This window comes from Pseudomonas sp. FeN3W (assembly GCA_030263805.2).
GTDB lineage: Bacteria > Pseudomonadota > Gammaproteobacteria > Pseudomonadales > Pseudomonadaceae > Stutzerimonas > Stutzerimonas stutzeri_G.
In genome coordinates this window covers 3,729,235-3,786,478 of the sequence record CP136010.1, presented here as the reverse complement: position 1 = coordinate 3,786,478, position 57,244 = coordinate 3,729,235, and the positions used below count along the sequence as shown (strand labels likewise).

Genomic DNA, 57,244 nt, shown 5'->3' with positions numbered 1-57,244 from the left:
TACTTCCCCGGCGAGAAGCCGGCACGCTACTGCATCCAGTGCGGGCTGGTGAAGCCCGATGCGCTGATCGAGATCGCCAGCATCGCCCACATCGGCCAATAGCGCCTGCCGGAGCGGGCCAGCCGGCTCGCTGACCGACTGCACGGAGGAAGTGACATGCACTACGAACTTCATGGCCGCATGGAACCGGATGCACCGACCCTGGTGCTGAGCTCCGGCCTCGGCGGCGCGGCTGCCTTCTGGACGCCGCAGCTGCCCGCACTGTCCCAGGACTACCGGGTGCTGGTCTACGATCAGCTGGGGACCAACAGGAGCCCGGCGAACCTGCCGGCGGGCTATTCCATCGAATCCATGGCCGTGGAATTGCTGGAGCTGCTGGACACCCTGGGTATCCGCCGCTGCCACTTCATCGGCCACGCCCTCGGCGGGCTGGTCGGCTTGCAGATCGCCCTGCTGCGACCGCAACTGTTGCAGAGCCTGGTGCCGATCAATGCCTGGAGCAGCCCCAATCCGCACAGCACGCGCTGTTTCGCGGTGCGCCTGAAACTGCTGCACGACAGCGGTCCGGCAGCCTATGTGCAGGCGCAGTCGCTGTTCCTCTATCCGGCCGACTGGATCGCAGCCAACAGCGAGCGCCTGGCATGCGACGATGCCCATGCACTGACGCATTTCCCTGCGACGATGAATCTGGTGCGGCGCATCGAAGCACTGCTGGCCTTCGATATCGAGGCCGAGCTGCCGCGCATCACCGCCCCGACCCTGCTGATCGCCAACCGCGACGACATGCTGGTGCCCTGGCAGCGTTCGCAGCACCTGGCCGACCTCATGCCCAACGCCCAGCTGGCGCTGCTGAACTATGGAGGCCACGCTTCCAGCGTCAGCGACAGCGAACCCTTCAACCAGATCCTGCTGGACCATCTTGCCGAGCAATGCGGCCAGGTCGCGGCAGCCTGAGGACCCGAACATGCACGCCCCCATCGACTCGAATGCCCTCGCGACGCTGTTCAGCGAGGCCCGCACCCACAGCGCCTGGCTGGACAAGCCCGTGCCCGACGCCCTGCTCGAACAACTCTACGAGCACGTCCGTCTCGGCCCCACCGCGGTCAACAGCTGCCCGGCGCGCTTCGTCTTCGTGCGCAGCGCCGAGGGTAAGCAGAAGCTCGCGCCCTGCCTGTCCAAGGGCAACCTGGACAAGACCATGGCCGCGCCGGTCACGCTGATCGTCGCCTACGACGAAGATTTCCCGGAAACCCTGCCGGAGCTGTTCCCCCACGCCGACGCGCGCAGCTGGTACGCCGGGCAGCCGGCACTGATCACCGAGAACGCGCTGCGCAACAGCTCGCTGCAGGCGGGTTACCTGATCCTCGCTGCCCGCGCCCTGGGGCTCGATTGCGGGCCTATGTCCGGCTTCGACGGCAAGACGCTGGATGCCGCCTTCTTTGCCGGCACGAGCTGGAAATCCAACCTGCTGATCAACCTCGGCTACGGCGACGCCAGCAAGCTGCGTGACCGCCTGCCACGCCTGCCCTTCGGCCGCGCCTGCGTCCTCGCCTGATGGAGACAGACCATGCAACTGGCTCAATGCGAAACCGCTAGTAAATTCAGCGCCCCGCTGATCCGCCAGGACTACCGCGATGCCATGGCGCGCCTGGCTGCAGCGGTCAACATCATCACCACAGACGGCCCCAGCGGCCGCGCCGGCTTCACCGCCACCGCGGTGTGCAGCGTCACCGACGAACCGCCGACGCTGCTGGTGTGCCTGAACCGCAGCGCATCGGCGCATCCGATCGTCACCGCCAACGGGCAACTCTGCGTGAACACACTGGCCGGCGCACAGCGGGACTTGTCCAACCTGTTCGGCGGCAAGACGCCCATGGCCGAACGCTTCGCCGCGGCGCAGTGGAGCACCGGCGTAACCGGCTCGCCGCTGCTCGACGGCGCCACGGTATCGTTCGACTGCCGCATCAGCCACAGCGCCAGCGTCGGCACCCACGACATCCTCTACTGCGAGGTGCTCGCCGTGTACCGTCGCGACAGCAGCGACGCGCTGGTGTACTTCGGCCGCAACTACCACGGGCTGCCCGGCGCCGTCTGATCGCTTAGCTGCCACCACCACCCGAGCCCGCCGCGCGATCCGCGCCGCGGGCTTTTTCTTCGCGTCAGGAATGACGCTGCCTATCCGTGAGCCATTTTCAACACGCAAACAGCACTTGCATCAGGATCAAAATTGTTATGTTATAACTAAAACATAATTTCCAACACGTGCCTCCCGATGACCGAAGCCGAACTACTCGCCCAGCCCGCCGAGGCGTACATGAACGCCGACCAGCAGGCCTTCTTCCGCGACCTGCTTTTGCGCCAACGCGCCGAGCTGCAGGCGCATATCGAGGAGGAATTCCAGGCGCTACGCGAACAGGAGCCGAGCAGCGATCCGGCCGATATCGGCAGCGCAGAAGAACAGCGCCACTGGCAGCTGCGCGTGCTGGAGCGGGAGAAAAAGCTGCTCGACAAGATCGACGCCGCGCTGGATGCCATCGCCCGCGGCGAGTACGGCTGGTGCGCCGAAACCGGCGACCCCATCGGGTTGCAGCGCCTGCTGCTGCGCCCCACCACGACGCTGTCCATCGAGGCGAAGCAACGCCAGGAACAGCGCGAAAAACACCAACGATCCGCCTGAGAGACCGCCATGAACCGCCTCCCCGTTACCGTCCTGTCCGGCTTCCTCGGTGCCGGCAAGAGCACCCTGCTCAACCACATCCTGAAGAACCGCGACGGCCGCCGCGTGGCGGTGATCGTCAACGACATGAGCGAGATCAACATCGACGGCAACGAGGTGCAGCGCGGCGTCAGCCTCAATCGCGCCGAAGAGAAGCTGGTGGAGATGAGCAACGGCTGCATCTGCTGCACCCTGCGCGAAGACCTGCTCGAAGAAGTCGGCAAGCTCGCCCGCGAGGGCCGCTTCGACTACCTGCTGATCGAGTCCACCGGGATCTCCGAACCGCTGCCAGTGGCCGAAACCTTCACCTTCCGCGATGAACAGGGCCAGAGCCTGGCCGATCTGGCACGGCTGGACACCATGGTCACGGTGGTCGACGGGGTGAACTTCCTGCGCGACTTCCACGAGGCCGAGAGCCTGGCCAGTCACGGCGAAACCCTTGGCGAGGACGACGAACGCTCGGTCACCGAGCTGCTGATCGAACAGGTGGAGTTCGCCGACGTCATCCTGATCAGCAAGATCGACCTGATTTCCGCCGCCGAACGCGAGGAGCTGAGCGCCATCCTCGGCCGGCTCAACACCCACGCCGAGATCCTGCCGATGAGCATGGGTCAGGTGCCGCTCGACCGAATCCTCGACACCGGTCGTTTCGATTTCGAACGCGCCGCCCAGGCGCCCGGCTGGCTCAAGGAAATGCGCGGTGAGCATGTGCCGGAAACCGAGGAATACGGCATCGCCTCCACCGCCTACCTGGCGCGCCGGCCGTTCCATCCGCAGCGTTTCTACAACTTCCTTAACCGCGAGTGGAGCAACGGCCGCCTGCTGCGCTCCAAGGGCTTCTTCTGGCTCGCTACCCGCCCCGAGGAAGCCGGCAGCTGGTCGCAGGCCGGTGGGTTGATGCGCTACGACTACGCCGGGCGCTGGTGGCACTTCACGCCGGAGTCGGCCTGGCCGAGCGACCGCGAAAGCCGCACGGCGATCCTCGGCAAGTCCCGCGGCGAGTTCGGCGATTGCCGCCAGGAACTGGTCTTCATCGGGCAGAACATCGACTTCAACCGGCTGCGCCGCGAGCTGGACGCCTGCCTGCTGAACGACAGCGAATGGGCCGTGGGCGTCGATGGCTGGCTGCGCCTGCCGGACCCGTTCGGTCCCTGGCACGAGCAGGTTGCCTGATGCTGGCGCAGCGGATCATCCGTCCACAGCCGCGCCAGCTGCTGGGCAACTCTCCGGCGATACTCGGCGAAGCGCTGAACGAGGGCGTCAACCTCAGCGTATGGCAGCGCCAGCTGCCGCTGCATATTGCCGAATTCGCCGAGACACTTCTGGCGCTGGGCGAGCCGCTGGCGGAGTCGCTGACCCTCGAACCGATCGGCGACGGCGACGGCGAGCTGCAGCTGCCAACCCTGGCGGCAGCCCATCGGGACGTTGCCGGCCACGCCGGTTTCGTTGCCGACGTGGCCTGGCTGGTGCGGGCGTTCAGCTGCCTGGTCGATGCGCGGCGCATCGGCCTGCGCCTGCGGCTGCTGGACAAGCCCATGTGCCCGCGTTTCCACGTCGATCATGTGCCGCTGCGGCTGATCACCACCTATGCCGGCGCGGGCAGCGAATGGCTTCGCGAGAACGGCATGCCACGTCGGCGTCTCGGTGATCCGGCAGCCGAACCGACAGACCCGGCCGCCATCGAGCAGCTCGGGGCTGGCGACGTGGCGTTGTTCAAGGGGGAGAAATGGCTGGGTAACGAAGGCGCCGGGATCATTCACCGCTCGCCGCAGGCAACCAGCACCGAGCGCCGCCTGATCCTGACGCTGGACTGGCTGGCCTGAAGCAGAAGGGCCGACAGCCGCAGCTGCAGCCCTCCGGATCGACGACCGGTCAGGCCGCCATCTTTTCGCACTCTTCAGCGCACTTGCGACAGGCTTCGGCGCAGGCCTGGCAATGGTCGTGCTGGTGCTTGCCGCACTCCTCGGCACAGTCGCGGCAGACCTGCGCACAGAGCTTGCAGAAGGCTTTGGCATAGGCGCTGTCGCGGGTCATCAGCACCGCCGCGATCGCACACATGTCGGTGCAATCACGATCGAGCTCGATGCAGCGCGCCATCATCTTCACGTCGTCCTCGCGCAGGCAGGAGGCCGCGCAGGTCTCGCAGACCAGGGCGCAATTGGAACAGGCCTGGATGCATGACTGGTAACTGGAGTTGAGCATGGTGTTTCCTCCTTTTCTCTAGCCGGTAGGAAGTGGCTCTGGTAGGTGCCACTGGCGTCAGGCGCGAGCCACGCCTTACCAAGTAGGGGTCCGAGGTGGCCGCATAAGTTCAGCCCGTTGGCCGGATGGTCCTGGCCGCCCGGCCTTTGCGACGACTCCGACGCGGCTACAATGCTCGCCCCGTTGCGCTATCCGGAAGCCACATTTCTCATGCCCTTCACCCTGTCCGCGCCGTGCGAACTGCTGGAAGTCATCAGCAAGAGCCGTTTCCTGGCCAAGGCCGCACCGGTTCAAAGTCCGGAAGACGCGCAGGCATTCATCCAGGCGGTCAGCGATCCGACCGCTACGCATAACTGCTGGGCGTGGAAGATCGGCAATCAATACCGCTTCAGCGATGACGGCGAGCCCGGCGGCACGGCGGGAAGACCAATGCTCACGGCCATAGAAGGGCAGGATTTCGATCGGGTTGCGGTGGTGGTGATCCGCTGGTTCGGCGGCATCAAGCTAGGCACCGGCGGCCTCGCCCGTGCCTACGGCGGCACCACCGCCAAATGTCTGCAGGCCGGCGAGCACAGCGAGCTGGTCTCGCGCTCGCGCTGCCGCTGTCATTGCCGCTTCGCCGAACTGGCGCTGCTCAAGGCGCGCCTGGGCGATTTCGAAGCGCTGCTGGAAGCCGAGCATTTCGATGCCGAAGGCGCGACGCTGGAGATTGCCCTTCCCGCCGCTCAGCTGAAGCCGCTGGAAAGATTGCTCGCTGATATCACCCGTGGGCGCAGCCAGCTGGAAGCCATGGAATAGACACGTCGTTGCCCACAAATACTGTGGACGCAATTGTGGATAACAATTGTATGGCCGCCTGGAAAGCGCTTGCGGCGGGCGCTCGAGAAAACTGCACATTTTTTGATCAAGCAGCCTCCCGCGCCCCAATGGAGTGCGTTAAGCACTTGAATTACTGCGTTTTTTGACTGAGTAGTCGGCTACTGACGTTTTGCCATCAATCGTATTCTGCCAGCTCGAGGTTATGCCCGAATCGAGTGGAGAACTTTGTGGATAACATTGGGAACAACCGCGCCAGCGCCCGTCAGATCTGGGCTGCAGACCGCTGGTCAATTAATCGCCAAACCGCAGTAATGGCAATGAAGCGGTCATTCGGCTGTCACCCAGATGTGCCAGGCGGGACAAACTGGTCGGCTGGCATATCGGTTGCTCCAACCCGCCGGATAGAATGCCCCCACACCCGCAAGACGAGAATTTCGCGATGCACGACTGGCTCAACAATCTGCCCAAGGCCGAACTCCACCTGCACCTGGAGGGCTCGCTGGAGCCTGAACTGATGTTCCGCCTGGCCGAGCGCAACAAGATCGCCCTGCCCTGGAACGACGTCGAGGCCCTGCGCAGCGCCTACAACTTCGGCAACCTGCAGGAATTCCTCGACCTCTACTATGCCGGCGCCGACGTGCTGCGCACCGAGCAGGATTTCTACGACCTGACCTGGGCCTACCTGCAGAAGTGCGAAGAGCAGAACGTGGTGCATACCGAGCCCTTCTTCGACCCGCAGACCCACACCGACCGTGGCGTGCCGTTCGAGGCCGCGCTCAACGGCATCAGCGCCGCGCTGGCCGATGGCCGTGAACTGCTGGGCATCAGCAGCGGGCTGATCCTCAGCTTCCTGCGGCACCTGCCGGAAGAGGAAGCCTTCAAGACCCTGGAACAGGCGCTGCCCTATCGCAATGCCTTCTTCGCCGTCGGCCTCGACAGCTCCGAAGTCGGCCACCCGCCGAGCAAGTTCCAGCGCGTGTTCGACAAGGCGCGTGGCGAAGGCTTGCTCACCGTTGCCCATGCCGGCGAGGAAGGCCCGCCCGAGTACATCTGGCAGGCGCTCGATCTGCTCAAGGTCAGCCGTATCGACCACGGCGTGCGTGCTGCCGAAGACCCGAAGCTGATCGCCCGGCTGATCGAGGAGCAGATTCCGCTGACCGTCTGCCCGCTGTCCAACACCAAGCTCAAGGTGTTCGCCGACATGCGCCAGCACAACATCCTCGACCTGCTGGAGCAGGGTGTGAAGGTCACGGTGAACTCCGACGACCCGGCCTACTTCGGCGGCTACGTGACGGAGAATTTCGTCGCGCTGCACGAGGGCCTGGGCATGACCGAGGAACAGGCCCGGCGCCTGGCGCAGAACAGCCTGGACGCGCGCCTGGCCTACTGAGCCATTCGTCGGCGCAAGGCCGACCTGCGACACCATGGCTCGCCACGCGAGCCATGGCTGCGCCTAGACTGAGCGGCGCCAACATGCGAGGAGATCGCCATGAACATTCTCGTCCGCCCGCTGACACCGTCACCCGACAGCGCCTGGCAGGTATGCCTCGACCAGCAGAAAGTCACCTTTCGCAGCGAAGCCGAGGCACGCGCCTTCGTCGAAACCCTGCACCGTCGCCTGCAGGCGCCGCATCCCCTGCCACTCAGCGCCTGACAGTCATTCCGTGCTGGCGCGCGCCGTGGTGTAGGCCACGATCGTTGCCAGCAGGCCACACAGGCTGATGATCGCCGCCAATGGCACTGCGGTGCCGTTGTGCAAAGCCCCCACCGCGGATGCAGCGACCGCCGCAATGGTGAATTGCAGGCTGCCGAGCAGGGCCGAGGCGCTGCCGGCATTGGCACGCTGGTCGGCCATGGCGCAGGCCGTGGCGTTCGGCAGCAGGCAACCGAGGCAGGACACGCAGCAGAACAGCGGAATCAGCAACGGCCACAGCGCTGCAGGCTGCGCGGCCGCGACCGCCAGCAGCGCCAGCGCACTGCCGAAGAAGAACCACACCCAGCGCCGCACCCAGAATTCCGGCCCGCGCCAGCGCACCAGCCGCACGTTGACCTGCGCCATGAGGATGAAACCCGCCGCATTGATGCCGAACAGCCAGCCGAAATGCTCGGGCTTGACGCCATACAGCTCGATGAAGACGAACGGCGAGCCGGTGATGTAGGCGAACATCCCCGCCATGCACAGCGCGCCGGTCAGCACGTGGCCCATGAAGAAGCGATCGCGGAACAGCCGCAGATACTGCCCCAGCGCACCGGACATCGGCTGGCGCGGCAGCCCGGCCGGATAGGTTTCCTGCAGCCAGAGCGTGACCGCCGCCAGGCAGATCGCGCTGAACAGCGTCAGCAGGATGAAGATCGACGGCCAACCGAACGTCGCCAGCAACGCGCCGCCCGCCACTGGCGCAAGGATCGGCGCCAGGCCCATCACCAGCATCAGCTGCGAGAACACCTTGGCGCTGGTCATCGGATCGCACAGGTCACGCACCACAGCACGCGCCACCACCATGCCAGCACAGCCACCGAGCGCCTGGACGAAACGCACGCCGATCAGCCAGTCCATGGACGGCGCGAAGGCACTGGCCAGCGACGCCAGGGTGAACAGCGTCACACCGACCAGCAGCGGCCCACGCCGCCCGTAGCGATCGGCCAGCGGCCCGTAGACCAGCTGACCGATGGCCAGGCCGACGAAATAGGCCGCCAGCGAAAGCTGCACGTGATCGACGCTGGTGCCGAACGACTCCGCCAGCAAGGGGAAGGCCGGCAGGTACATATCGATTGCCAGAGGGCCGAACGCGCTGAGCGCGCCCAGTATGAGAAGAATCCGCAGGGACATCAGAGGCTCGCATGCTGGAAAGAAGACGTGCCGGGTGCGTTTGTTGGGACCTCGACCGTGCCCGGGAATTTGCACCGACGCGCAAGATGCTGTTACATACACCGCCGATTGTAAACATGCATCGCGACAAGATGCGCCGTTACACTGGCCGCCCTCCATCGCTGCTGGACGCCCGAAGCAGCCGTCATCTGCCTGAATCTGCCCATGCGCCGAACCAAAGAAGAAGCCGAGAAAACCCGTATCGCCATCCTCGCCTCTGCCGAGCGGCTGTTTCTGGACAAGGGGGTGGCCCACACCAGCCTCGACCAGATCGCTCGTGATGCCGGTGTGACGCGCGGCGCGGTGTACTGGCACTTTCAGAACAAGGCGCACCTGTTCCACGAAATGCTCAACCAGATTCGCCTGCCCCCGGAGCAGATGAACGAACGGCTGTGCGCCTGCGACCAACAGCAGCCGCTACTGTCACTGATCGCCCTGCGCAACCTGACGGTCGAAGCCATCAGCACCCTGGCCAGCAACGAGCAGAAGCGCCGGATCTTCACCATCCTGCTGCACAAGTGCGAGTTCACCGACGAATTGCGTGAAGCCGAGGAACGCCATCACGCCTTCATCAACCAGTTCATCGATCTGTGCGAAGACCTGCTGCGCAACGCCTCGGCCTGCCTGCGCCCCGGTGTCACGCCGCGGCTCGCCGCGCTGTCGCTGCATGCCATGGTGGTCGGACTGTTCACCGATTGGACGCGCGACACCGAACTGTTCGCTCCAGAGGTCGATACCAAGGCGCTGATCGACCCGCTGTTCCGCGGCCTGGTCCGCGACTGGCCGGACGATCCCGACCAGCCCGCCGCGTGAGCGATCAGCTCACCTGATAACCCTCTTCGCTGATCGCCTGGCGAATCGCCTGCTCGCTGGCACTGCTCTGGACCTGCACGGTTCCGGCCGCCAGGTCGACCCGCACCTGCGCCTGCGGGTCCAGCGCCTGGATGGCCCGGGTTACCGCACGCTCGCAGTGGCTGCAGGTCATTCCGCTCACGTTGAATACTTGCATCGTCTCTCTCCTCGACTGGTGAATGCGCCGATTCTCGACCTTGCCATCCGGGCAAGGTCAAGGCACCCGCTGTCGCAGATCATGGTGTTGACCTTGCCATAGGGTTAAGGTCGATCCTGCAGTCATCGCAATCCGAGGAGTCACTGCCATGTCCAGCGCCATCCATACGCTGCCGGTCAGCGGTATGACCTGCGCCAGCTGCGCCGGCCGCGTCGAACGCGCCCTGCTTAAGGTGCCGGGTGTCGCCGCGGCCAACGTCAACCTGGCCAACGAACAGGTGCGTATCGAAGGCGATGACCTGGGCGTGGCGACGCTGATCGAGGCCGTGGAAAAGGCCGGTTACGGCGTACCGCTGCAGAGCATCGAGCTGAACATCAAGGGCATGACCTGCGCCAGTTGCGTCGGCCGGGTCGAACGCGCCCTGCTCAAGGTGCCCGGTGTACGCAGCGCCGCGGTGAATCTGGCCAGCGAGCGCGCGCATGTCGAAGTGACCGGTACGCCCGACCCCACCGTGCTGATCCAGGCGGTCGAGGCCGCTGGCTACCAGGCGAGCGCCGGCGACCAGCAGCAACCCACACAGGACGCCGAACGTCGCCTGCGGCGCGAACGCTGGGCGGTGATCGCCGCCCTGCTGCTGGCCGCACCGCTGGTGCTGCCGATGTTCGCCGAACTGTTCGGCGGCCACTGGATGCTGCCGGCATGGATTCAGTTCCTGCTCGCCACACCAGTGCAGTTCATTCTCGGCGCGCGCTTCTACGTCGCCGGCTGGAAGGCGCTGCGCGCCGGTGCCGGCAACATGGACCTGCTGGTCGCCATCGGCACCAGCGCCGGTTACGGCCTGAGCCTCTATCAATGGTGGGCGACCCCGGCCGGACAGATGCCGCATCTGTACTTCGAAGCCTCGGCGGTGGTGATCGCCCTGGTGCTGCTGGGCAAGTACCTGGAAAGCCGCGCCAAACGCCAGACCAGCGCGGCGATCCGTGCGCTCGAAGCCTTGCGCCCGGACCGAGCGACACGGGTAGTCGACGGCCGCGAGGAAGACGTCGCCATCGCCGCGCTACGTCTCGACGACCTGGTGCTGGTCAAGCCCGGCGAGCGTTTCCCGGTGGACGGCGAAGTGGTCGAGGGCGAAAGCCAGGCCGACGAAGCGCTGATCAGCGGCGAGAGCCTGCCGGTGAACAAGGCGCCGGGCGACCGCATCACCGGTGGCGCGATCAATGGCGAGGGCCGCCTGCTGGTGCGCACCACCGCGCTCGGCGGCGAGACCGTGCTGGCGCGAATCATCCGCCTGGTCGAAGACGCCCAGGCGGCCAAGGCGCCGATCCAGAAGCTGGTGGACAAGGTCAGCCAGGTGTTCGTCCCGGCCGTGCTGGTGATCGCCGTGGCCACGCTGATCGGCTGGCTGCTCAATGGCGCGCCGGCCGAGGTCGCGCTGATCAACGCCGTGGCCGTGTTGGTCATCGCTTGTCCCTGCGCCCTCGGCCTGGCCACGCCGGCGGCGATCATGGCCGGCACCGGCGTGGCGGCGCGCCACGGCATCCTGATCAAGGACGCCGAGGCGCTGGAAGTCGCCCATGCGGTCACGGCCGTGGCGTTCGACAAGACCGGCACGCTCACCTCGGGCAAGCCGCAGATCATCCACCTGCACGCCGTGGGCGGCGACGAAGCACGGATACTGCGCCTGGCCGGCGCCCTGCAGCGGGGCAGCGAACACCCGCTGGCGCGCGCCGTGCTCGAGCGCTGCGAAGCCGACGCCATCGTGCTGCCGGATGTGCAGAAGAGCCAGGCCCTGAGCGGCCGCGGCATCGCCGGAGCGCTGGATGGTCAGCAGCTGGCGCTGGGCAACCGGCGCATGCTCGAAGAGTACGGCCTGCAGCCGGGCGAGCTGCTGGAAACCGCCCAGCGCTGGGAAGCCGAGGGTCGCACCCTCTCCTGGCTGGTGGAACATGCACCCGAGCCGCGCATCCTCGGCCTGTTCGCCTTCGGTGACAGCCTCAAGGACGGCGCCGCCGCGGCGATTGCCGGGCTCGCGGCGCGGCATATCCGCAGCCACCTGATCACCGGCGACAACCGTGGCAGCGCGCGGGTGGTGGCCGAAGCGCTGCACATCGACGACGTGCATGCCGAGGTGCTGCCGGCGGACAAGGCCGCCACCGTCGCCGAGCTGAAGAACGGCGGCGCCGTGGTGGCGATGGTCGGCGACGGCATCAACGATGCCCCGGCCCTGGCCGCAGCGGACGTCGGCATCGCCATGGGCGGCGGCACCGACGTGGCCATGCACGCCGCCGGCATCACCCTGATGCGCGGCGATCCGCGCCTGGTGCCGGCCGCACTGGAGATCAGCCGGCGTACCTACCGCAAGATCCAGCAGAACCTGTTCTGGGCCTTCATCTACAACCTGGTGGGCATACCGCTCGCCGCCTTCGGCTTTCTCAGCCCGGTGGTGGCCGGCGCGGCGATGGCCCTGTCGAGCGTCAGCGTGGTCAGCAACGCCCTGCTGCTGCGTTCCTGGAAACCGCAAGAATGATCGGGAGCACGCCATGAACATCGGTCAGGCAGCCAAGCACAGCGGTCTCACGGCGAAGATGATCCGCTACTACGAATCCATCGGTCTGCTCACGCCGGCCGGGCGTGGCGCCAATGGCTATCGCCACTACAACGAGCGCGACCTGCATCAGCTGGCCTTCATCCGCAGCGCCCGCGACCTGGGTTTCTCGCTGGAGGAAGTCGGCAAGCTGCTGGCCCTGTGGCAGGACCGCCAGCGCGCCAGCGCCGACGTGAAAGCCCTGGCCGGCGCGCATATCGACGAGCTGAATCGCAAGATCGCCGAGCTGGTCGGCCTGCGCGACACGCTGCAGGAACTGGTCGACCACTGTCAGGGCGATGACCGCCCGGACTGCCCGATCCTGCAGGGCATAGAAGGCGGTTGCTGCAACGCCCCATCATCCCGACCGGCCGCAATCCCCTCGCCAGGCAAAGGCTGACGCCGGTCCGCGCCCTACAAACGCCCCCTCTCCAGCGCGCCGGGCGTCCGCCATCGGCGCGCTGCGACCATTCCTAGATTTACATTCAAGTTCGTATGCTCGCGGCCGAAAGAGGGGCCCGAAGACACCCGCGGGCCGCCGGTAAGGCACCCGTTCGGATCGAACTATTCATCTGATTGGAATGCCATGAACAACTGGTTTGCAAACCTCGGCGTCAGCAGGAAGCTCGCACTGGGCTTCGGTGCCGTGCTGGCCCTGACCCTCATCCTCGCCTGGAACGGCTGGGGCAGCCTCGGCAGCGTCATCCAGCGTAGCAGCTGGATGACCGAAATCTCATTGCTGAACAAGACGCTGACCGACCTGCGTATCGCCCGCCTGCAGTTCATGCTGGCCAATGGCGACAATGAGTCCACCGAGCGCCTGGACAAGAACCTGGGTATTTACCTCACCCAGCAGACCAAGCTGCTGGAAACCTTCAACAACCCTGCCAACGTCGCGCAGCTCAAGGAGCAGGCCGGCTACAACGCGCAGTATCAGAGCTCGCTGAACGACATGCGCAAGGCCTATGCCGAGGCTAACGGCTCGCGGCAGACCATCGACCAGGCCGCCAACCGCCTCGGCGAACTGATGGCTGGCGTGAACCGTCAGGTGCTGCAGCTCTCGGAGTATGACGAAGGCCGCTTCGCTCAATTCCAGGCGATCACCCAGGTCGAAGACGACGTGCAGCGCGCGCAGTACCTGCTGCGCGTCTATATGGCCACTCCCGGCGCCGAGGCGGCCAAGGCTGTCTACGCGCAGCTGGACGCGGCCCAGGCCAGCCTTGGCCGCCATGCCAGCGCGCTCGATGCCAACCACGCGACGACGCTGCAGCAGATTCGCGCGATGCTCGACGAGTACCGCGGCGCCATCGAGGCGCTGGAGAAGGCCACCCTGGCGATCGCCAAGGCACGCCAGGAAATGACCGACCAGCAGAAGGAAATCGTCCGCATCAGCGACTCGCTCTACCAGTTCCAGCTTGACCAGCTCGACGTGGAAAGCGCCGCCGCACGCACACGCCTGATCCTCAGCGCGCTGCTGGCCCTGGTGCTGGGCATGCTGGCCGCCTGGCTGATCACCCGGCAGATCATCCTGCCGCTGCGCGCCACCCTGGCCGACGTCGAGCGCATCGCCTCCGGCGACCTCAGCGCCACCGCGCAGATTCAGCGCCGCGACGAGCTGGGCGTGCTGCAACGCGGCATCCAGCAGATGGGCTCGACCCTGCGCGAGCTGATCGGCGGTATCCGCGATGGCGTCAGCCAGATCAGCGCCGCCGCCGAAGAGCTTTCGGCGGTCACCCAGCAGACCAGCGCCGGTGTGAACAGCCAGAAGGAGGAGACCGACCAGGTCGCCACCGCCATGCACGAGATGTCGGCGACCGTTCAGGAAGTGGCGCGCAATGCCGAGCAGGCCGCGCTGGCCGCCACCGAGGCGGACGGTGAAGCCCGCGAAGGCGACCGCGTGGTGACCGAGGTGGTGACCCAGATCGAACGCATGGCCAGCGCCGTGGTGCGCTCCACCGAGGCGATGACGGCGCTGCAGGAAGAAAGCGACAAGATCGGCAGCGTGATGAACGTGATCCGTGCGGTGGCCGAGCAGACCAACCTGCTGGCGCTCAACGCCGCCATCGAGGCTGCCCGTGCGGGCGAGGCCGGACGCGGCTTCGCCGTGGTCGCCGACGAGGTGCGCGGCCTGGCGCAGCGCACGCAGAAATCCACCGAGGAAATCGAAGGGCTGGTCGCCGCGCTACAGAACGGCACCCAGCAGGTCGCCTCGATCATGCACACCAGCCGCGGCCTGACCGATAGCGGCGTCGAGCTGGCGCGCCGTGCCGGCGCTTCGCTGGGCAGCATCACCCGCACCGTGTCGAACATCCAGGCGATGAACCAGCAGATCGCCGCGGCCGCCGAGGAGCAGAGCGCGGTGGCCGAGGAGATCAGCCGCAGCGTGGTGAACGTGCGCGATGTGTCGGAACAGACCGCCGCCGCCAGCGAGGAAACCGCGGCGTCGAGCACCGAGCTGGCCCGTCTCGGCGGTCAGTTGCAGTCGATGGTGAGCCGCTTCCGGCTCTGATGGAACGCCCCGCGAGGCAGGCCATGCCTCGCGGGGTCGAGGGCTCAGCTGGCCTGGGATTGCAGGTAGTTCTGCAGACCGATGCGGTCGATCAGGCCGAGCTGCTGCTCGAGCCAGTAGGCGTGGTCTTCCTCGGTGTCGTGCAGCTGCAGCGCCAGCATGTCACGGGTCGCGTAGTCGCCATGCTGTTCGGCCAGCGCGATGCCCTGGGCCAGCGCGGCACGCACCTTGTACTCCAGCGCCAGGTCGTTGCGCAGCATGTCCGGCACGCTGTGCCCCGGATTGATCGGTTCCGGCGTCATGTCCGGGATGCCTTCGAGAAAGAGGATGCGCTGCAACAGTGCATCGGCGTGCTGCGTCTCTTCTTCCATCTCGTGATTGATGCGCTCGTAGAGCTTGCTGAAGCCCCAGTCGGCGTACATCCGCGAATGCAGGAAATACTGATCGCGCGCCGCCAATTCGCCGCGCAACAGCTCCTTCAGATAGTCGATTACCGGTGCCTGGCCTTGCATTGCGTATTCCCCATGAGTGATGCGCCTTCAACAGCGGGCAAGCATCCCCGCTGAGTTCACGACGGTCAAGCGCCGCAGAGCCGCAGCCGCGCACCCTTGAGTGTGGCAGAGCCTCGGCAGAAGTCGACCGCCCGGTCACCTCACTTCTACGAACATCGCCAGCGAACTCCTGCGCAGACGCGGGACTCTACTGTCAGTCCCAACGGGTGCCCGCACGCCCGCAACGCCGATCAGATAGGAGCCACGATGACGTCAACGCGAGCATTCCCAGCGTCCCGTGCCTGGTTGAGGATCATCGTCTGTGCGCTGCCGCTGCTCGGTGGTTGTTCCTCGGAGGCCGAGCCGGCACCCGAGCCGCCACGGGTGGCCCTGGTCGAGCCGTTGCAGGCGGCCGCACCGAAAGCCGAGGCGCTGCGCTTCTCCGGCGTGGTGCAGAGCGTGACCTCCACGCAGCTGTCATTCGAGGTGGCCGGGCGTATCGAGCGCATCCTGGTCGACGAAGGCACGCGGGTGCGCCGCGGGCAAGCGCTGGCACAGCTGGATCGCACCGACTATCGCCTGCAGATGCGCGAAGCCGAGGCACGCCTGCGTCAACTGGAAGCGGATCTGGCGCGCAAGCGCACCCTCCTCGCCGAGGGCATTCTCGCCCCCGCCGCCATCGAAGCGCTGCAAGCCAACACCGTGGCGGCACGGGTGGCGCGCGACAGCGCCCAGCGCGACCTCGACCACAGCACGCTGAACGCGCCGTTCGATGGCGTGGTGGCGCGCCGTCTGGCCGAGCCGGACATGGTGGTCGCGGTAGGCACGCCGGTCTTCGAAATGCAGAACAACGGCCATATCGAAGTCAGCGTCGACCTGCCGGAAACCGCAGCCTTGAGCATTCCGCTCGGCCCCGACCTGCAGGCCGAAGGCGAGCTGGTGATCGCCGACCTGCGCCTGCCGCTGCGCTACAAGGAGCACAGCACGCAGCCGCGTGAAGGCGCGCGCACCTACCGCCTGGTGCTGCAGGGCGAGCCGCCGGAGGATTACAACCTGCTGCCGGGCATGGCCATGCGCGTCAGCATCGAACGTCCGGCGCAGCCGCAGACGACCCATGACGCCTTTCGCCTGCCGTTGTCGGCGCTGCAGACCGGCAGCGACGGCCAGCATTTCATCTGGCAGGCGGACGATGGCCGCGCGCGGCGGCTGGCCGTGGACCTGCAGCAGGTTGAAGGCGATCAGGCACTGATCCGTGGCGAGGGCCTGCAGGCGCAGCTGCCGATCATCGTCGCTGGCGGCAGCAAGCTGCACGAAGACCAACCGATCGAAGCGAAGGAGCGGAACTGAGCCGATGGATTTCGCCCGCTACGCCATCACCCGCCCGGTCAACATCTGGATTCTGATACTGATCTGCCTGCTCGGCGGCACCCTCGCCTTCTTCGAGATCGGCCGCCTGGAAGACCCGGAATTCACCATCAAGCAGGCCATCGTCAACGTGCAGTATCCCGGCGCCACGGCGCTGGAGGTCGAACAGCAGGTGACCGAACCGCTGGAAAGCGCGATCCAGCAGATGTCGCAGATCAAGGAGCTCCGCTCACGCTCGATGCCGGGCATCGCCGAGATTCGCGTGGAGATGCAGGACCGCTACGACGGCGATGCGCTACCGCAGATCTGGGACGAGCTGCGCAACAAGATCAACGATGCCCAGGGCGACCTGCCGCCGGGGATCGAACCGCCGCAGGTCAACGATGATTTCGGCGACGTCTACGGCATCTTCTACGCGCTGACCGGCGATGGCCTGACGCTAAAGGAGCTCCACGAAACGACCAAGGATCTGCGCCGCGCGCTGGTGGCCGCCGACGGCGTCGGCAAGGTCGAGATCGCCGGCGTGCAGGAAGAGCGCATCCTCGTGGAAGTCGACCAGGCGCAGCTGGCCGCGATGGGCATCGCCCCCGACGAGATCGCGGCGGCGCTGGCCGATACCGATGCCGCGGTAGATGCCGGCGGCGTGCATGCCGGCGAGTACTTCGTGCGCCTGCGCCCGAGCGGCGCCTTCGATTCGCTCGAAGAGCTGCGCGCATTGCCGGTCGGCCAGGGCGCGCAGCGGGTCGAGCTGGGCGCCATCGCCAAGCTGTCGCGCGACTACGCCGAGCGGCCGCGGCAGATCATCCGCCACAACGGCCAGGCGGCACTAACCCTGGGCGTCAGCGGGGTCTCCGGAGCGAATATCGTCGAGGTCGGACACAGCGTCGAAGCGGCGTTGCAGGCCATCGAACACCGCATGCCACTGGGCGCCGAACTGCATCCGCTGTACGAGCAGCACCAGATCGTCGATGAGTCGGTGAACAGCTTCGCGCTCAACGTGTTCCTCTCGGTGGCCATCGTGGTCGGCGTGCTGTGCATCGCCATGGGTCTGCGCGCCGGCGTCATCATTGGCGCGGTGCTGTTTCTCACCGTGCTCGGCACGCTGCTGGTGATGTGGCTGGCGGGCATCGAGTTGGAGCGAATTTCCCTCGGCGCACTGATCATCGCCATGGGCATGCTGGTCGACAATGCGGTCGTGGTCTGCGACGGCATGCTGGTGCGCCAGCGCCAGGGCAAGAGCATCCTCGAAGCCTCACAGGAAACGCTGCAACAGACGCAGTGGCCGCTGCTCGGCGCCACCATCATCGGCATCCTCGCCTTCGCCGGCATTGGTCTATCCCAGGACACCACCGGCGAGTTCCTCTTCTCGCTGTTCTTCGTCATCGCCGTGTCGCTGCTGCTCAGCTGGCTGCTGGCGTTGCTGCTGGTGCCGCTGTTCGGTCATTACCTGCTGCGCAACGCCAAGACCGACGAGGACCCCGACGCCGCCTACAACGGCCCCTGGTACAACCGCTATCGGCGGCTGGCCGGTGGCGTGCTGCACCGGCCCTGGCTGACGGTCGGCGTGCTGGTGGTGCTGACGGTGGTCAGCATGGTGCTGTTCACCCGCTTGCCGCAGAGCTTCTTCCCGCCGTCGAGCACGCCGCTGTTCTACGTCAACCTGTTCCTGCCGCAAGGCACGCATATCCGCGAGACCGCACAGACCGCCTCTGACGTGGAGGCGTATCTGACGGAGCTGGAGGGGGTGAGCGAGGTGTCCAGTTTCATCGGCGCCGGCGCCTCGCGCTTCATGCTGACCTATATGCCGGAGCAGCCGAACGCCTCGCTGATGCACTTTCTCGTGCGCACCGAGGAGGCCGAGCTGATCGGCAGGCTGGTGCGGCAGATCAACCAACAGCTGCCGCAACGCTATCCCTCGGCCGACGTCTCGGCCGCGCAGTTCATGTTCGGCCCCAATGCCGAGGCCAAGCTGGAGGCGCGCATCAGCGGCCCGGATATCGAGGTACTGCGGGACATTTCCGCCGAGGGTCGCAAGCGGCTGCAGGATGAGGGCAAGGTGTTCAACGTGCGCGACGACTGGCGCCAGCAGGTGCTGGTACTGCGTCCGCAACTGGCACTGGATCGCCTCGCCGATGCCGGCCTGACGCGCCAGGCCGTGGCGCGAGCCCTGGCCGCCGGCAGCGAGGGCCAGCGGGTCAGCCTGCTGCGCGAACGCGACGAGCTGATCCCGGTCTTGCTGCGCGCCGCGCCGGAGGACCGCATCGGCAGCGACGACCTGCTGCAACGGCTGATCTGGAGCCCCGCCGGCACCGGCTACGTGCCGCTGGCGCAGGTCGCCGACGGCATCGAGCCGGTCAGCGAGGACAGCATCATCGTGCGCTACGACCGCGAGCGGACAATCTCCATCCGCGCCGAACCACGCGACGGCGAGAACACCAACGAGGCGCACCAGCGCATCCGCCCGCTGATCGAGGGTATCGAACTGCCGGTCAACTACAGCCTGAAATGGGGCGGCGACTACGAGCAGTCCTCCGATGCCCAGCAGGCGCTCGCCAGCACGCTGGCGGTGCCCTACCTGGCGATGGTGCTGGTCACCGTGCTGCTGTTCGCCAAGGTGCGCCAGCCGCTGATGATCTGGCTGGTGGTGCCCATGGCCATCTGCGGCGTGAGCTTCGGCCTGCTGCTCACCGGTCAGGCGTTCGGCTTCATGGCGCTGCTCGGTCTGCTCAGCCTCACCGGCATGCTGATCAAGAATGCCGTGGTGCTGGTGGACGAGATCGACCGGCAGATCAGCAATGAGGTGCCGCGCCTGACCGCCATCATCGAAGCTTCGGCCTCGCGCCTGCGCCCGGTGATGATGGCCGCCGGCACCACGGTGCTGGGCATGGTACCGCTGTTGTTCGACCCGTTCTTCGCCAACATGGCCGTGACCATCATGGGCGGCCTGGGCTTCGCCACCTTGCTGACCCTGCTCGCGGTGCCCTGCCTGTATCTGCTGTTCATGAAAGTGCGCCCGGAGGAAACCGCATGAGCACCAAGGCTCTGGCCGCCCCGCTTCTGCTCGTTCTGGCCCTGGGCGCCTGCTCCAGCGCACCGCAACACCCCGAGCCGCAGCTGCCGGAGGCCTGGTTCAGCGCCGCCGGCCAGCACGCGGCGGATGCCGAGACGCTGGCTGCCTGGTGGCGCCAGTTCGACGACCCGCAGCTCAGCGCGCTGGTCAGCCGCGCCATGCAGCAGAACCACGACGTGCGTCTGGCCATGGCGCGCGTCAGCGCGGCGCGAGCCCAGCTGCGCCAGTCGCGCGCCGGCCTGCTGCCGAGCTTCGACCTGCCCGGTTCGGCCAGCCGCCAGTGGAACGAGAACGATCAGGAAGCCGAACCCGACAGCCCACTGGCCGACATCATCCCGGACGATGACGTGATCAGCTTCGATACCTGGGAGCTGGCGCTGCAGGCGACCTGGGAACTGGACCTGTTCGGCGCCACCCGTGCGCGGCGTGACAGCGCGGCCCAGCAGCTGCGCTCGGCCGAAGCACAGACGATCGCCGCGCGCCTGGCCGTGGCCTCGAATACTGCCCAGGGCTATCTGCAGCTGCGCGCGTTGCAGGGCCAGCACGCCTTGCTGGTCGAAGGCATCGAAGTGGCGCGCGAGCTGGAGCGTATCGCCGGACTGCTGTTCTACGCCGGCGAAGTGACCCGGTTGGATGTGGAGGCCACATCCGCCGAGCGCGCGTCGCTGGAAGCCGATCTGGACGAGCTGGATATCCATCTGGCCGAAGCGCAGCTGGCGCTGGACACCCTGCTCGCCGAGCCGCCGGGCAGCACCGCCGCACGTCTCGCCGCCAGCGCGCCGGTGCCACTGGCCGAGCAGCGCATCGCCCCCGGCCAGCCCATCGACCTGCTGCGCCGCCGTCCGGATCTGATCGCCGAAGCCGCACGGCTGGACGCTGCGCAGCTGCAGTCGCTGGCTGCCCGCCGCGACCTGTTCCCCAAGCTGGCGGTACAGGCCGCCGTGGGTCGCTCCGGCTTCGCCCTGGGAGACGCAATATCCGGCGCCTCGAACTTCGCCCGGGTCGGCGCCACCTTCGGCCTGCCGCTGCTGGACTATCCACGCCGCGGCGCCGCCATCGACCTGGCCGATGCCGAGGGCGAGACGGCTTACGTCGCCTTCGAGCAGGCCCTGGCCCGCGCACTGGAAGAGGTCGAGCGGGGCCTGACGAGGATGGCCGGTCAACAGCGCAGGCACGCATCGCTCAGCCGCACCCGCGAGCACCGTGAACGGGCGCATCGACTGGCGCAGCGCAGCTACGAGCTGGGTGAGGCGAACCTGAGCGAAGTGCTGGACGCCCAGCGCGGTGCGCTGCAGGCCCGCCAGCGGGCGCTGGAAGGGCGGACCGCGCTGGCGACGGCGCAGGTGGCGTTGTATGTGGCGTTGGGCGGTGGGTGGAAGGCGGAGTCCGCGGAGTCCATGGATGCCGGGGTAAGGTCTACAGAGCAACCGACGCACTGAAGACCCTAGCTAGCAGAAGCCTTGGAACCTCCAATCCGTTCGCAAAACAGAACCGGCAGTCTCCGGCTCCTGCCAGAGACTGCCGATCAGCCTCTCATCCACGGCGGCTCCGGCGGCTCATCCTTCGGCGCATCGTCCGCGCCGCGCAAGGCCTCCCGCCGCGCCTGCTCGGCCAGCGTGGCCTTGATCTCCCGCATTACCGCAGCGATATCCGCGGCATCTTCGGGCTCGGCAAATTCCCCGGTCAGCTCGGTCTCGGTGGTCAGCTTGCCCTGCTCGTACAGCGCCCACATCTCCTTGGCGTAACGGGTGAACTTGAGTTCCGGCGCAAAGCGTCCGAAATAGGCGGCCATGTTGCCGACATCGCGCTCGAGCATTTCGAACGCATGGTTGTTGCCGGCCGCATCCACCGCCTGCGGCAGGTCGATGATCACCGGGCCGTGCTCGTCGAGCAGCACGTTGAATTCCGACAGGTCGCCGTGCACCAGCCCCGCACAGAGCATCTTGACCACTTCGTGAATCATGAACGCATGGAATTCGCGGGCATCGTCCGGATGCAGATCTACGTCGTTCAGTCGCGGCGCGGCATCGCCATCCTCGCCGGCGATCATCTCCATCAGCAGCACGCCGTCGAGGAAGTCGTAGGGCTTGGGGACGCGCACGCCGGCGTCGGCCAGGCGGAACAGCGCCGCAACCTCGGCGTTCTGCCAGTTGTCCTCCTTCTCCTTGCGCCCGTGCTTGGAGCCCTTGGCCATGGCACGCGCATCGCGGCTGCTGCGCACCTTGCGGCCTTCCTGGTATTTCACGGCCTGGCGGAAGCTGCGCTTATTGGCTTCCTTGTAGACCTTGGCGCAACGCAGCTCATCGCCACAGCGCACCACGTATACCGCTGCTTCCTTGCCGCTCATCAGCGGCCGCAGCACCTCGTCGATCAGGCCATCCTCGATCAGCGGTTCGAGTCGTTTAGGCGTTTTCATCAGCGGCTTGCAGGTCCTTCTCGGTCAGGGCGATGCTGCAGGTTACGGCAATCACGGGGTGGCTTCCATGCTCCCCGACTTTGAAAGCACGCTTTGGATTGGCGCAGGTCCGGTCAGGACCGACAATCGCAGCATCAATCAGGGGAGTCGCGCCATGCTCGACCAGGACCGCTGCTGGCAAGCGCTATGCGAACGCGATGCCGCCTTCGATGGCCGCTTCGTGTTCGCCGTACGCTCGACCGGTATTTTCTGCCGACCCAGCTGCCCGGCACGCCGGCCAGCTCGCGAGCGGACGACGTTCTACACCGATCCAGCGGCAGCCCAGGCCGCCGGTTACCGGCCATGTCGCCGCTGTTCGCCTTGCGGCCCGAGCCCGAACGAGCAGCTCGATGCGCTGGTGATCGCCGCCTGCCGCCTGCTCGACGAAACCGAGGCACCGCTGCCGCTGCAACAACTGGCCGCGCGCATCGGTCTGTCCCCGGCCTACCTGTCTCGGGCGTTCAAGGCGCGCACCGGCATGACCCCGCGGGCCTGGTCAGCGGCCCGCCGCCGCGAACGTCTGGAAAGCCACCTGGCCGTGGCCGACTCGGTGCTCGATGCCGCCCTCGCCGCCGGCTGCTCCGGCACGCGGGCACCCTATGCGGATACGCAGGCGCTGACGCCGGCCCAACGCCGACGCAAAGGGGCGGGTGAAACCCTGCGCTACGCCCTGGCGCCCTGCCCACTCGGCCTGCTGCTGGTCGCAGCCAGCGACAAAGGCATCTGCGCCCTGCTGTTCGGCGACGACCAGACAGCGCTGGAAGACGAGCTGCGCTCCCGTTTTGCCGCGGCGCTGCTGCAGCGCGATCAGGAAGGCCTGGGTGAATGGCTGCAGGCAATCGTCAGCCAGCTGGAAGAACCGCAACGTGCCGCCCAGCTACCGCTCGATCTGCGCGGCACCGCCTTCCAGCAGCGTGTCTGGCAGGCGCTACAGCAGATTCCTGCCGGCGAGACGCGGCGCTACGGTGAGCTGGCAGCAAGCCTCGGCAGCCACGCCCGCGCAATCGCCCGTGCCTGCGCCAGCAACCCCGTCGGCCTGCTGGTGCCCTGCCATCGTGTGGTCGGCAGCCAGAACGCGCTGACCGGCTACCGCTGGGGGCTGGAGCGCAAGGCGGCGTTGCTCGAGCGCGAAGCAGGGGGAGACTCGGGAGCCTGAGCGGATTTCGGCGGTCGGATACTTCAGTGCCGCCAACCGCAGGACGCCCGCCATGACCGATCTGAAGCGTTACCGCATCCATTACTGCATCAACGGCGAACCGGCCTCGCTGCTGATCAGCTCGTTCGAAGTGCCCGGTCTGGAGCAGGCCGAACTGGAAATACTGCTGCATTACGTCCGCGAACCACGCGCGGCGGTCGACGCCCCCTGGGAAAACCCGATACGTCCCAGCGAAGCCAGGCGGCTTGAGGAGCTAGGCGTCAGCGATATCCAGATCGAAGAGGAAAGCCACTGAAGGCCAGGTAGCATTACGCACCCGCCGCCACCGACCTAACGGAGCCTGTCGTGCAGCTGATCGACACCCATACCCATCTCGATTTCGAGATGTTCGATGATGACAGGACCCAGGTCATCGTCCGCAGCGTGGCCGCTGGCGTCGAGCGCATCGTGGTACTCGGCGTGGACGAAGCGAATCTGGAACGGGTCTGGCAGCTAGCCTGCGAGCAGCCAGCCATTCATGCCGCACTGGGCCTGCACCCGGTGTTCATCGCCGAGCATCGGGACGAGCATCTGGGCCGGCTACGCGACTGGCTGGAGCGGCTGCGCGGTGAGCCCAAACTCTGTGCCATCGGTGAGATCGGCCTGGACTATTACGTCGAGGATCCGGACATCGAGCGCCAGCATGAACTGCTCGAAGCCCAGCTGGCGCTCGCCGCCGAGTTCGAGCTGCCGGTGCTGCTGCACGTACGTCGCGCCCACGCGCCGATGGTCGCCATGCTCAAACACTACAAGCTGCGGCGCGCCGGTATCGTGCACGCATTCAGTGGCAGCTGGGAGGAAGCCCAGGAGTACATGCGTCTCGGCTTCAAGCTTGGCCTCGGGGGTGCCGGTACCTGGCCACAGGCGCTACGCATGCAGCGGGTGCTCAAGCAACTGCCGCTGGAGGCCATCGTGCTGGAAACCGACTCGCCGGATATCCCGCCGGCGGGCCATGCCGGCGAGCGCAACAGCCCGGAACTGCTACCGGAGATCTGTCGGATGCTGGCCGATCTGAAGGGCGTCAGCGCCGAAGAGCTGGCCGCTGCCAGCTATCGCAACAGCTGCGAACTGTTCGGCTGGTCGCAGCCCTGAGCACCGCCGCGGTCAAACCCGAAACGCACCGATCAATTGCTGCAACCGCCCGACCAGCTGGCTCAATTCGCGGCTCGCCTGTTCGGTGTGCCCGGCGCCCTCGGCGGTACGCTGGCCAGCCTCGTTGATGGCGACGATGTTGCGATCGATATCGTGCGCCACGGCTGTCTGCTGCTCGGCCGCGGCGGCGATCTGCTGGTTCTGATCGACGATCAGCCCCACCGCGCCGAGGATGTTCTCCAGCGCCTGCTCCACCTGCCCCGACTGGCCAACGGTGTCTTCTGCCAGCGCATGGCTGGCATGCATGGTTTTCACCGCCGCACCGACACCACTGTGCAGGCGGGCGATCATCTGTTCGATCTCCGCGGTGGACTTCTGCGTGCGCTGCGCCAGGCCACGCACCTCGTCGGCGACCACGGCGAACCCGCGGCCCTGTTCGCCGGCACGCGCCGCCTCGATGGCCGCATTGAGGGCCAGCAGGTTGGTCTGCTCGGCGATGGTCTTGATCACGTCCAGCACCTGGCTGATCGCCTTGCTGTCGTCAGCCAGCTGGTTGATCACCTGCACCGATTGCTCGATCTCGCCGGCCAGCCGCTGGATACCGCCGACCTGCGTCACCACCAGCTCACGCCCACTGACGGTTTCCTCGTTGACGCTCTGCGCGCTGCCAACCGCCGCCTCGGCACTGCTGGCGACCTCCTGGGCGGTGGCGGACATCTCGTTCATCGCCGTGGCGACCTGCTCGATCTGCCCACGCTGCTCGGATACCGTCTGGTTGCTCTCGCCGGAGACGCTTTCGACCCGCTGCGCCTGACGCTCGACCTCGGCGACGGTCTGCCCGACTCGCTCGATCAGCTCACGGACCTGCGCCACGGTGGTGTTGAACACCTGGCCCAGCTCGCCGAGCTCATCGCGGCTCTGCACCTGATAGCGCGCGGTCATGTCGCCGGCGGCGACCTTGTCCATGATCCTGCCGAGACGGTGCAGCGAGGCGCGCGTCGAGGCATAGAAGCCGGCGTACAGGTAGGCCACCAGGCACAGCACCACCGCCAGTGCCGAGAGCAGCAGGGTCATGAGCAGGCGCTTCTGCTCCAGCCGTTCGGCAAGCTCCACATCGAGAAACGCCAGGATGGCGTCGTTCAGCTCGTAGGTCTTGGCCATCTGCGCGCTGATGCGCTCGTAGAACTGCTCCCAAGGCAGGTCCAGCGCGTCGGCCATGATCACCTCGTCCTGCAGGATGTCGCGGCTCGCCTGCAAGGACTCACGGCTGGCGCTGGCGAACGCGTCGAGCCGGGCACGTGCGGTCCGGCTCGCGCCGAGGGCATCCTGCAATTGTGCAGCGTACTGCGCCTGCTGTTTTTCCAGTTCCAGCACGAGGTTGTCCAGCTTATTGCTGGCATCGGAGTTCAGGTAGCCCTGACCGAAGGTGTAAGAACCCACCGCGCGCCCCTCGCCGAGCGATGCGCTGATGGCCGGGGTTACCGTGGTCAATAGCTCGGCGAGCAGACGGACCTCGCGCTCGAGGTCCTGGCTGAGGCCGGACTGGCCGGCGACGAGCTTGATCATCACCTGCGACTGGCCCAGCAGCGACTCGGCCATGGCGGCTTTGGATTGCAACGATTGCTCCGCCTGGGCGGCGTTCAGACCGGTCACCAGCTCGTCGCGACGGGCATTGAATTCGGCCACCTGCTCGGGCGCATCACCAACGGGCGCGAGCGCCTGCAACTGTGCCGTGAGCTCGCTTTCGACGCGATTCAGGCGGGTCTGCAACGCCTCGACATTGCCGGTCTGGCCGATGATCGACTCGATGTGCACGAGGTCTTTCCAGTCCTCCATGCTGCGCCGCACCTGCAGGGTCGAGCCGAGCAGCTCGAGGCTCTGCAGTTCGTTACGGGTACCGACATACGCCCGGTACGAGTCACGTACCAGGTAGTAGTTGCTCAGCAGCATGGGAACGAAAAACAGGACGCTGACCAGGCTGAACTTCATGCCGAAGCTCAGGCGGTTCATGAATGCGATCGCGGGATACAACAGACTATTCACACGACGTCTCCCAATTTTATTGGTATTGGCTTGCACGCAGTTGCAACGCGCAGCAGGGCTCGTCAGAGAGTGGCATCTGCCCGGGTTATACGGGATATCGGTAGACGTTTTTGTAACTTAAGGTAATGGCCAAATGATAGCCTGCAGCCGTATATCCGCCAGACTCCCGGCGAGATGTCTAGCATGCGGGTTTCAGCCATTCTGCGGACAACTCCCATATGGCGGCGTTATGAACGCCCATTAGCGATGCCGCTGGCGGAAAAGTCAGGCGAGGATCGTCCAGAGTGCAATCACCGCGTACCAGAACACCCGTGTACGCACCAGCAATGCCGCAATCCCGTCGATCCGCGCGATGCCCGCCTCACCGTCGATCGCGGACGGCAGATCGGCGGCCAGCGGACCTGCATCGGCCAACAGTCGCCGGGCTGGCACATCCCAGCTCAGCAGCTCGTGCAGCAGTGCTCGGTTGACGGCGACGAAGTTGCCGACCAGCGCAAAACTGCCGAGCAACACGCGCACCGGCAACCAGTCGAAGGCATGCCGCAGCTGCTCGGCTCGCTCGCGCAGCCCTTCGAGCGTCGCATGTTCGGCGCACAGCGCCAGCAGCCGGTACGCCAGCGCCGCCATCGGCCCGAGCAGCAGGTACCAGAAGATCACCGCAAAGAAGCCCTCGTAGCTCCGCCACAGCAGCCAGGCCTGCACCGCTGACAACAGGCTCGGCGGGTCCTGCGCCTGCAGACCGGCGTCACGCTCGGCCGCCAGCGCCGCAGCCTCCTCATCGCCACGACGCCAGGCATCGCGGAACGCGCCGAGCTCAGCCTTGGCATGGCCGCGGCCGAGGCTGTAAAGCAACACCAGCAGATGCACCGGCAGGCTCAGCCAGCCGTAGGCCAGCGGTTCCAGTGCAAGCAACACCAGGCCGAGCAGCAGCACTGGGAGCAACACCAGCAACAGCAGCGCCAGCCAGGGTGCCTGGCGCAGCCGCGGGCTGGCCTCTGCCTGGCGCAGGCGCGTCAGCCATGGGCGGTCGTGTTGCAGGCGCGGCCGCCAGTCGGAGAACTTCTCCACCAGCAGCACGAGCAGGATCACCAGAAAACTCATCGTCCGTTCCTTTCGTCAGCAGGTAATGGAAGCCGCACGCAGCCGCTGCCAGTCGAATGTCGGACCGGGATCGGTCTTGCGCCCCGGCGCGATATCGCTGTGGCCGCAAACCCGCTCGGGCGTAATAGCCGGAAACGCACGCTGCAGAACCCGGCACAACTCGATCAGCGCCTGGTATTGCGCCTCGCTGAAGGGCTGGTCGTCGGTTCCTTCCAGCTCGATGCCGATGGAGAAATCGTTGCAGCCCTCGCGACCGTCGAAGCAGGAAACGCCGGCGTGCCAGGCGCGGTCCAGGCAGGAGACGAACTGAGTGATCGCGCCATCACGCTCGATGAGAAAATGCGCCGATACCTGCAGCTCGGCGATCTCCTCGAAAAATGGATGCTCATGGCACTGCAGGCAATTCTGGAAGAACTGCTGAACCTTGCCAGTGCCGAACTGCCCCGGCGGCAGGCTGATGTTGTGAATCACCAGCAGGGAAATCTCGCCGGACGGCCGCTGGTTGAAGTTCGGTGACGGGCAGTGGCGAACGCCCTGACACCAACCGGTAGCGCAATCCAGAATCATCGTAGGGTCCGAGCTGACAACAGGCCCGCAGGCTAGCGTCTGCGAGAGGCCAGCTGCAAGCACCGCCGCAGCCACAGGCAACCCTGGTTACAAACTGCCGCCAGCTACTCGGCCACGCCAGACAGGCGCCGCGCCGCGGCCTTTTCCTCACGTCGCGAGGCCAGCCGATCGGCCAGCCGGGTCGGCTCCGGCAGGCGATAGCGCGTTACATAACGCATCACCAGCTGCGGCGCGGTGGCGATGCTGACCCGGTTACCCGGGGAAATGATCAGTGGCCGTACCTTGTCCTTGCTGCGCAGCACGCAGCCGATCACCTCGCCGGTCTTCTTGTCGCGCAACTCGACCTGCGCACCACGCGTCAGATCCAGTTCGTCGTGCGCCCCGGTGAGGAGCTTCTTCGCCACGCCGATGGTGGGCAGGCCGGTCACCACGCCCAGGTGAGCAGCAATGCCCAGACGGCGCGGATGGGCTATACCGTGGCCGTCGGAAAAGATCAGGTCGGGGACGCCTGGCAACTCGCCGAGCGCCTGCAGCACGGCAGGTAGCTCACGGAACGACAGCAGACCGGGGATATAGGGCATGTTCGTCGGGATTCGCGCCAGGCTGCTGCCGACCAACTCCAGCGTATCGGCATCCAGCAGCACTGCCGTGGCGCGGGTGATGCTGCCGCCGTCCTCGAAACCGACATCCACCCCGGCGATCAATCGCAACGGCGGGAAGTCGTCCTGCAAGCGCACCTGCGACGCCAGGCTCTGCTGCATCGCTCGCGCCGTAGCCGGGCTGCCATCCCAATCGCCGAAAGGGGCTGTCGGATACTGACTGCTTTCACTCATCTCTTCGCTCCTGTGCATCAGCGGTTCGACGCCGGGTCGCCATGACGGTTCAGCCGCATCGTTTCAGCTAAGGCTGGACAGGCGCGTACAAAAATAGGACGCTCCAGCCGCCACACGGCAGATTTACCTTGTTACTCACCACAATAATTAGAATCGCATGCCCAATCTCGCCTCGATCCAGCACGTCAGCATACTTGCCACCGAAGGGGTGTTCGCCTCGACACTCGCCCAGGCCAAGGATTTTTTCCACATGGCCAGCCTGCGCTATGGCAAACAACTCGGCCTTGACCTCACCCCCGCTTTCGAAACCCGCCTGGTCAGCCCAGACGGCAAAGCAGTGAATACCTTCAGTGGTATCGCCATTGCCGTGGATGGCCCGCTGGACGACGCCGACATGGTGATCCTCCCGGCGTTCTGGGGAGATTTCGCTGCACTCTGTGCGCAGCATCCGGGCGTGATGTCCTGGTTACGCGAGCGTCACGCAGCGGGTAGCGTCATCTGTGGCGAAGCCACCGGCGTGTTCTGGATGGCCCAGGCCGGGCTGCTGGAAGGCCGCGAGGCGACCACCCACTGGCGCTTCGCCAATGATTTCGCCGAGCGCTTTCCCGGTGTGACTTTCAGCGCCGACAAGCACCTCACCGACAGCGACAACCTCTACTGCGCAGGCGGCACGACCTCGGCCTGCGACCTGTACATGTATCTGGTCGAGCGCTTCTGCGGCGCACACGTAGCCCAGGGCATGGCGCGTGACGTGCTCTATGAGTTGCAACGCAGCTACAGCCCGGGCCGCCTGGGTTTCGGCGGGCAGAAACTGCATCTGGACACGCGGATTCTGCAGATTCAGGAATGGCTGGAAGCCAACTTCGCCGAGAAGTTTCGCTTCGAGGACGTGGCGCGCCAGCATGGCATGAGCATTCGCAACTTCATGCGTCGCTTCCAGGCCGCCACCGGCGACAAGCCGCTGCATTATCTGCAGCGCCTGAGAATCGAAACGGCCAAGAGCCTGCTCGCCACCACCGGCAAGAGCATCAAGACGATCAGCTACGAGGTCGGCTACGACGACGCCAGCTTTTTCGCCCGCCTGTTCCGCCAGCACACCGACCTGTCACCGAACCAGTATCGGCAGCAGTATCGGCATAAAAGCAGCTGAAAGCTACAAGCTACAAGCTACAACCTACAAGCGCGGATCGCCCGACGGGCTTTTTCCGCTTCTACTTGCAGCTTGCAGCTTATGGCTACCCTCAGGGCTTGTGCGGCCGCGACAGGTATTCGTGCGATTGCATCTCCAGCAGGCGACTCAGGGTGCGCTGGAATTCGAACTCCAGACGGCCGCCGGTATAGAGGTCCTTGAGTTCGACCTCGGCAGAGATGATGAGCTTGACGTTGCGGTCGTAGAACTCGTCGACGAGGTTGATGAAGCGGCGCGCCATGTCGTCCTTGGTGACATTCATCTGCTCGACATTGGCCAGCAGGATGGCACCGAAGATCTTGCCCAGTTCGATGTAGTCGTTCTGGCTGCGCGGCCCGTCGCAGAGCTCGCGAAACTCGAACCAGGCCACATCGTTGCCGGTCTTCACCGCACGAATCTCGCGGTTCTCGACCATCAGCACGTCTTTGTCGACGACCCGGCAGTTTTCCGGCAAGAGGCTCTTGAAGCTGCGCTCCAGGCTCTGCTCGGCCTCGGCATCGAGCGGAAAGTGGAACAGCTCGGCCTGCTCCAGCGCACGCAGGCGATAGTCGATGCCGCTGTCCACGTTGACGATTTCGGTGTGCTTCTTCAGCAGCTCGATGGCCGGCAGGAAGCGCGCACGCTGCAGACCGTCCTTGTACAGGCCGTCCGGCACGATGTTGGAGGTCGCCACCAGGCTCACGCCGTTCTTGAACAGCTCTTCGAGCAGGGTGGCGAGAATCATCGCGTCGGTGATGTCGGAGACGAAGAATTCGTCGAAACAGATCACCCGCGACTCGTCGGCGAAGCGCTTGCCAATGATGGTCAGCGGGTTCTTCTCGCCCTTGAGGGTTTTCATCTCCTCGTGCACGCGCTTCATGAAGCGGTGAAAGTGCGTACGCGTCTTCTGCTTGAACGGCAGCGCGTCGAAGAAGGTGTCGACCAGGTAAGTCTTGCCGCGACCGACGCCCCCCCAGAAGTAGATGCCCTTGATCGGCTCCTGCTGTTTCTTGCCGAACAGCTTGCCGAGCAGGCCGCTCTTGCTGCGATCGTCGGCCACCAGGTCGTCGTACAGACGCTGCAGGTGACGCACCGCGTTTTCCTGGGCGGCATCGTGGAAGAAGTCAGGACGTTTCAGGTCGGCCTGATAGCGCTCAAGAGGAGTCATGGCGGAGTCTGGGTAGTGAAACGGGGCCGACACTTTAGCGGCGCCCTCGGTGGTTGGCAATTTACTCAGGTCGTTCAAGCGTCAGCCCTCCTGGGACACCCATTCTTGGAGATCGCCGTAACGCCGCGGAGCGCAGTTCCATGGAGCGCTCCGCCCTGGCGGCAGCGCGTCATTCGACGAGCGTGGCCAACGCCTCGCGCACCCGCAGCATGGCAGCATCGAGCGCTTCGGCGCTCTCGTAGCGCGGGCTGTCGGCGATGCATTCGTCGTCCAGCCACAGGGTGAATTGATCGCCTTCATCCTCGCGAAGTTCCAGGGCATCCGGGCCGCCGGCGATCAGGCGCTGGGTCAGCACGCCGATCGCCTTCGGGTTGCTCAGCGGCCGGGACAGCAGCAGCTCCTCGCCGTCGGCGGCGAAGAAGCGGAAGCGGAAGGCACCATCGGCCTCGCGGAAGCTGGCGAAACGCGCCACCTTGCTGGACTTCTTCTTGGCTGGCGCGGCGCTTTTCACTTCGCTGCGGAAGTTGCGCAGGCCCACCGCCTCGCGCAGCTCACCAAGGAACGGCGTGGCGATCCGGCGCGCCTTGGCGGCGCCCGCCTGGAGGATATCCTCTAGCTCGGCAGGCTTGGTGATCAGCTGGTGATACAGCTCGCGTGCCTCGCCCAGTTCGTTGTCGAGCAGTTCGAACAGGCGCTGCTTGGCATCACCCCAGGCCAGCCCGTCGAGCAGCTCCTGGCGGAATACATCCTGCTGCTGCGCGGTAGCGAATGCCTGGTACAGCGTGAACAGGTGCGAGCTATCGGGATCCTTCGGCTCGCCCGGAAGGCGCGAGTCGGTGACGATGCGGGCGATGGCGCCCTTCAGTTCCTTGGCGCTGCCGAACAGCGGAATGGTGTTGTCGTAGCTCTTCGACATCTTGCGCCCGTCGAGTCCCGGCAGCGTGGCCACGCTCTCCTCGATCACCGCTTCGGGCAGGGTGAAGAACTCGCGGCCGTTGCCGAACAGATGGTTGAAGCGCTGGGCAATGTCACGCGCCATTTCCACGTGCTGAATCTGGTCGCGCCCCACCGGCACCTTGTGCGCGTTGAACATGAGGATGTCCGCCGCCATCAGCACCGGGTAGCTGTACAGGCCCATGGTGACACCCGCATCCGGGTCCTCGCCACCCTCGACGTTCTTGTCCACCGACGCCTTGTAGGCATGGGCGCGGTTGAGCAGGCCCTTGGCCGTGACGCAGGTCAGCAGCCAGGTCAGCTCGGGGATTTCCGGCACATCGGACTGGCGATAAAAGGTCACACGCTCGGCATCGAGGCCGCAGGCCAGCCAGGTCGCGGCAATCTCCAGCCGCGAGCGCTGGATACGCAGCGGGTCATCGCACTTGATCAGCGCGTGGTAGTCGGCCAGGAAATAGAAGGAGTCGGCGGTCGCGTCGCGGCTGGCCAGTATGGCCGGGCGGATCGCGCCAGCGTAGTTGCCCAGATGTGGCGTGCCGGTAGTGGTGATACCGGTCAGGATGCGGGTAGTCATGCAGTCATTCTCGATCGTTGTGCGCGGCAAAGAGGAACAGGCTCGGGCATCAAAGCCGCGGGGCGACCAGTTCCTTCAGCTCCACCAGCTTGCCGTGAAAAAAGTGGCCGCATTCTGCCACTTTCAGCAGCTCATGGGGGTGCTGCAGCTGTGCGGAAAAGCTGTACACGGACTCGGCATCGATGACCTCGTCCTGCTCCGGCTGAATGATCGTCAGCTGACAATCGTCAGCCAGCGACAACCCGGCAAGGCGCGACACCGCCGGCGCCACCATCATCAGCCGCTGCACCGTCACGCCCTCGGCGCTCAACCGCCCGGCCAGATTGCCGGCGACGAAACCACCGAAGGAGAAGCCCAGCAGCGTCAGCGGCAGCGCCGGGTTCTGCTCGCGCAGCCAGCGCAACGCAGCCTCGGCGTCATCCACTTCGCCCTCGACCATGTCATGCGCGCCGGCACTGCCACCAACGCCGCGGTAGTTGAAGCGCAGCGTGCTGTAGCCGGCATCGCGCGCCGTGCGCTGCAGGGTCGAGACCACCTTGTTCAACATGGTGCCGCCCTTGACCGGGTTCGGGTGGCAGATCAGCGCCAACCCCGCCGGCTGAGTTTGATCGAAGTACAGCGCTTCCAGCGCCCCGCAGGGGCCATCGAGGGAGAGGGGGGTTTCGCGTTTCAACAAAGCAGGAACTCCGTGACCTTGGGACGAGTCGACTCGTCTTGCTAACTAGCTGCCGCTGACCGTCGCCTCGCGCCGCGGTATACAGAGCAGGTACGAGACGTTAACGTAAGCACAGCCGTTTATATAGAGGAAGGACTCGTGGAACAGACCCTCGCGACCTGGTTGCTCCCGATCGTCGGCCTGATCGCCGGCATCGCCATCGGTTATCTGGTGGCTCGCAGCAGCGCACCAAACCGCACACAGCGTCAGGTCGATGACCTGCAAGAGCGTTTCGACACCTATCAGAGTGAGGTGGTCACCCACTTCAACACCACCGCCAGCCTGCTGCGCAAACTGACCAACAACTATCAGGACATCCAGGATCACCTGTCTGACGGCGCCAGCCGCCTCGCACTCGACGAACAGACTCGTCAACGCCTGATGGCCGCCCTGCACAGCGAAGAGAACCACGGCACTCGTGAGCGTCTTTCGTCGCCAGCCTTCACCGAGCCGCCAAAGGACTATGCGCCCAAGGGCGACGACACCCCCGGCACCCTGCACGAGAATTTCGGTCTGAAAAGCCGCCACTGACCGATCCGCCTGGCGCAGCCGCTGCGCCAGGCCCCGCAACCTCCCCCGCCCTTACTGCCGCAAGCGCATCGACAGATCCACCGCCCGCACATGCTTGGTCAGCGAGCCGATGGAGATATAGTCCACCCCCGTTTCCGCGACGCTGCGCAGCGTCTCGTCGCTGATGCCACCCGACGCCTCGAGCTTGGCGCGCCCGCCATTGACGGCCACCGCGGTGCGCATGTCATCCAGACTGAGTTCGTCCAGCATGACGATATCGGCGCCGGCTCCTAGCGCCTGCTCGAGCTCATCCAGACTCTCCACCTCGATCTCCACCGGCTTGCCCGGCGCGATGCGATGCGCAGCAGCTACCGCCTCGGCGATGCCACCGCAAGCGGCGATGTGGTTTTCCTTGATCAGGAAGGCATCGTACAAACCGATTCGGTGGTTGTGGCAGCCGCCGCAGGTGACCGCATATTTCTGCGCCAGGCGCAGTCCGGGGATCGTTTTGCGTGTATCGAGCAACCGCACGCCGGTCCCCTCGACCATGTCCGCGTAGTGACGACAGCGAGTCGCCACGCCCGACAGCAGTTGCAGGAAATTCAGCGCACTGCGCTCGCCGGTGAGCAGCGCCCGCGCCGGACCCTCGAGATGGAACAGCACTCGATCGGCGCCAATTCGATCACCATCGGCAACCTGCCAGTGAACCGCAACACGTGGGTCGACCTGGCGGAACACGGCGTCGACCCATGCCGTACCACTGATCACTGCCGCCTCGCGGGTAATGACCGACGCATGCGCCAGCCGCTCGGCTGGAATCAATTGCGCGGTGATGTCGCCACTGCCGACGTCCTCGGCAAGAGCGCGTCGAACGTTGGCATCGATTTCTGCAGATAGATCGGCAAGTGTAAGATTCGGCATGGCTGACTCCTGAGGATTGCGCGGAGTATAAAGGCTCAGTGCTCGCTAACGCAGCGCCAACCTGCGCAACCCCTGACGGGCGTTCAAGAGGCTTTTTTTACCACCTGGCGGAAAACTTGCGAGTATCTGTGAGCCAAGTCATGTCCAACAAAAAACCGGCCTTGGCGTCGCAATCCGATGCTTATAATGCCCTTCAAGAATATTGACGCCACCCAAATGGCGACACCTTGCTGACGAGGTGTCGTTGTAAAATCAGACCGCTCGGCTATGCTGCGCTGGATCCGGTTCGACAGAAGAAACCCGCACTAGATTGCGGGCTCGCCCGGAACCTTCCGCCCTGCCCTGCCGATTTGGTTACCCTTATAAGACGCTGTTGAACCTGGCGTTGTGACCGCCCTTAAGCAGGCGACCGCAGGAGAGTCTCGATGCGAACCGATGCGAAAGTGGTGCACCTGAACAAGGCAGCCCCTGAGCACAAGCCTTCTTCACCAGCAGGCCGCCTGCCTGTGGCGCTCATCAGCGTCCGCGACAAGGCCGCCCAACAGCTGCGTCAGGCCTTGCAGTCGCTGTTCGACAACGCCGACGACTCGCTCTTCGAGATCGCCGACCGCGCCACCAGCAACGTCGAACAGAACGCTTTTTTCGAGGCCATGCGCGATCTGCGCATGAAGCGCCGCAACATCGAGCGTGGCTTCCTACAGCAACTGTTCGAGGCATTCGCCAAGCTCAATCAGTATGAAATCGGCAAGCCCCCTGCCTTGGACAACGTATCGTTCGACAGCCTTTCGCTTGTGCAGAACGATGAGCTGGAAGAGTCCGTAGCCGTCGACACCATGGTCGCGAAGGTCATGAGTCGTGCGGCTCAGCCGCTGGGGCACCTGACCACCCGTTTCAATGCGCTGATCAGCAAGAAGCTCGATGACAAGAGCAACCCGCTCGGCCCACACGCACTCTGCGACTATTTCATCGAGGCCAGCAGCAGCCTTGGGGTAGAGATCAAGGTCAAGCTGATCATCTTCAAGCTCTTCGAAAAGTACGTGCTTGGGGATATCGACCAACTCTATGCCGAAGCCAACCAGACCCTGGTCGCGGCCGGCATCCTGCCAGAGCTGCACTCCGCCCCGCCCCGCCGCCAGCAGCGTCCCGGCGAGCCAGCCGGAAGCCATGCATCATCAGCGCCACTTGGTCAGGCCACACATGCCGACGAGGGGCTGCAGGAAGCCGCATTCAGCGCACTGCACAGCCTGCTTTCCGAACTCCGTGGCAGCAGCATGCTGCCGGCGCGCAATGTCCCCAGCGACGCGATCCCGATCTCCAGCGGCGACCTGCTCCGCCTGCTGTCGCACATGCAGGCACGCGCACCACAGACCGTCGACGAATTCGATCTTCAGGAACAGCTGGCTGGCCTGCTGAACCGAGTCAGCGCCAAGACCGGCAAATCGCGCGTGGTCGGCGAGATAGACGACGACGTGATCAACCTTGTCTCCATGCTGTTCGAGTTCATACTCGATGACCGCACCCTGCCCGACTCGCTGAAGGCGCTTATCGGGCGCCTGCAGATCCCGCTGCTCAAGGTCGCGGTGCTGGACAAGACCTTCTTCAGCCGCGGCAGCCACCCGGCACGCCGCCTGCTCAACGAGATCGCCTCTGCGGCCATGGGCTGGGGTGATCAGGACGAAGCGCAGCGGGACAGCCTCTACCAGAAGATCGAACAGATCGTCGCCCGACTGCTCAACGACTTCGTCGATGATCCGGCGATTTTCTCCGAGCTGCTGGCGGACTTCCTTGCCTTCATCGGCGACGAGCGCCGCCGCAGCGAACTGCTCGAGCAGCGCACCCGTGATGCCGAGGAGGGGCGTGCTAAGGCCGAGATCGCCCGCCAGGAAGTCGAACACGCACTGAATCAGCGCCTGCTCGGCAAGACGCTACCGGAAGTCGTGGTACGGCTGCTGCAGGAGGCCTGGAGCAAGGTTCTGCTGCTTACCTGCTTGAAACATGGCACCCAGTCCGAAGAGTGGCAGGCCGCCCTGGACACCATGGACGATCTGGTGTGGAGCGTTACGCCTCACGAAGATGAAGAATCGCGCGCCCGCCTGCTGGAGCTGGTCCCGAGCCTGCTCAAAGCATTGCGCGATGGCTTGGTCAGCGCCGCCTTCGACCCCTTCTCCACCGGCGACTTCTTTACCCAGCTCGAAGCGCTCCATGTTCAGACTCTGCAACGCTTCCAGCAACCGCAGAGTGCTCCGAACGAGGCACCAGCGGACGACGGCAACCCGGCGGAATCAGCAGACATCCCGACAGCAGCCACACCGCCAATGGTCGAGGTGGTCGACGAGATCGTTCTGCTGGCGCCTGGCGAGAGCCGCAACCAGGAGCCAGAGATCAGCCTGCCGGATAACGATGTCGCCCTTGTTCAGGTCGATAATCTGCGCGTCGGTAGCTGGGTGGAGTTCCAGGAAGACGAAGAACACAAGCTGCGCTGCAAGCTGGCGGCGGTGATCAAGCCTACCGGCAAGTACATCTTCGTTAATCGCACCGGCATGAAAGTCTTGGAAAAAACCCGCATGGGCCTGGCGACCGAATTCCAGCGCGGTGCCATTCGACTGCTCAACGACACCCTACTGTTCGACCGCGCACTGGAGTCGGTCATCGGCAACCTGCGCAAGCTGAAGAATACCTGACCGACCCCACGGGCATGCCACCCGGCATGCCCGCCAACCCTCCGCGCGGCAAAGCGCCGCACTTCGCGCTTGGCTTTTGACCCTGCACAGCTAGAATGCCTGCATTCCATTCGAGGTGCCCATGCCCAGCCGCCTGAAGCCCGAAGACCAGCAGCGCGTCGACGAATACCTCCGCGCCCCGCAACACCAGGTCGAGCGCCAGCCGTTTCGCCCCTGGCTTCTTCTGCTTGTGGTACTGGTCGTGGTGATCGGGCTCGGGTTATTGAGCCGCCTCTTGAGCCGCCTTGTGCTTTGAGCTCCGCTCGCCAGGCGCCCCGCCGTTTCCCTTGCAGCTATGAGTCACTCCCATGTCACATCGAGTCGTAATCGTCGGCGGCGGCGCCGGCGGCCTGGAGCTTGCTACCCGCCTGGGTAGAACCCTGGGCAAGCGCGGCAAAGCCCGCATCACCCTGGTCGACGCCAACCTCACACACATCTGGAAGCCGCTACTACATGAAGTCGCCGCCGGCTCCTTGAACTCGTCCGCTGACGAGCTCAACTACGTCGCTCAAGCCAAATGGAACCATTTCGAGTTCCAGATGGGTCGCATGGCAGGCCTGGACCGCGCGAGCAAATGCATTCGACTGGAAGCGACGCGCGACGAATTTGGCGTGGAACTGGTCCCGTCTCGCGCACTGAACTACGACACGCTGGTGATCGCGGTCGGCAGTACGACCAACGATTTCGGCACACAGGGTGCTGCCGAGCACTGCATCTTCCTCGACACCCGCGAGCAGGCCGAGCGCTTCCACCGGCAGCTGCTAAGCCATTATATGAAGGCGCATGCAGGCGAAGGCGCCTCGAGCGACATCAACATGGCCATCGTCGGCGCGGGCGCCACAGGCGTCGAACTGGCCGCAGAGCTGCTGCACGCCGCCAAGGAGCTGGCCGCCTACGGGCTCGACGGCATCAAGCCGGAAGATGTGAACATCACCCTCATCGAGGCCGGCCCGAAGGTGCTGCCCGCGCTACCCGAACGCATCAGCCAACCGGTGCACCAGACCCTGCTGGACCTGGGCGTCACGGTGCTCACAGACGCCGCCGTAAGCGAAGTCACCGCCGAAGGCCTGCACACCAAGCAGGGCGAGTTCATCCAGGCCAGCCTCAAGGTCTGGGCTGCCGGGATCAAGGCGCCCGCCTTCCTTCACGAACTGGACGGTCTGGAAACCAACCGCATCAACCAGCTGGTCGTTCACCCGACGCTGAAGAGCACGCGCGACGAGAACATCTTCGCCTTTGGCGACTGCGCCGCCTGCCCACAGCCGGGCAGCGACCGCAATGTCCCACCCCGCGCGCAGGCAGCCCACCAGCAGGCCTCGATGCTGGCCCACTCGATCCGCAACCGACTGGAAGGCAAGACGCTGCCGACCTACCGCTACAAGGACTACGGCTCACTGATTTCGCTGTCGAGCTTCTCGGCAGTCGGCAACCTGATGGGCAATCTGACCGGCAACGTCATGCTCGAAGGCTGGCTGGCCCGGATGTTCTATATCTCGCTCTATCGCATGCACCAGATCGCGCTGTACGGCATCCCGCGCACGCTACTGATGATGCTGGGCGACAAGCTCAGCCGCACGACGGAACCACGGCTGAAGCTTCACTGATGCAGGAAAGGCGCACCCTTGGGTGCGCCTTGAATATGCCGGCAAGAAACCGCAGGCAATAAAAAGCTGGATGCCCGTGAGGACATCCAGCTTTCATGCTTCCTGAGAAGCTCGTATGGTGGGTCGTGTAGGATTCGAACCTACGACCAATTGGTTAAAAGCCAACTGCTCTACCAACTGAGCTAACGACCCAAAAATGGTCGGGGTAGGGGGATTCGAACTCCCGACATCCTGCTCCCAAAGCAGGCGCGCTACCGGACTGCGCTATACCCCGATTGGAATTTGGCTCCGCGACCAGGACTCGAACCTGGGACCCAATGATTAACAGTCATTTGCTCTACCGACTGAGCTATCGCGGAACAACTTCAATTCCAGCTCTTCAGCGTTACGTTACCGCCTCAGAGGCGCGCCATTTTACGGTTCCCGGCCCGCCTGTCAAGCCCAAAAATGCGATTCCTGACAACACTTTGCGCTCGCCCAGCGCAGCCCGCGAAATCGCCCCCCCCATGCGGTTACCTGCGGGGCGTGGCGTATCCCCGCAGGAAACCACGTCGCTCAATCGAAGACGATCTGCTCGTCCTCGACCCGAGCCTTGACGCTGATGCCCGGGGCGAACTGACCCGCGAGTATCTGCTGCGCCAGCGGGTTCTCGATCCAGCGCTGGATCGCTCGCTTGAGTGGCCGCGCTCCGTAGACCGGGTCATAGCCGACGGCGATCAGCTTGTCCATCGCCTCCTGGCTGAGCTCCAGGCTCAGTTCGCGCTCGGCCAGACGCTTGCGAAGACGGCCGAGTTGGATGTCGGCGATACCGGCGATCTGCTCGCGACCGAGCGGATCGAACACCACCACCTCGTCGATACGGTTGATGAACTCCGGCCGGAAGTGATGCGCCACTGCATCCATTACCGCAGCCCGCTGCGCATCGGGATCACCGACCAACTCCTGAATCTGTGCAGAGCCCAGGTTGGAGGTCATCACGATCACGGTGTTCTTGAAGTCCACGGTCCGCCCGTGGCTGTCGGTCAGACGACCATCCTCGAGCACCTGCAGCAGCACGTTGAACACGTCCGGATGGGCCTTCTCCACCTCGTCCATCAGCACCACCGAGTAGGGTTTGCGACGCACCGCCTCCGTCAGGTAGCCGCCCTCCTCATAGCCGACGTAGCCCGGTGGCGCACCGATCAGGCGCGCAACGGAGTGCTTCTCCATGAACTCGGACATGTCGATGCGGATCATCGCCTCCTCGGTATCGAAGAGGAATTCGGCCAGCGCCTTGCACAGCTCGGTCTTGCCCACCCCGGTCGGGCCGAGAAAGAGGAACGAGCCACTCGGACGATTCGGGTCAGCCAGGCCGGCGCGCGAGCGACGCACGGCATTGGAGACGGCCACCACGGCTTCGTGCTGGCCGATGACGCGGGTGTGCAGCATGTCTTCCATGCGCAGCAGCTTGTCGCGCTCGCCTTCGAGCATCTTCGAGACCGGAATGCCGGTCCATTTGGAGACCACCTCGGCGATCTCCTCGTCGGTCACCTTGTTGCGCAGCAGCTGGTTCTCTTTCTTGCCGTGCTGATCGACCATCTCCAGGCTTCGCTCGAGGTCCGGAATGATGCCGTACTGCAGCTCGGCCATGCGCGCCAGATCACCCTTGCGCCGCGCCGCTTCGAGCTCGGCCTTGGCCTGTTCGATCTTCTGCTGGATCTGCGCCGAACCCTGCACCTCGGCTTTCTCCGACTTCCAGATCTCTTCCAGATCGGCGTACTCGCGCTCCAGCTTGGCGATGTCGTCTTCCAGCTTGGCCAGGCGTTTCTTGGTGGCCTCGTCGTCTTCCTTCTTCAGTGCCTCACGCTCGATTTTCAGCTGGATCAGACGACGATCCAGACGATCGAGTTCTTCCGGCTTGGAGTCGATCTCCATGCGGATACGGCTGGCGGCCTCGTCGATCAGGTCGATGGCCTTGTCCGGCAGCTGACGATCGGTGATATAGCGATGGCTGAGCTTGGCCGCGGCGATGATGGCGCCATCGGTGATGGTCACGCCATGGTGCACTTCGTAGCGCTCCTTGAGGCCGCGAAGAATGGCGATGGTGTCTTCCTCGCTCGGCTCGTCGACCAGCACTTTCTGGAAGCGGCGCTCCAGCGCGGCATCCTTCTCGATGTACTGGCGGTATTCATCGAGAGTAGTGGCACCCACGCAGTGCAGTTCACCACGCGCCAGCGCCGGCTTGAGCATGTTGCCGGCGTCCATGGCACCTTCGGCCTTGCCCGCGCCGACCATGGTATGCAGCTCGTCGATGAACAGGATGACACGGCCTTCCTGCTTGGAAAGCTCGTTGAGCACCGCCTTGAGGCGCTCCTCGAACTCGCCGCGGAACTTGGCCCCGGCGATCAGCGCGCCCATGTCCAGCGCCAGCAGGCGCTTGTCCTTGAGGCCGTCGGGCACCTCGCCGTTGACGATGCGCTGGGCCAAACCCTCGACGATGGCGGTCTTGCCCACGCCCGGCTCACCGATCAGTACCGGGTTGTTCTTGGTCCGCCGCTGTAGCACCTGGATGGTGCGACGGATCTCGTCGTCACGGCCGATCACCGGGTCGAGCTTGCCGTCCTCGGCGCGCTTGGTCATGTCCACGGTGTACTTGTCCAGCGCCTGCCGCGATTCCTCGGCGTTGGGGTCGTTGACCGCATCGCCGCCGCGCAGATTGCTGATGGCGTTCTCCAGCGCTTTCTTGCTTACGCCCTGAGCCAGCAGCAGCTTGCCCAAGCGAGTGTTGCTGTCCAGCGCAGCAAGCAGCACCAGCTCACTGGAAATGTACTGGTCACCCTTCTGCTGGGCGAGACGGTCAGCCTGATTGAGCAGACGCGCCAGGTCCTGCGAAAGATTCATGTCGCCAGTGGGGTTCTGCAGCTTCGGCAGCTGATCGAGCTCTTTGGTCAGCGCCTGACGCAGCGCTGCGATGTCGAAGCCGACCTGCATCAGCAACGGCTTGATCGAACCGCCCTGCTGCTCGAGCAGCGCCTGCATCAGATGCAACGGCTCGATGGAGGGGTGATCCAGGCCGACGGCAATGGACTGGGCATCGGAGAGCGCAAGCTGAAGCTTGCTGGTCAAACGATCGATACGCATGGATGTTCATCCTCATGTGAAGCAGGCCGGCGCCATGAACCGCGCCATATACGAAACCTGCGAGATGCAGCATAGATGAGGATGATTGTTGGAGATTCAAGGTGGCTGACATTGATGCAGGTCATGCCGGGACTACAGAGTCAGCGCCTGCTGTGCACCGCTAGCACGCCAATGTCACTCGAGCCAGATCAGGCTGGCGAAGCGGCCGGTGCGCGCGGCACGTCGATAGGAATAGAAGCGCGGATCGCTGAAGGTGCACAGACCGCCACCGTAGACCGCGCCGACGCCCGCGGCAGCCAGGCGGATACGCGCCAGCCGGTAGAGATCCGCCATGAAGCGCCCCGCGTTGCGGCTTGCAACAAACGCCGAGGCAGCCGACGAATGCTGCGCGAGAAATGCCTCGCGCACTTCGGGACCGACTTCGAATGCCGCCGGCCCGATCGCCGGCCCCAACCACACCAGCAGCTCATCGGCAGGCACCGCCAGCGCTTCGAGCGTCGCCTCGAGCACGCCACCGGCAAGTCCACGCCAGCCGGCATGGGCCGCGGCGACGCGGGTCGCAGCACGATTACAGAAAAGTACCGGCAGGCAGTCCGCAGTCAACACCGCACAAGCCAGGCCCGGCGTCTCGCTCCAGCTGGCATCGGCAGTCGCGCGACTTCCCGGAGCGGCCTGGACAGCCACACTCGAATGCACCTGCTCCAGCCAGACTGGCTGGCAACCGAGCACATCCCGAAGGTGCTGGCGATTCCAGGCCACCGCCGACGGCTCATCACCGACGTGGTCACCCAGATTGAAGCTGTCGAACGGGGCACGACTGACACCGTCCTGCCGTGTGGTCACACAGGCGCGAACACCGGGCGGAGCAGGCCATTCCGGCACGAGCCAGTCATCGCCCCATGCGCTCACCCGACGAAGGCCTCGCGGTCCTGCTGCAGCAGCGTCAGCAGCCAGACGAAGTCATCCGGCAATGGCGACTCCCATTTCAACCGCTCGCCGGTGACCGGATGATCCAGCTCGAGGAAGCGCGCGTGCAGTGCCTGGCGGGGGAACTCGCGAAGCGTTTGCACCAATGTCGGGTTCGCTGCCGGTGGAATGCGAAAACGTCCCGAATACAGCGGGTCACCGACCAGCGGATAGCCAAGATGGGTCATGTGCACGCGAATCTGGTGGGTACGCCCGGTTTCCAGCTTGACCCGCACATGGGTGTGCGAGCGGAAGCGCTCGAGCACGCGGTAATGGCTGACCGCCGGCTTGCCGCCCTCAACCACCGCCATGCGCTGGCGCTGCTGGCCGTGCCGACCGATCGGCGCGTCGACCGTACCACCGGTGATGATCACACCGATGACGATCGCCTCGTAGATGCGGCTGACGCTGCGCGCCTGCAGCTGCTCGACCAGCCGGGTCTGCGCCTGTAGCGTCTTGGCCACGACCATCAGACCGGTAGTGTCCTTGTCCAGGCGATGAACGATGCCGGCACGCGGAACGTTGATCAGGTCCGGCACGTGATGCAGCAATGCATTGAGCAGCGTGCCATCGGCGTGGCCCGCGGCGGGATGCACGACCAGCCCGGCCGGCTTGTCGATGACGAGAATCTGATCGTCCTCGTAGACGATCTCGAGCGGAATGTCCTGCGCGACCCACTCGCCCTGCGCCTGCTGTTCAGCACTCAGCTCGAGCACGGCACCGGCATGCACGGTGTCGCGAGGGCGCAGCACGGCGCCATCCACGGTGAGCAGACCATCCTTGATCCAGGCTGCGAGACGTGAGCGCGAGTGTTCGGAAAAGAGCTGCGCCGCGACCTGGTCGAGACGTTGCCCGCCAAGGTCGAACGGCACTTCGGCACGGAGTTGGATGGCCTGTTTGGAAGTCGTGGACATACGGCGAGAGTAGGTTCGTCTGAGAGAGGCGGGCAACCTCCGTTGGTAACGGACGGGCCCAGGGACCGCAGATGGCGGAGCGGCCTTTGGTTTCGGCTACACGCTTGTGTTTAAATACGGCGTCTTTGTCCCGGCGCACCGGGGCGCTCATCATAACAGGACGGCTCCGCGCGAGACAGCCAGCCGTCACAGGGACGCAAGCCGCCATGCAAGTGAAACACCTGCTGCTGATCGCCATTCTCGCCCTCACCGCCGCCTGTTCATCCAACGAAACCGTCGACGAGAATCTGGGTGAAGTCGAGCTGTACCAGCAAGCACAGGCCGACCTGGACAACAAGAGCTACACCAGCGCCATCAGCAAACTCAAGGCCCTGGAGTCGCGCTATCCGTTCGGGCGTTTCGCCGAGCAGGCGCAACTCGAACTGATCTACGCCTATTACCGCAATGTCGAGCCGGAAGCCGCGCGCTCGGCCGCCGAGCGTTTCATCCGCCTGCATCCGCAGCATCCGAACGTCGATTACGCCTACTACCTCAAGGGCCTGGCCTCCTTCGATCAGGACCGCGGCCTGCTGGCCCGCTTCCTGCCGCTGGACATGACCAAGCGCGACCCCGGCGCCGCACGCGACTCGTTCAACGAATTCGCCCAGCTCACCAGCCGCTACCCCAACAGCCGCTATTCGCCCGACGCCAAGGCGCGCATGGTCTACCTACGCAACCTGCTGGCGGCCAACGAGATCCACGTCGCCCACTACTACCTCAAGCGCCAGGCCTACGTCGCCGCAGCCAACCGCGGCCGTTATGTCGTGGAGAACTTTCAGGGCACGCCGGCCGTGGCCGACGGGCTTGCCGTGATGACCGAGGCCTACCAGCGCCTGGGCCTCGACGACCTCGCCGAAACCAGTCTGCAGACCCTGCAGCTCAATTACCCGGACCACGCCACGCTCGAAGACGGCAAGTTCACCCCTGTCGAGACGGAAGACGACAACCGCAGCTGGCTGAGCAAGGCCACCCTCGGCCTTATCGAAGGCGAGGCTCCCCGCCCGGACACCTCGCGCGCCAATCGCGATGTGCTCCGCCAGTATGAAACGGCCGCTCAGGACCTCCCCGAAGAGCTTCGCCCGGTACTCAAGGAAGCAGAACAGCAAGGCGAAGAGCGCTCCTGGTGGAGCCGCCTGACCTTCGGCCTGTTCGACTAACAGCTGACCGGCTGCCGTAGCGCCGAGCTTGCCCTCGGCGCTACGGCAGCGAGACGGGCCGGCAGTGGCCGGGTTCGATTGATCGCAGGCCACCACGCTTAATCAGGAAGGAATCGATATGGGTCTGTTTCGACTGCTGTTCTGGATCGCACTGATTGGCGCCGCGTTCTGGCTCTGGCGCCGTTTCGCGCAAAAGAAGGTCGCGCCCAAGCCTCGACACACCACCCTGCCCATGGTGCGCTGCGCCCAGTGCGGCGTGCATGTCCCGCAGGACCAGGCGCTGCAGTCGCAGGACCGCTGGTACTGCAGCCGCGCTCACCTGGAGCAGGACAGCACTCCTGGTGGGCACTGAAAACCTCACCTTCTTTGGCGATCAGGGGCGGCGGATCCTCCGCCTGTACCATCTCTATCGTCTGACCATCGGTCTGGCGCTGGTTCTGCTGATCAGCGCCGACCTGCACAACGACCTGCTGGAGATGAGCAACCCGCAGCTCTTTCAGTACGGTGCCTGGCTCTATCTGATCCTCAACATCATCGTTGCCGTGCTGGTGCAGAGCCCGGAGCGCGATCTGCCCGTACTCGGACTGGCGCTGATGGACGTCATCCTGCTGTCCGGTCTGTTCTACTTCGGCGGTGGCACCCCGAGCGGTATCGGCAACCTGCTGATCGTCGCCGTCGCCATCGCCAACATATTGCTGCGTGGCAGGGTGGGCTTCTTCATCGCCGCGGTTGCTGCGACGGGCCTGATCTATCTGACCTTCTATCTCAGCATCCAACGCCCAGAAGCCAGCAGTCAGTACGTTCAGGCCAGCGCGCTCGGCACGCTCTGCTTTGCAGCCGCCTTCCTGGTTCAGGGGCTGGCTCGTCGCCTGCAGGTCAGCGAGACGCTGGCGCGCCAGCGTGCGGAAGAGGTAGCGAATCTGGAGGCGCTCAACGCGCTGATCCTCCAGCGCATGCGCACCGGCATCATGGTGCTGGATCCCCAGGAACGCGTTCTACTCGCCAATCAGGGTGCACTGCAACTGCTCGGCCAGGACTCACTGGCAGGCGAGCGCCTCGCACCACGCTGCCCGGAGCTGCTCAAGGCACTGCAACAGTGGCGAGGCAACCCTACCCTGCGCCCACCGAACCTCAGGGCAACACCTGGCGGCCCAACGCTGCAGCCGAGCTTCGCCGCGCTACAGCACGGCAACAAACTCGACACGCTGGTGTTTCTCGAAGACATCTCGCAGATCGCACAGAAGGCACAGCAGCTCAAGCTCGCCTCCCTCGGCCGCCTCACGGCCAGCATCGCCCATGAAATCCGCAATCCACTGGGCGCCATCAGCCATGCCGCGCAGCTGCTGCAGGAATCCGAAGAACTGGATGGCCCAGACCGCCGCCTGGCACAGATCATCCAGGATCATTCGCGGCGGATGAACCTGGTGATCGAGAACGTCCTCCAGCTCTCCCGGCGGCGCCAGGCCGAACCCCAGCTGCTGGACCTGAAGTACTGGCTGCATCGTTTCGCGAGCGAGTTCCGCCAGGGGCTGAGCCCGCAGCAGACCCTGCACCTGGATACCGTCGGCAGCTCGCTGCAGACCCGCATGGATCCCAATCAGCTGACCCAGGTGCTGACCAACCTGGTTCAGAACGGGCTGCGCTACAGCGGTCAGCAGAACTCGCAGGCACAGGTCTGGCTGCGCCTGTTCCGTGACGAAGCCAGCGACCTGCCTATCGTCGAAGTACTCGATGACGGCCCAGGAATCGCGGCCGAGCAACTGCACAACATCTTCGAGCCGTTCTTCACCACCGAAAGCAAAGGCACCGGGCTGGGGCTATATATCTCTCGCGAGCTGTGCGAGAGCAATCAGGCGCGCCTGGACTATCGCGAGCGTGCCGAAGGCGGCAGCTGCTTTCGCATCGTCTTCGCCCACCCACGTAAGGCGAGCTGAGCCTCGCCGACCGGTTGCCGGCAACACATCACACATCGATCAAAGCGACAGCCACGACACCGCCGGCGGAGTTAACATGCTCGTCAGCCGCCATCCCCGGCGACCATCGCTTCACGAATCAAGAGCAGGACCATGACCGCGCGCCAAAAAGCACTGATCATCGATGACGAGCCGGATATCCGCGAACTGCTGGAAATCACTCTTGGCCGCATGAAACTCGATACCCGCAGCGCTCGCAATCTCAAGGAAGCGCGCGAGTGCCTGGCCCGCGAGCATTACGACCTGTGCCTTACCGATATGCGCCTGCCCGATGGCAGCGGTCTGGAGCTGGTGCAATACATCCAGCAGCAGCACCCGCAGCTGCCGGTGGCGATGATCACCGCATACGGCAGCCTGGATACCGCCATCGGCGCGCTCAAGGCCGGGGCATTCGACTTCCTCACCAAACCGGTGGACCTCAACCGCCTGCGCGAGCTGGTCGGCACCGCCCTGCGCCTGCGTGCGCCCACGGCGGAAATGCCAGTGGACAACCGGTTGCTGGGCAGCTCGCCGCCCATGAAGACGCTACGCAAGCAGATCGGCAAGCTCGCCCGTAGCCAGGCGCCGGTCTATATCAGCGGCGAGTCCGGCAGTGGCAAGGAGCTGGTGGCCCGCCTGATTCACGAGCAGGGCCCTCGCAGCGAAAAACCCTTTGTGCCGGTCAACTGCGGCGCGATCCCGTCGGAGCTCATGGAAAGCGAGTTCTTCGGCCACAAGAAAGGCAGCTTCAGTGGCGCCATCGAGGACAAGCCTGGTCTGTTTCAGGCCGCCAATGGCGGCACACTGTTCCTTGACGAGGTGGCCGACCTGCCGCTGCCGATGCAGGTCAAGCTGCTACGCGCGATCCAGGAAAAGGCCGTACGCGCGGTCGGCGGCGCTCAGGAAGTGATGGTCGACGTGCGCATCCTCTGCGCCACTCACAAAGACCTCGCCAGCGAAGTGGCCGCTGGTCGTTTCCGCCAGGATCTGTATTACCGCCTGAATGTCATCGAACTGCGCGTGCCACCTCTGCGCGAGCGTCGCGAAGACATCGGCCTGCTCGCCGACGCCATGCTTCGACGCCTTGCCGCAGAGTGCGGTGACAACAGCGCTCGCCTGCACCCGGAAGCTCTGGCCAAGCTGGAAAGCTATCGCTTCCCGGGCAACGTTCGCGAGCTGGAGAACATGCTCGAGCGCGCCTACACACTTTGCGAAGACGATGAGATCAAGGCTGGCGACCTGCGCCTGGCCGACAGCCCGGGCCTGCCGGAGAACGGCGAAGCCAGCCTGGCGCAGATCGACAATCTTGAAGATCACCTGGAAGAGATCGAGCGCAAGCTGATCATGCAGGCGCTGGAGGAAACCCGCTGGAACCGCACCGCGGCGGCCCAACGCCTGGGCCTGACCTTTCGCTCGATGCGCTATCGATTGAAGAAGCTCGGATTGGATTGAGCTGCAAGCTGCAAGCTGCAAGCTGCAAGCTGCAAGCTGCAAGCCAGCGTAGGGTGGATGTCGTTTTTTACATCCACCCTACGCTCGCCGGGTCGGTGAAGCGTGACCTGGCCTACGCTGCCGCGCCGCTTTTACTTGCCGCCTGAGGCTTGAGGCTGCCCGTCTATCCCTGCGACAGCAGGTTGCGCAGATCGATGATCGCCGCATTGGCGCGGGATATGTAATTGGCCATCACCAGCGAGTGATTGGCCAGCACACCGTAACCGCTGCCGTTGAGCACCATCGGACTCCACAGCGGCTCCTGAGCGGCTTCCAGCTCACGAATGATCTGTCGAACGCTGATGGTGGCATTCTTCTTCGCCAGCACGTCGGCGAAATCAACCTCGATCGCGCGCAGCAGATGCGACAAGGCCCATGCCTGGCCGCGGGCCTCGAAGAAGACGTTGTCGATCTGCAACCACGGCGTTTCAACGACCTGTTCCTTGACCTGCGGCACGATACCTGTGCGCTCCTGTTCGGGGGCGACGTCAGCATCCAGACGCACCCGGCCGACGCTGGCGGAGAGGCGCTGGGACAGCGAGCCGAGCCGCGTGGCAGCGTCGCCCAGCCAGTTGTTCAGGTTGTCGGCACGGGTGTAGAACAGCGCCTTGGGCTGCGGATCGCTGAGCCGAGCCAGGTAGCGATCCAGACCGCGAATGGCGTTGCGGTACTCAGACTCGGAGGCCGGCAGCGCCCAGCTGCGATTGTCGAAGTTGAACAACGGCTCGGCCTTGGCCAGGTCGGAATCCTCGGTCGACTGCGACTGCGAGCGGGCGAAATCCTTGCGCAACGCACGGGAAAGATCGCGAACCTGCACCAGCACGCCGTACTCCCAGCTCGGCATGTTGTCCAGCCACAGCCCGGGCGGCGCGATATCGTTGCTCAAGTAGCCACCGGGCTTGTCCAGCAAGGTACTGGCAACGCGCTTGAGCGTTTCCACCGTCGTATAGCCGCTGACCAACTGCCGCTGCGAAGCCTCGGCCGCCTGGCGAGCGCTCTGCTGCACGGGAAACAGATCGGGTTCGCGACTCCAGTACCAGCCAAGCAAGAGGGTTACCAGCAGGTACACGCCCAGCAGGACGGCGAGAACCAGCAGGAGTGGATTGCCCTCCCGTCGCCCGATCCCACTGGAAGGGCCACTCGAGCGGCCGAGACGAGCGAAGCGATTCTTCCAGTCCAACATGGGCAATGTGTCCTTCTCGCGAGTTCTGGGGTTCGACCGCACGACGTCGGAGACGTTGCGCTGACATGCCTTTACTATAACGCAGGGCCCCTGCTCACTCAGCGCCAAATTGAGAACCACTACCGCACAGTGGGACTTCCAAAGCATCGCCGCAGTGATAGCATGCCGCCACCATAAAGCCAGGGCAGCGCACCCTGTGCACCGGGAAGAATCGCGATGTCTGATCAGGAAGAGCTCAAGCAGCATTTCGCCCAGCGGGTCATCCACCAGGCACGCGAAGTGCTGGAGGTTTGGCAGCAATTGCAACGCAGCGAATGGAACGAGGATTACCACGCTGCCCTGACCGAAGCGACGACGCGGCTGCGGCGCTTCGCCGACCGCTTCGAGCAGACCGAGCACAGCGAGCTCGCGCTGAGCATCGAAGACTGCCTGAGCGACATCCGGGACAACCGCGGCCGTCTCTCCAGCGGCACCATCTCCACCCTCAGCCAGCTGATCTACCGCCTTGCGCGTACCGGGTTGCGTCACAGCGATCCGCATAACCAGTCATTTATGCCGCCGCTGAGCAAACCGGTATACATCGCCCTGCAGGATCAGCAGCGCGCCGAACATCTGGTACGCCAGCTGGACTTCTTCAGCATGTCCGCACAGGCGTTCAGCAGTGTCGCGGCTTTCCGCACTGCGATGCATCGCCGCCATCCAGCCGCGATCGTAATGGAAGTCGATTTCAACGGTCCGAGCGAAGGACTGCGCTTGGCCGAACAGGTCCAGCAGGGGCTTGAATCGAAGCTGCCGATGCTGTTCTTCAGCCATTTGGAAACCGATACACCGACGCGCCTGGCCGCGGTGCGCGCCGGTGGCCTGGAGTTCTTCACCGGCACCCTCGACGCCAGCAGCCTGCTGGAGAAGATCGAGATCTTCACCCGTACGGCGCACTACGAACCGATCCGCGTGCTGATCATCGACGACTCCCGGGCCCAGGCCACTCACACCGAGCGGGTGCTGAACAACGCCGGCATCGTCACCCAGACGCTGATCGAGCCGATTCAGGCCATCGGTGCCCTGGCCGAGTTTCAACCGGACCTGATCATCCTCGACATGTACATGCCCGAGTGCCTGGGCACCGAACTGGCCAAGGTGATTCGTCAGCACGAGCGCTATGTCAGCGTGCCGATCATCTACCTTTCGGCCGAGGACGACCTGGACAAGCAGCTCGACGCCATGGGCGAAGGCGGCGACGACTTCCTCACCAAGCCGATCAAGCCCAGCCACCTGATCGCCACCGTGCGCACGCGCGCGACCCGCGCCAGAAGCCTGAAGGCACGCATCGTCCGCGACAGCCTGACCGGGCTGTACAACCACACCCACAGCCTGCAGCTGCTCGAGGATGCTCGCTTCCGTGCGCGCCGCGACAACAGCCCGCTGAGCTTCGCCATGCTGGATATCGACCACTTCAAGCAGGTCAACGACACCTTTGGCCATCCCATGGGCGACCGGGTGATCAAGAGCCTGGCGCTGTTCCTGAAACAGCGTCTGCGCAAGACCGATCACATCGGCCGCTACGGCGGTGAAGAGTTCGCCGTGGTGCTGCCGGACACGCCGGCGGACGCCGCCTGCAAGGTACTCGATGAAATCCGCCAGCGCTTCGCGGAGATTCGCTTTCCAGCCCAGCCCCACGACCTCAGTTGCACCTTCAGCTGCGGTATCACCGAGCTGGCCGGCGATGCCGAGGTCAAGACCCTCACCCAACAGGCCGACGAAGCGCTGTATCGCGCCAAGCATGGCGGCCGCAACCGCGTCGAGCGGTTCCAGTGATCCGACGCTTTTCGTAGGTCGGGTTGCGGAGCGAAGCGACAAAGCCCAACTCGCACCGACGGTCGACATCCCCTTGTTGGGCTTCGCTGCGCTCAACCCAACCTAGGCCGGCAGTTCTCGGCCACGCCGCGGCTGTCACATGACTGACATCGGATTGCCATAGAGTCCTAGCCTCCTGCACAGCCCTGCGAGGCGAGGATGCGCCTGAAGTCGCTCACCACTCTCAACACCCTGCTGCTCATTGCAGTCTGTCTCGCCCTGGGTGCCACGCTCTGGTGGTCCGAGCGAGCCATGGAGCGCCCCTACCTGCTCATGGCGCGTTACCTGGGACTGTCTCAACAGTTCCAGCATCAGGCAGCGGAAAATATTCAGGGCTATCTCGCCAGCGGTGACGCACTGCGTCATAGCCAGGCGCAGCAGGCGCTCGTCGATCTCCAGCGTGACATTGCAGAGCTGCCCGATGGCTTGGCGGAAAGGCTACGCCCCAGCCTTGAAGAACTGATCCGCTTCACTGCCAATGATCTGCTCGCGGCCGGCAAGCTCGCCGGCGACCCGCAGGGCTTGCTGCTGCAGGCAGAGCGCGAAATGGCCGGAGCGCTGTCGCAGCTCGACGCCTACCAGGCAGGAGCCGATCATCCGAGCGCACGACACTATCAACAGCCGCTGTTCTCGGCCGGGCAACAGCTGCTACGGCTCAGCCACGCACGGGGCAAGCTGGTCGCCTCCGGGCGGGATGAGCTGGCCAGCGAAGTCGAGCAGACCCTGCTTAACCTCGAACAGGACGCGGCAAAGCTCGAGGCACTGCCGCTACTTGGTGTGCTCGCAGCCGAGCAGTCGGCCGCGAGCAATTTCGCCGCCCTGCTCGACCTCGGCGCTGCCGCGGAGCAGACCAGTGAAGACCAGGGCATCACGCTCAAGCGCGAGCTGATCAGCCTGATCAAGCGCTACCCGGCCGAGCTGCAGCGCACTCGCCAGCTGATCCGTCAGCGCAGCGAGCTGTTGCAGAGCAGCGCCAGCAAGATCGACGCCGTGCAGCAGGCGCTGGCCGAACTGGAACCGGCGGTGCGCGCCGAGCATGGTCGTATCCAGGCCGAGGTGCGCATGCTGCAGGTCGGCATCATCATGCTCATTCTGCTGATCGCCCTGGCCATCGATCGTCTGCAACGCCAGCTGACCCGCGCCCTCGGCCAGCTGGTGCCGGCACTCTCGGCATGGGCCGAGGGTGACTTCGCCAGCGATGCACGGATCGAGTCGAAAATCCGCGAGATCGCCGATATCGAAAGCTCGCTCAATCGCCTGCGCAACTACCTGCTGGACCTGGTCGGCACCTTGCGCCAGCAGGCGACCCAGGTCGCCGCCAGCAGCCGCAGCCTCGACGAAATGAGCAGCGACCTGCACGAAGGCGCGCAGCGCCAGACTGGCGATACTGCACAGATACGCGATTCGCTGAGCGAACTGGAGGCCACTATCCAGCAGGTCGCCGATGGGGCTGGAGAAGCCGCCGAGGCGAGTCGAGCTGCGGCGCGCGCCGTGCATCAGGGTCAGCAGGTGATCGGCCAGAGCCTGACCGGGCTGCATGGGCTGGTCAGCGAAGTGCAGGACAATGCGGCGGCGATCGAACGCCTTGCCGATGAGACCACCACCATCGGCAATGTGCTGACGGTGATCCGCGCCATCGCCGAGCAGACCAACCTGCTCGCGCTGAACGCCGCCATCGAGGCCGCCCGCGCCGGCGGTCATGGCCGTGGTTTCGCCGTGGTGGCCGATGAAGTGCGCTCTCTGGCGCAGCGCACCAGCGGTGCCACCGAGGAGATCCAGCAACTGATCGGTCGCCTGCAACTGGCGGCACGGCAGTCAGTCGAGGCGATGCGCAGCCAGGTCGAGCATGCGCAAAGCACGGCGAACCTCGCCGAAAGTGCCGATCAGGCGCTGGACGAGATCGTCTCGACCATCGCCACCATCAGCCGCATGGCCGAACAGATCGCCCAGGCGACCGCCCAGCAGGGCGAAGCGGTGGGCGAGATTCGCGGACACAGCGAACGCATCCATCAACTCGGCGACGCCAATCTGAACCACATCAGCCGGGGTCGCGAGCAGAGTGCGCAGATGCTGCAGCTGGGAAGCGAACTGGATCGTGCGACCCAGGCGTTCAGGTTCTGAAAAAAAACGGAGCCTGGCGCTCCGTTTTCTTATGTCGAGGAACCTCTATAGCTAACGGGGTGCGACCGGGCGCTGCGGCTTGCCACCCTTGCCCGCCGGCTTGCCGCTCTTTTGCGCCTTGCGCCGGGCTTCGGCCGCGGCCTTGGCCTGCTCGCGCTTGTCCCAGGCATTGCCGTCATGGCTGCGCGGCGGCAGGCCGTTGTGCTGGGTGAGGATCTTGCCGCCCTGCCCGGCCTTCTTGCTGCCGACCGGCGTGGAATTCTTGCGCCGCGCGCTCTGATAACCCTCGGTGGCCGGCTGGTGCGCCGGGATCAGCTGGTGCTTGCCGCTGCCAATCAGGTCGGCGCGGCCCATGCGGATCAGCGCCTCGCGCAAGAGCGGCCAACCCTTCGGATCGTGATAACGGAGGAAAGCCTTGTGCAGACGACGCTGCTCCTCGCTCTTGACCACGGTGACGCCTTCGCTCTTGTAGGTCACCTTGCGCAGCGGGTTCTTGCCGGTGTGGTACATGGCGGTGGCCGAGGCCATCGGCGACGGGTAGAACGCCTGTACCTGATCGGCGCGGAAGCCGTTGGCCTTCAGCCACAGGGCGAGGTTCATCATGTCCTCGTCGGTGGTGCCGGGGTGCGCGGCAATGAAGTAGGGAATCAGGTACTGCTCCTTGCCCGCCTCTTTCGAGTACTTCTCGAACATGCGCTTGAAGCGGTCATAGGTGCCGATGCCCGGCTTCATCATCTTGTCCAGCGGACCACGCTCGGTGTGCTCCGGCGCGATCTTCAGGTAACCGCCGACATGGTGGGTGACCAGCTCCTTGACATACTCCGGCGACTCGACGGCGAGGTCGTAACGCAGGCCGGAGGCGATCAGGATCTTCTTCACGCCCGGCAGCGCACGCGCCTTGCGGTACAGCTCGATCAGCGAACTGTGGTCGGTATCGAGGTTCTCGCAGATCCCGGGGAACACGCAGGACGGCTTGCGGCAGTGCTTCTCGATGTCGTGGCTCTTGCAGGCCAGGCGGTACATGTTGGCCGTCGGCCCGCCGAGGTCGGAGACCACACCGGTAAAGCCCGGCACGTTCTTCATTTCCTCGATCTCGTGCAGGATCGACTCGTGGGAGCGGCTCTGGATGATGCGTCCCTCGTGCTCGGTGATCGAGCAGAAGGTACAGCCGCCGAAACAGCCGCGCATGATGTTCACCGAGAAGCGGATCATCTCGTAGGCCGGAATCTTCGCGCCCTCATACGCCGGGTGCGGCACGCGCGCGTATGGCGCGGCGAACACGTAATCCATTTCCTCGGTGGTCAGCGGAATCGGCGGCGGGTTGAGCCACAACTCACGGTCGTCGTGGCGCTGGACCAGCGCACGGGCATTGCCGGGATTGGTCTCCAGGTGCAGCACGCGGTTGGCATGGGCATACAGCGCCGGGTCGTTGCGCACCTTTTCGAACGATGGCAGACGGATCACGGTGCGGTCACGCTCGAGTTTCGGGTGCGGCAGCAGCTCGACCGGCCTGGCCTCGTTCGGGTCGTCCTGCGGCCCTTTGTCCTTCTCGATGGCGCAGGCGGACTGGTCCTGCGTGTTGACGTAGGGGTTGATGATCTTGTCGATCTTACCCGGACGGTCGATGCGCGTGGAGTCGATCTCGAACCAGCCCTCGGGCGTATCCTTGCGGATGAACGCGGTGCCGCGCACGTCGGTGATCGCTTCGATCGGTTCGCCACGGGCCAGACGCTGCGCCACCTCGACGATGGCACGCTCGGCGTTGCCGTAGAGCAGCACATCCGCCGTGGCATCCATCAGGATCGAACGGCGCACCTTGTCCGACCAGTAGTCGTAATGGGCGATGCGCCGCAGCGAAGCCTCGATGCCGCCAAGCACCACCGGCACGTGCTTGTAGGCCTCCTTGCAGCGCTGGCTGTAGACCAGGCTGGCGCGATCCGGCCGCTTGCCGGCCAGCCCGCCCGCCGTATAGGCGTCATCGGAGCGCACCTTACGATCGGCGGTGTAGCGATTGATCATCGAGTCCATGTTGCCGGCGGCGACGCCAAAGAACAGATTCGGCTCGCCGAGCTTCATGAAGTCGTCTTTGCTCTGCCAGTCCGGCTGGCTGATGATGCCGACGCGAAAGCCCTGCGCTTCGAGCAGGCGACCGATGATCGCCATGCCGAAGGACGGGTGATCGACGTAGGCATCACCGGTGACGATGATGATGTCGCACGAGTCCCAGCCGAGCAGATCCATCTCCTCCCTGCTCATCGGCAGGAACGGCGCCGGACCGAAACACTCGGCCCAGTACTTGGGATAGTCGAACAAGGGCTTGGCAGCGTGCATGGCGGGAAACCGGGACAACGAAAACGGGCGCGGAATATAGCACAAAAAATAACCAAGCCCGACTACCACGCAGGGTCTTTATCGACCTTCGCGACGGGCGCGCGCAGTGTCACTGCCGCCCGCTATACTCGCGCGACTCAACCATTGCTTCGAGCCCGGGAGTGTCTGGTGCGCGTCGTCCTTTTCGCCTTGCTCCTGAGCCTTTGCAGCCTGGGCTCCGCCCATGCCGAAACCGCCCTCCTCAGTGCCAGTGACAGTGGCCGTGGCCTGAATGCCCACGTCTCGCTGCTGGCCGACCCCGGGGCGGAGTTGAACATCGACGACCTGCAACGCCCGGACATACAGGCGCGCTTTCTGCCAGCCAAAGGCAAGGCCAGCGTCGGACAGAGTCCGCACCCCTGGTGGATCCGCGTCAGTCTGCAACGGGAAAGCGATGCGCCGTCTCAATGGTGGCTGGAAGTCGGCTCGGTGACCCTGAAAGATCTGCGCATCTATCTGCCGGACGGCAATGGTGGCTGGGCCGAGCGGCAATCCGGCGAGCTGGTCGGGTTCAACGAAGGCCGCGACCACGCCTATCGACGCATGCTGTTCAGGCTTCCACAACTCGGCGACAGCCAGCCGGTGACCTTCTACCTGCGCAGCTACGATCCCGCCGGCAATTCCTTTCCGCTCAAGGTCTGGCAGCTCGCTGCCCTGCAGGAACAGGCGGTGGGCGAGAACCTGTTTCTCGGGCTGATCTACGGCGTCATCCTGGCGATGCTGCTGTACAACTTGTTCATCTTTCTCAGCCTGCGCGACAGAGCCTATTTCTGGTACGTGGTGACCACCAGCGGCGCGTTGTTGATGATCCTGGCGATGACCG

50 protein-coding genes and 3 tRNA genes (2 of these 53 running past the window's edge) are annotated in these 57,244 nt (G+C 64.8%); 32 read left to right on the top strand and 21 right to left on the bottom strand.

What is annotated here, in order from left to right:
- From rutC to P5704_017820, 7 genes are all read left to right on the top strand, one after another.
- Positions 1-102 carry the final stretch of a pyrimidine utilization protein C gene (rutC, locus tag P5704_017850; protein WOF77879.1) on the top strand. The gene continues 285 nt to the left of window position 1, outside the view, so 102 of the gene's 387 nt are visible here — the last part of the coding sequence; its start codon lies off the left edge, out of view; it ends in the stop codon at positions 100-102.
- 54 nt (positions 103-156) lie between these two features.
- Positions 157-954 (top strand): pyrimidine utilization protein D, encoded by a 798-nt coding sequence (gene rutD / locus P5704_017845; GenBank protein ID WOF77878.1) that lies wholly within the window; start codon positions 157-159, stop codon positions 952-954.
- 10 nt (positions 955-964) lie between these two features.
- Complete coding sequence (locus P5704_017840; protein WOF77877.1) at positions 965-1,555, top strand: malonic semialdehyde reductase; 591 nt, start codon at positions 965-967, stop codon at positions 1,553-1,555.
- A 12-nt stretch (positions 1,556-1,567) separates the two neighbouring features.
- Positions 1,568-2,095, top strand: coding sequence for a pyrimidine utilization flavin reductase protein F (rutF, locus tag P5704_017835; GenBank protein ID WOF77876.1), 528 nt, complete (start codon positions 1,568-1,570; stop codon positions 2,093-2,095).
- Between the two features lie 177 nt (positions 2,096-2,272).
- On the top strand, positions 2,273-2,677 hold the full coding sequence (dksA, locus tag P5704_017830) for an RNA polymerase-binding protein DksA (GenBank protein WOF77875.1): 405 nt from the start codon (positions 2,273-2,275) through the stop codon (positions 2,675-2,677).
- A 9-nt stretch (positions 2,678-2,686) separates the two neighbouring features.
- Positions 2,687-3,889, top strand: a complete 1,203-nt coding sequence (zigA, locus tag P5704_017825) for a zinc metallochaperone GTPase ZigA (GenBank protein WOF77874.1) — start codon at positions 2,687-2,689, stop codon at positions 3,887-3,889.
- Complete coding sequence (locus tag P5704_017820) at positions 3,889-4,539, top strand: DUF1826 domain-containing protein (GenBank protein ID WOF77873.1); 651 nt, start codon at positions 3,889-3,891, stop codon at positions 4,537-4,539. The genes zigA and P5704_017820 overlap by 1 nt, the downstream gene beginning before the upstream one ends.
- 49 nt (positions 4,540-4,588) lie before the next feature.
- Here the strand turns inward: P5704_017820 and P5704_017815 are convergent, their stop codons facing one another.
- On the bottom strand, positions 4,589-4,918 hold the full coding sequence (locus P5704_017815) for a four-helix bundle copper-binding protein (GenBank protein WOF77872.1): 330 nt from the start codon (positions 4,916-4,918) through the stop codon (positions 4,589-4,591).
- Positions 4,919-5,128: 210 nt separating this feature from the next.
- On the opposite strand from P5704_017815, the gene P5704_017810 reads away from it, so the two are divergent.
- The 3 genes from P5704_017810 to P5704_017800 all read left to right on the top strand — a co-directional run bounded on the left by P5704_017810 (position 5,129) and on the right by P5704_017800 (position 7,391).
- On the top strand, positions 5,129-5,716 hold the full coding sequence (locus P5704_017810; GenBank protein ID WOF81274.1) for a YigZ family protein: 588 nt from the start codon (positions 5,129-5,131) through the stop codon (positions 5,714-5,716).
- A gap of 460 nt (positions 5,717-6,176) precedes the next feature.
- A complete protein-coding gene (locus tag P5704_017805; protein ID WOF77871.1) occupies positions 6,177-7,127 on the top strand; it encodes an adenosine deaminase in 951 nt (316 codons plus the stop codon).
- A gap of 99 nt (positions 7,128-7,226) precedes the next feature.
- Positions 7,227-7,391 carry a hypothetical protein gene (locus P5704_017800; protein ID WOF77870.1) on the top strand — a complete coding sequence of 55 codons (165 nt, stop codon included), beginning with the start codon at positions 7,227-7,229 and terminating at the stop codon, positions 7,389-7,391.
- Between the two features lie 3 nt (positions 7,392-7,394).
- On the opposite strand, the gene P5704_017795 is transcribed toward P5704_017800, so the two are convergent.
- Positions 7,395-8,567, bottom strand: coding sequence for a Bcr/CflA family multidrug efflux MFS transporter (locus P5704_017795; protein WOF77869.1), 1,173 nt, complete (start codon positions 8,565-8,567; stop codon positions 7,395-7,397).
- Between the two features lie 204 nt (positions 8,568-8,771).
- Here P5704_017795 and P5704_017790 point away from each other — a divergent pair, with 204 nt between their 5' ends.
- Positions 8,772-9,419: a TetR family transcriptional regulator gene (locus P5704_017790; GenBank protein ID WOF77868.1), complete on the top strand. Its 648-nt coding sequence runs from the start codon at positions 8,772-8,774 to the stop codon at positions 9,417-9,419.
- A 4-nt stretch (positions 9,420-9,423) separates the two neighbouring features.
- On the opposite strand, the gene P5704_017785 is transcribed toward P5704_017790, so the two are convergent.
- Entirely contained in the window at positions 9,424-9,615 is a 192-nt protein-coding gene (locus P5704_017785; GenBank protein WOF77867.1) for a cation transporter, read from the bottom strand.
- A 148-nt stretch (positions 9,616-9,763) separates the two neighbouring features.
- On the opposite strand from P5704_017785, the gene P5704_017780 reads away from it, so the two are divergent.
- The 3 genes from P5704_017780 to P5704_017770 all read left to right on the top strand — a co-directional run bounded on the left by P5704_017780 (position 9,764) and on the right by P5704_017770 (position 14,708).
- Positions 9,764-12,142, top strand: a complete 2,379-nt coding sequence (locus tag P5704_017780; GenBank protein ID WOF77866.1) for a heavy metal translocating P-type ATPase — start codon at positions 9,764-9,766, stop codon at positions 12,140-12,142.
- Between the two features lie 13 nt (positions 12,143-12,155).
- Complete coding sequence (gene cueR, locus P5704_017775) at positions 12,156-12,599, top strand: Cu(I)-responsive transcriptional regulator (GenBank protein ID WOF77865.1); 444 nt, start codon at positions 12,156-12,158, stop codon at positions 12,597-12,599.
- Positions 12,600-12,785: 186 nt separating this feature from the next.
- On the top strand, positions 12,786-14,708 hold the full coding sequence (locus P5704_017770; protein WOF77864.1) for a methyl-accepting chemotaxis protein: 1,923 nt from the start codon (positions 12,786-12,788) through the stop codon (positions 14,706-14,708).
- A gap of 44 nt (positions 14,709-14,752) precedes the next feature.
- On the opposite strand, the gene bfr is transcribed toward P5704_017770, so the two are convergent.
- Positions 14,753-15,220 (bottom strand): bacterioferritin, encoded by a 468-nt coding sequence (bfr, locus tag P5704_017765; GenBank protein WOF77863.1) that lies wholly within the window; start codon positions 15,218-15,220, stop codon positions 14,753-14,755.
- Between the two features lie 246 nt (positions 15,221-15,466).
- Between bfr and P5704_017760 the strand changes: the two genes are divergently transcribed.
- The 3 genes from P5704_017760 to P5704_017750 are packed head-to-tail and all read left to right on the top strand — an operon-like array spanning position 15,467 to position 21,073.
- A complete protein-coding gene (locus tag P5704_017760) occupies positions 15,467-16,546 on the top strand; it encodes an efflux RND transporter periplasmic adaptor subunit (protein WOF77862.1) in 1,080 nt (359 codons plus the stop codon).
- Between the two features lie 4 nt (positions 16,547-16,550).
- A complete protein-coding gene (locus tag P5704_017755; protein ID WOF77861.1) occupies positions 16,551-19,595 on the top strand; it encodes an efflux RND transporter permease subunit in 3,045 nt (1,014 codons plus the stop codon).
- On the top strand, positions 19,592-21,073 hold the full coding sequence (locus P5704_017750) for an efflux transporter outer membrane subunit (GenBank protein ID WOF77860.1): 1,482 nt from the start codon (positions 19,592-19,594) through the stop codon (positions 21,071-21,073). The genes P5704_017755 and P5704_017750 overlap by 4 nt, the downstream gene beginning before the upstream one ends.
- Positions 21,074-21,159: 86 nt before the next feature.
- On the opposite strand, the gene P5704_017745 is transcribed toward P5704_017750, so the two are convergent.
- Entirely contained in the window at positions 21,160-22,050 is an 891-nt protein-coding gene (locus P5704_017745) for a PA4780 family RIO1-like protein kinase (protein WOF77859.1), read from the bottom strand.
- A gap of 154 nt (positions 22,051-22,204) precedes the next feature.
- On the opposite strand from P5704_017745, the gene ada reads away from it, so the two are divergent.
- The 3 genes from ada to P5704_017730 are packed head-to-tail and all read left to right on the top strand — an operon-like array spanning position 22,205 to position 24,376.
- Positions 22,205-23,245, top strand: a complete 1,041-nt coding sequence (ada, locus tag P5704_017740; GenBank protein ID WOF81273.1) for a bifunctional DNA-binding transcriptional regulator/O6-methylguanine-DNA methyltransferase Ada — start codon at positions 22,205-22,207, stop codon at positions 23,243-23,245.
- A gap of 52 nt (positions 23,246-23,297) precedes the next feature.
- Positions 23,298-23,540, top strand: a complete 243-nt coding sequence (locus tag P5704_017735) for a hypothetical protein (protein WOF77858.1) — start codon at positions 23,298-23,300, stop codon at positions 23,538-23,540.
- A gap of 50 nt (positions 23,541-23,590) precedes the next feature.
- On the top strand, positions 23,591-24,376 hold the full coding sequence (locus tag P5704_017730; protein ID WOF77857.1) for a TatD family hydrolase: 786 nt from the start codon (positions 23,591-23,593) through the stop codon (positions 24,374-24,376).
- A gap of 12 nt (positions 24,377-24,388) precedes the next feature.
- On the opposite strand, the gene P5704_017725 is transcribed toward P5704_017730, so the two are convergent.
- From P5704_017725 to nfi, 4 genes are all read right to left on the bottom strand, one after another.
- Positions 24,389-26,419, bottom strand: a complete 2,031-nt coding sequence (locus P5704_017725; GenBank protein ID WOF77856.1) for a methyl-accepting chemotaxis protein — start codon at positions 26,417-26,419, stop codon at positions 24,389-24,391.
- Between the two features lie 264 nt (positions 26,420-26,683).
- Positions 26,684-27,520, bottom strand: a complete 837-nt coding sequence (gene ampE / locus P5704_017720; GenBank protein ID WOF77855.1) for a regulatory signaling modulator protein AmpE — start codon at positions 27,518-27,520, stop codon at positions 26,684-26,686.
- A gap of 15 nt (positions 27,521-27,535) precedes the next feature.
- Entirely contained in the window at positions 27,536-28,087 is a 552-nt protein-coding gene (gene ampD, locus P5704_017715; protein ID WOF77854.1) for a 1,6-anhydro-N-acetylmuramyl-L-alanine amidase AmpD, read from the bottom strand.
- A 104-nt stretch (positions 28,088-28,191) separates the two neighbouring features.
- A complete protein-coding gene (nfi, locus tag P5704_017710) occupies positions 28,192-28,920 on the bottom strand; it encodes a deoxyribonuclease V (GenBank protein ID WOF77853.1) in 729 nt (242 codons plus the stop codon).
- Between the two features lie 157 nt (positions 28,921-29,077).
- On the opposite strand from nfi, the gene P5704_017705 reads away from it, so the two are divergent.
- Positions 29,078-30,070 carry a GlxA family transcriptional regulator gene (locus tag P5704_017705; GenBank protein ID WOF77852.1) on the top strand — a complete coding sequence of 331 codons (993 nt, stop codon included), beginning with the start codon at positions 29,078-29,080 and terminating at the stop codon, positions 30,068-30,070.
- Positions 30,071-30,161: 91 nt separating this feature from the next.
- Here P5704_017705 and zapE read toward each other — a convergent pair whose 3' ends face one another.
- The 3 genes from zapE to P5704_017690 all read right to left on the bottom strand — a co-directional run bounded on the left by zapE (position 30,162) and on the right by P5704_017690 (position 33,460).
- A complete protein-coding gene (gene zapE, locus P5704_017700; GenBank protein WOF77851.1) occupies positions 30,162-31,256 on the bottom strand; it encodes a cell division protein ZapE in 1,095 nt (364 codons plus the stop codon).
- A 169-nt stretch (positions 31,257-31,425) separates the two neighbouring features.
- Complete coding sequence (locus P5704_017695; GenBank protein WOF77850.1) at positions 31,426-32,784, bottom strand: tryptophan--tRNA ligase; 1,359 nt, start codon at positions 32,782-32,784, stop codon at positions 31,426-31,428.
- Between the two features lie 49 nt (positions 32,785-32,833).
- Positions 32,834-33,460 carry an alpha/beta fold hydrolase gene (locus tag P5704_017690; GenBank protein ID WOF77849.1) on the bottom strand — a complete coding sequence of 209 codons (627 nt, stop codon included), beginning with the start codon at positions 33,458-33,460 and terminating at the stop codon, positions 32,834-32,836.
- Positions 33,461-33,598: 138 nt separating this feature from the next.
- Here P5704_017690 and P5704_017685 point away from each other — a divergent pair, with 138 nt between their 5' ends.
- Entirely contained in the window at positions 33,599-34,030 is a 432-nt protein-coding gene (locus tag P5704_017685) for a DUF1043 family protein (protein ID WOF77848.1), read from the top strand.
- Between the two features lie 51 nt (positions 34,031-34,081).
- Here P5704_017685 and nadC read toward each other — a convergent pair whose 3' ends face one another.
- The gene (gene nadC / locus P5704_017680; protein WOF77847.1) at positions 34,082-34,930 is read right to left on the bottom strand and encodes a carboxylating nicotinate-nucleotide diphosphorylase; all 849 of its coding nucleotides are present in this window, start codon (positions 34,928-34,930) and stop codon (positions 34,082-34,084) included.
- A 425-nt stretch (positions 34,931-35,355) separates the two neighbouring features.
- Between nadC and P5704_017675 the strand changes: the two genes are divergently transcribed.
- The 3 genes from P5704_017675 to P5704_017665 all read left to right on the top strand — a co-directional run bounded on the left by P5704_017675 (position 35,356) and on the right by P5704_017665 (position 39,254).
- Positions 35,356-37,611 (top strand): DUF1631 domain-containing protein, encoded by a 2,256-nt coding sequence (locus tag P5704_017675; GenBank protein ID WOF77846.1) that lies wholly within the window; start codon positions 35,356-35,358, stop codon positions 37,609-37,611.
- A gap of 121 nt (positions 37,612-37,732) precedes the next feature.
- Positions 37,733-37,906: a DUF3094 family protein gene (locus P5704_017670; protein ID WOF77845.1), complete on the top strand. Its 174-nt coding sequence runs from the start codon at positions 37,733-37,735 to the stop codon at positions 37,904-37,906.
- Positions 37,907-37,958: 52 nt separating this feature from the next.
- Positions 37,959-39,254, top strand: coding sequence for an NAD(P)/FAD-dependent oxidoreductase (locus tag P5704_017665; protein ID WOF77844.1), 1,296 nt, complete (start codon positions 37,959-37,961; stop codon positions 39,252-39,254).
- 116 nt (positions 39,255-39,370) lie between these two features.
- Here P5704_017665 and P5704_017660 read toward each other — a convergent pair.
- The 6 genes from P5704_017660 to rluD form a co-directional block, all read right to left on the bottom strand.
- Positions 39,371-39,446, bottom strand: a tRNA-Lys gene (locus tag P5704_017660).
- Positions 39,447-39,451: 5 nt separating this feature from the next.
- Positions 39,452-39,528: transfer RNA gene (locus P5704_017655), tRNA-Pro, on the bottom strand.
- 9 nt (positions 39,529-39,537) lie between these two features.
- Positions 39,538-39,613: transfer RNA gene (locus P5704_017650), tRNA-Asn, on the bottom strand.
- Positions 39,614-39,809: 196 nt separating this feature from the next.
- The gene (clpB, locus tag P5704_017645; GenBank protein WOF77843.1) at positions 39,810-42,374 is read right to left on the bottom strand and encodes an ATP-dependent chaperone ClpB; all 2,565 of its coding nucleotides are present in this window, start codon (positions 42,372-42,374) and stop codon (positions 39,810-39,812) included.
- A 174-nt stretch (positions 42,375-42,548) separates the two neighbouring features.
- On the bottom strand, positions 42,549-43,283 hold the full coding sequence (pgeF, locus tag P5704_017640; protein WOF77842.1) for a peptidoglycan editing factor PgeF: 735 nt from the start codon (positions 43,281-43,283) through the stop codon (positions 42,549-42,551).
- On the bottom strand, positions 43,280-44,254 hold the full coding sequence (gene rluD, locus P5704_017635) for a 23S rRNA pseudouridine(1911/1915/1917) synthase RluD (protein ID WOF77841.1): 975 nt from the start codon (positions 44,252-44,254) through the stop codon (positions 43,280-43,282). Before rluD ends, pgeF begins: the two co-directional genes overlap by 4 nt.
- 206 nt (positions 44,255-44,460) lie before the next feature.
- Between rluD and P5704_017630 the strand changes: the two genes are divergently transcribed.
- The 4 genes from P5704_017630 to P5704_017615 all read left to right on the top strand — a co-directional run bounded on the left by P5704_017630 (position 44,461) and on the right by P5704_017615 (position 48,854).
- Complete coding sequence (locus tag P5704_017630; protein ID WOF77840.1) at positions 44,461-45,450, top strand: outer membrane protein assembly factor BamD; 990 nt, start codon at positions 44,461-44,463, stop codon at positions 45,448-45,450.
- A gap of 118 nt (positions 45,451-45,568) precedes the next feature.
- A complete protein-coding gene (locus P5704_017625) occupies positions 45,569-45,802 on the top strand; it encodes a PP0621 family protein (protein WOF77839.1) in 234 nt (77 codons plus the stop codon).
- Positions 45,792-47,384, top strand: coding sequence for an ATP-binding protein (locus P5704_017620; GenBank protein ID WOF77838.1), 1,593 nt, complete (start codon positions 45,792-45,794; stop codon positions 47,382-47,384). Before P5704_017625 ends, P5704_017620 begins: the two co-directional genes overlap by 11 nt.
- A 132-nt stretch (positions 47,385-47,516) precedes the next feature.
- Positions 47,517-48,854 carry a sigma-54 dependent transcriptional regulator gene (locus tag P5704_017615; GenBank protein WOF77837.1) on the top strand — a complete coding sequence of 446 codons (1,338 nt, stop codon included), beginning with the start codon at positions 47,517-47,519 and terminating at the stop codon, positions 48,852-48,854.
- Positions 48,855-49,017: 163 nt separating this feature from the next.
- On the opposite strand, the gene P5704_017610 is transcribed toward P5704_017615, so the two are convergent.
- Complete coding sequence (locus P5704_017610) at positions 49,018-50,076, bottom strand: DUF2333 family protein (GenBank protein ID WOF77836.1); 1,059 nt, start codon at positions 50,074-50,076, stop codon at positions 49,018-49,020.
- A gap of 216 nt (positions 50,077-50,292) precedes the next feature.
- Between P5704_017610 and P5704_017605 the strand changes: the two genes are divergently transcribed.
- Both P5704_017605 and P5704_017600 read left to right on the top strand, forming a co-directional pair.
- The gene (locus tag P5704_017605; protein ID WOF77835.1) at positions 50,293-51,891 is read left to right on the top strand and encodes a PleD family two-component system response regulator; all 1,599 of its coding nucleotides are present in this window, start codon (positions 50,293-50,295) and stop codon (positions 51,889-51,891) included.
- Between the two features lie 198 nt (positions 51,892-52,089).
- Positions 52,090-54,051 carry a methyl-accepting chemotaxis protein gene (locus P5704_017600; GenBank protein ID WOF77834.1) on the top strand — a complete coding sequence of 654 codons (1,962 nt, stop codon included), beginning with the start codon at positions 52,090-52,092 and terminating at the stop codon, positions 54,049-54,051.
- A 51-nt stretch (positions 54,052-54,102) separates the two neighbouring features.
- On the opposite strand, the gene P5704_017595 is transcribed toward P5704_017600, so the two are convergent.
- Positions 54,103-56,382, bottom strand: coding sequence for a YgiQ family radical SAM protein (locus tag P5704_017595; protein WOF77833.1), 2,280 nt, complete (start codon positions 56,380-56,382; stop codon positions 54,103-54,105).
- A 168-nt stretch (positions 56,383-56,550) separates the two neighbouring features.
- Here P5704_017595 and P5704_017590 point away from each other — a divergent pair, with 168 nt between their 5' ends.
- Positions 56,551-57,244, top strand: the 5' portion of a protein-coding gene (locus tag P5704_017590; protein WOF77832.1) for a diguanylate cyclase. Its footprint extends 1,172 nt past the window's final position; 694 of the gene's 1,866 nt are visible here — the first part of the coding sequence; it begins with the start codon at positions 56,551-56,553; its stop codon lies off the right edge, out of view.

Excerpts from the sequence above, each read along its gene's own strand:
- rutD (WOF77878.1), top strand. The coding sequence starts at position 157 with ATGCACTACGAACTTCATGGCCGCATGGAACCGGATGCACCGACCCTG.
- P5704_017840 (WOF77877.1), top strand. The coding sequence starts at position 965 with ATGCACGCCCCCATCGACTCGAATGCCCTCGCGACGCTGTTCAGCGAG.
- rutF (WOF77876.1), top strand. The coding sequence starts at position 1,568 with ATGCAACTGGCTCAATGCGAAACCGCTAGTAAATTCAGCGCCCCGCTG.
- dksA (WOF77875.1), top strand. The coding sequence starts at position 2,273 with ATGACCGAAGCCGAACTACTCGCCCAGCCCGCCGAGGCGTACATGAAC.
- zigA (WOF77874.1), top strand. The coding sequence starts at position 2,687 with ATGAACCGCCTCCCCGTTACCGTCCTGTCCGGCTTCCTCGGTGCCGGC.
- P5704_017820 (WOF77873.1), top strand. The coding sequence starts at position 3,889 with ATGCTGGCGCAGCGGATCATCCGTCCACAGCCGCGCCAGCTGCTGGGC.
- P5704_017815 (WOF77872.1), bottom strand. The coding sequence starts at position 4,918 with ATGCTCAACTCCAGTTACCAGTCATGCATCCAGGCCTGTTCCAATTGC.
- P5704_017810 (WOF81274.1), top strand. The coding sequence starts at position 5,129 with ATGCCCTTCACCCTGTCCGCGCCGTGCGAACTGCTGGAAGTCATCAGC.
- P5704_017805 (WOF77871.1), top strand. The coding sequence starts at position 6,177 with ATGCACGACTGGCTCAACAATCTGCCCAAGGCCGAACTCCACCTGCAC.
- P5704_017800 (WOF77870.1), top strand. The coding sequence starts at position 7,227 with ATGAACATTCTCGTCCGCCCGCTGACACCGTCACCCGACAGCGCCTGG.
- P5704_017795 (WOF77869.1), bottom strand. The coding sequence starts at position 8,567 with ATGTCCCTGCGGATTCTTCTCATACTGGGCGCGCTCAGCGCGTTCGGC.
- P5704_017790 (WOF77868.1), top strand. The coding sequence starts at position 8,772 with ATGCGCCGAACCAAAGAAGAAGCCGAGAAAACCCGTATCGCCATCCTC.
- P5704_017785 (WOF77867.1), bottom strand. The coding sequence starts at position 9,615 with ATGCAAGTATTCAACGTGAGCGGAATGACCTGCAGCCACTGCGAGCGT.
- P5704_017780 (WOF77866.1), top strand. The coding sequence starts at position 9,764 with ATGTCCAGCGCCATCCATACGCTGCCGGTCAGCGGTATGACCTGCGCC.
- cueR (WOF77865.1), top strand. The coding sequence starts at position 12,156 with ATGAACATCGGTCAGGCAGCCAAGCACAGCGGTCTCACGGCGAAGATG.
- P5704_017770 (WOF77864.1), top strand. The coding sequence starts at position 12,786 with ATGAACAACTGGTTTGCAAACCTCGGCGTCAGCAGGAAGCTCGCACTG.
- bfr (WOF77863.1), bottom strand. The coding sequence starts at position 15,220 with ATGCAAGGCCAGGCACCGGTAATCGACTATCTGAAGGAGCTGTTGCGC.
- P5704_017760 (WOF77862.1), top strand. The coding sequence starts at position 15,467 with ATGACGTCAACGCGAGCATTCCCAGCGTCCCGTGCCTGGTTGAGGATC.
- P5704_017755 (WOF77861.1), top strand. The coding sequence starts at position 16,551 with ATGGATTTCGCCCGCTACGCCATCACCCGCCCGGTCAACATCTGGATT.
- P5704_017750 (WOF77860.1), top strand. The coding sequence starts at position 19,592 with ATGAGCACCAAGGCTCTGGCCGCCCCGCTTCTGCTCGTTCTGGCCCTG.
- P5704_017745 (WOF77859.1), bottom strand. The coding sequence starts at position 22,050 with ATGAAAACGCCTAAACGACTCGAACCGCTGATCGAGGATGGCCTGATC.
- ada (WOF81273.1), top strand. The coding sequence starts at position 22,205 with ATGCTCGACCAGGACCGCTGCTGGCAAGCGCTATGCGAACGCGATGCC.
- P5704_017735 (WOF77858.1), top strand. The coding sequence starts at position 23,298 with ATGACCGATCTGAAGCGTTACCGCATCCATTACTGCATCAACGGCGAA.
- ampE (WOF77855.1), bottom strand. The coding sequence starts at position 27,520 with ATGAGTTTTCTGGTGATCCTGCTCGTGCTGCTGGTGGAGAAGTTCTCC.
- ampD (WOF77854.1), bottom strand. The coding sequence starts at position 28,087 with ATGATTCTGGATTGCGCTACCGGTTGGTGTCAGGGCGTTCGCCACTGC.
- nfi (WOF77853.1), bottom strand. The coding sequence starts at position 28,920 with ATGAGTGAAAGCAGTCAGTATCCGACAGCCCCTTTCGGCGATTGGGAT.
- P5704_017705 (WOF77852.1), top strand. The coding sequence starts at position 29,078 with ATGCCCAATCTCGCCTCGATCCAGCACGTCAGCATACTTGCCACCGAA.
- zapE (WOF77851.1), bottom strand. The coding sequence starts at position 31,256 with ATGACTCCTCTTGAGCGCTATCAGGCCGACCTGAAACGTCCTGACTTC.
- P5704_017695 (WOF77850.1), bottom strand. The coding sequence starts at position 32,784 with ATGACTACCCGCATCCTGACCGGTATCACCACTACCGGCACGCCACAT.
- nadC (WOF77847.1), bottom strand. The coding sequence starts at position 34,930 with ATGCCGAATCTTACACTTGCCGATCTATCTGCAGAAATCGATGCCAAC.
- P5704_017675 (WOF77846.1), top strand. The coding sequence starts at position 35,356 with ATGCGAACCGATGCGAAAGTGGTGCACCTGAACAAGGCAGCCCCTGAG.
- P5704_017670 (WOF77845.1), top strand. The coding sequence starts at position 37,733 with ATGCCCAGCCGCCTGAAGCCCGAAGACCAGCAGCGCGTCGACGAATAC.
- P5704_017665 (WOF77844.1), top strand. The coding sequence starts at position 37,959 with ATGTCACATCGAGTCGTAATCGTCGGCGGCGGCGCCGGCGGCCTGGAG.
- clpB (WOF77843.1), bottom strand. The coding sequence starts at position 42,374 with ATGCGTATCGATCGTTTGACCAGCAAGCTTCAGCTTGCGCTCTCCGAT.
- rluD (WOF77841.1), bottom strand. The coding sequence starts at position 44,254 with ATGTCCACGACTTCCAAACAGGCCATCCAACTCCGTGCCGAAGTGCCG.
- P5704_017630 (WOF77840.1), top strand. The coding sequence starts at position 44,461 with ATGCAAGTGAAACACCTGCTGCTGATCGCCATTCTCGCCCTCACCGCC.
- P5704_017625 (WOF77839.1), top strand. The coding sequence starts at position 45,569 with ATGGGTCTGTTTCGACTGCTGTTCTGGATCGCACTGATTGGCGCCGCG.
- P5704_017615 (WOF77837.1), top strand. The coding sequence starts at position 47,517 with ATGACCGCGCGCCAAAAAGCACTGATCATCGATGACGAGCCGGATATC.
- P5704_017610 (WOF77836.1), bottom strand. The coding sequence starts at position 50,076 with ATGTTGGACTGGAAGAATCGCTTCGCTCGTCTCGGCCGCTCGAGTGGC.
- P5704_017605 (WOF77835.1), top strand. The coding sequence starts at position 50,293 with ATGTCTGATCAGGAAGAGCTCAAGCAGCATTTCGCCCAGCGGGTCATC.
- P5704_017600 (WOF77834.1), top strand. The coding sequence starts at position 52,090 with ATGCGCCTGAAGTCGCTCACCACTCTCAACACCCTGCTGCTCATTGCA.
- P5704_017595 (WOF77833.1), bottom strand. The coding sequence starts at position 56,382 with ATGCACGCTGCCAAGCCCTTGTTCGACTATCCCAAGTACTGGGCCGAG.